Consider the following 57,671-nt stretch of genomic DNA (forward strand, 5'->3'; position numbering starts at 1 on the left):
AACTTGTTCGTCCCTTTCTTCCTTTAATAAGTCCATACGACCGAATAATACTTTCCCTGCATCTGTTAGCGGCGTTAGTTCAATATCATAAGTATGATAAGCGTGTTTTCTTTCTCGTCCTGATAGAATCTTTTCGTATATTGTAATCATTATCGTAATACCTCCGATTTTGTAGACGTAACCATTTTGTATAACTCACCGTAATAACCGCCGTAGATTTCGTTGCAATATACTAGCTTTCTATGTGCTTCGTCCATTTCATTTAGTTCTGCATTAATAGCGAAAACTTCATCAGCGATAGATGATTCTAATTCTGTTTTACGTTTGTATAACTCGGTATATCGCTTGTCCATTGCTTCGATATCTTTCTTAACCACTTTCGCTGCCTGGGCTTTGTCTTCTTCGCTAAAAATAACTGTTGGCGTGTAACCGAATTTCATTTCGGCTTCATACTCTTTTTCTAGTTCCAATACAATCTTTGTAATATGGTCATATTCGACGCGTGATGTAACGTTTCTTTGACACTCTTCTGCTAATTTTAACTTTTCCAGGATTGGAAGGCTTCTTTCTTCTGTTTTGATTCGTTGATAAAATAATTCTTTCAATTTTAAACTATTTTCTAAATGTGCCATGTTTTCATGACCTCCTGTTATATTATTATTTATATATAAAGTTCTTCATCGTCTTCAGTTTCTCCAATGTCGATACCTAAAAACTCCAGCAACTTTGACATAGACGTGATAACTTTTGTTAATTCCGAAATAGAATCATTCTTTTTGACTGATCCTGTTACACCCATTACTGATACGCCACGCTCTTCAATATCTTCAATCAATTTGTTTTTGATATCGAAAAATTTCATGTACGTATTCACCATGTCAACGAATTGCATTTCGCTTTCTAAACCTTTATCTTTCAATTTAGACAGTAGTAAATCATAAAGCTTTTGACGTTCTATATTTGCTGATAGTTCTACCCACTTGTAACGGTGACGCCAATTGTTTAACGTGCTCTCTTTGACTTCTAATTCCGCTGCAATTTCTTTAAATGAGTATTTTCCGCTTTTATACATTTCATAAGCTGTTTGTTTTTTGTCTTCATTTGAAATCATACTTTCATCACCCTTTCATCACTTGTTTTATTATTTTTTTAAAATGAAAATTACTATTTGACGTGTATATTCGAGTTGTGATAATCTAATTTTAACGAAACAAACGTTAATTTAATGCGGTTTATAGGTCCGTAATTAACAATTTAATTTACCAATCAAAAACATGAATGTTTTCCTAGAAAAATAGGAAAGCATATTTTTTTGGCCTTTTTTTCTATTTTTCACGCGCGTAACGCGAAAATAAAAAGAGAAATCCCCCCACCGCGTTGCCAGCCCTCCCCTCAAATTGTTTCTAGAAATGTTACCGGGGGGTGTTATATAAAAAATCATTTTTAATTTTTGTTTACAAATGAACAATTCAATTCTTGTTTAATTAATTAAATAGCTTTTAAAATATTTTATTTTCCTTACACAGTTCTCTATCCTCTTACCTTTAATCTCTCAGCAAACTTGATTCTTCTCATAATCTCAGCATGTTTCACTTTAATATAATGCGTACTGTAATTTAATTTGGTTCCTATGCCTTCTAACGTCATTCCATCAATATATTTCAGCTTAAGTATCTGTTGTTCTAAGTTTTTGAAATTACTCACTAAGTCAACCAGCTGTTGCAATTGTTCTTTCTTAAATGTGAGCTTCTTCTTAAGTTGATCCAGTATCTTTTCTGTTTCTTCATTGCCTGTATCAATTGATAATATATCTTTACCCCATTTGCTCTGACATTTTAATTCAGCATGTATTCTATTAAACTTGTATTCCAAATAAGCGATCTCTTCTTCTAACATTTGATAATCTTTAAGGCAAACCAATTACGTATCACCTACTTAGGTTCACCCTTTGTAACAACCTCTTTACCCGATAGTTTCATCTTCTTAAGGACATAGCCTGTACGAATATAAGGACTATCTTCCTCAAAACAATGTGCATCCCTATGTCCTTCACCTGTTCCATGATGATGAAACTTTCTACAATATTGACACCACGTACTAAGATTTCCTGCTGCGTCTCTTTCTATTGCTAGTACGATTGGAGTTTTTTTAATTGTCATTTACTCGCCCTCTTCATTTTTTAGTTTGTATCCGAAAAAGCACCTCACCACCTCTTCACTGGGGTGAACACCATTTAGACTAAATATGAACACCAAGGCGAACCGCATTTTACGTTAAGAGTTCTACCCAAAAACGTTGATATGACTAGGTTTTGAGTAGGATGAACACCACGAACACCAGAAATCGGCAAAAGTAACAAACTGTGAATTCTTCTGCTACTCTCTCTACCTACTTCTCTATATTCTTACTTTTACACTTTTATATAGATTATGGTGTTCATGGTGTTCGCTTTTCCCTCTATCCATTGGTATGACTGGGTTTAAAGGTAGAACAGCAACTTGTGTTTTACCTGTTCACCTACGTGTTCGCTTGTGTTCACCATAACAATTAGCTGTTCACTCTATTAACATGAAGGTTTACCAGCAAAAGGCGGTGTTATCCATCCTCTTTCTCTGTCTTTCCCCTTTTGCTTTCTTACTGCTCCATACTTTTTAAGTGCTGTAGCTGCATTTTTTGTATTCTTGGTTAACTCCAGTTCCTTGAAGATGACCTTACTACTCTTCCATGTCCACAAGTCTTTAGATGCCCCCCAAGAAAATCCACTTAAAATTTCAATTTCCTCATGTGTCTGTAGTTCGCTTTCTTCGTTGTGTTCTTTTTGTTTCTGCGCTTCTTCACTAGTAAGTAGGTGTGAATCATCTTTTAATGCCATTGTGGCGACCTCACCCCAAAACTGATCAATATCCATTGCTTTCAAGTCACTTATCTTGTCACCTACGTTTATTACAGCGTATCGTCTATTTCCTGTCTTATCTTTCAAAAATTCATCGTCATTAACAGTTGCAAAAAATACAGTCATCCTCGGATATTTAACCGATAACCTCTGATATGGTCGTCTAAACTCGTCAACATTCTCTGTAAAGAATGCTTTTAGTGCCGCCTGTTCAAATTTCATTGTAGAATCTAACTCACCTAACTCAACAGCAAAGTTGCTTACCGCTTCGATTACACTGTCTTTGTTCTCTGGGTTAAGTCTTTTACCTGTTTTGAAATAATCATCACCTAGTGAGTTAAATAACAACTTGAACCAGAATGTTTTCCCACAACCTTGAGAACCTTGAAGGACAAGTACAAATTCTTGATTCATCTTTCCATTTTCGTTAAATGCAAGTTTAACAGCTTGAATTGCCCATTTTTTTAAGTATGCAATTCCTAATTCTCTATCTGATCTAGCGTTTAATGTAGTGAAAACTTCCTCGACACGGCTCTTTCCATCCCATTTCTTAGATACATTTAAGAAATATTCAGCTACTTTATTCTTCTTATTACAGCTAGCTAAATATAAAAGATGGTCAATTAGTTTATCTTTCGTTATGAAATAATCCATATCAATAGCTTCTTCTATAATCCCTTGTGCATGATGGTCTGCTATTTCACCATCAAAATATAAGTTTAAGGAAGATAAGTATTCACGTTTTCTTATAACATCGTAATAAACCTCTATGCCCATTGAATCTAATAACTTCTTAGTATTTCCAGCTTTAACAAGGATTTTGTTTCTGCTATTTCTTTTAAAATCTATTTCATTTTGTACTTTCGGTTCTTCTTGTTTATGAATGCCTTGTCCACCACTTATATGTTCCTTGTAATACGCCCTCACTTTTTCGTCTTTCTTACAATACTCAATCATTGCTTTATAACTAGGCTTGTCCTTCATATCCTCCGTACCATTATCTAGGTGGAAAAATTTATGTAGCCTATATAAGTCAAAACTGTTTACATTCTTACCGCTTATCGGGTCTGTTGAATGATTGCTATGTGCATGCGTACCATCGTCATAAACAATTAATCCACCTTTAGAGCTTCCTTCAACATAGGTATATCTATTGTTTCTAAATGGCTCATATTTATCTGATAAGAAGTTGTCCAAAACATCCGTTATCGAATAAATATTTGTCCATGCCCCAATCCAGTTTTGTTTTGTGCGTGGATCCGCTTTTTCATTATTTTTAAAGGTCTTGATTTCTTCATGTTGTTTTGTAATGAAACTAGCATCAAAGAAAGGGAAGTCTTGATAATAAAATTCATAATTATCAGGGTTACTACAAGTCGGATAGTGCATGTGTCGCTCAAATTCACATGAAGTCTCATCTATCCACACTTGGAGAATATCCACTAAATATCGTGTGACTTCTTTGTAGTGCTCCGGCTCAATATCATGATGCAAAGGTATGATAACCCTGTAACGTGGATTCTCTTTTGTATGATTGTGTGTTGAATACATAGCAATCGCAAAATTTGTGAAACCCTCAATGTTCTCCCATACATTTACACCTTCTGGCACTTCATCTATATCGATTAATATAATACTTCTGCTTTTTACATTGGCTTTATTCCTACGATCTTGAACATATCCACCTATAAAACCGCCTGCATTGCCTTTCTCATTGGTTATCATAGGATCGCTTATCCTATTTAAAAACTCTCCGTATGCTATCTTTTGGTTAATAGCATTTGTGTTGGTAAGTGATTTTAAATTAGTTATATCTATTAACCTGTCATATTTAAGCTCTATTTTTTCTTTATGTGATGTTATAGTAGATAACACTTTCTCACCTCCTTTATGCTGAATAATGTTTTTAAAAGGAAATATCATACTTGCTTTAATATTCGATTAATTTCTTTTAAAACTTTGATTGCTTTTGGATCACCGTTTTCCGCTTTTTCTAAAATCATATGTAACTTGTCTTCACGTATTTCAGCAGTTGTCATTAACCTATTCACCTCAACTGTTTCCAAATCGACGTTGCTATAAAATATCAAGCAATTTGAATTAATAAGTAATATCCACCTAACCTTTTATGGACTTTGTTTCCTATGCACACGCCAGCCAAAGCGTTGTTGCTTACCATTCATTTACAATTTCTGTTATTACTTCAAGAGCTCGCTTATAGAACCACCAACGTTTTCTGTTGCGACGTCGCTCTATTAATCTCATACGTGGATCAGATAAAATCTCATCTTCTAGGAATCTCTTACTCATTGATGTAATTACTGTTAACTTTTCAAGATCAACCATTAATAATGTTTCATGAAGTTGTTGATCTACCTGCTGCAATATGTATTCTTTGATTGCATTTTCATCAATATTCACTTGCACATTTGCAGGAATCACTTCTTTCACCTCATTCTATTTATCAATTAAATTATGCTTCTACCTTTTCACAACTTTGCATAGCTCCATTAATTAACCATGTTTCAATTGTTGGGCGGTGAAAAAGTATTTTCCCCCTAACTCTCGCATGTGGAATTTCACTCATACGTGTCATTGAATATACAGTTGTTAAAGAAACACCCAATAATTCCGCAACTTCTTTGACAGTTAATGTAACTTTTCTCATACCTTCCCTCCTTTTATATGAAACTTTATGATACTTTTATAATAAATGATACTTTATGATACTGTCAACAAAAAGATGACACTTTATGACACTTGTTGTATTATTAAATTATTATTAACCCTAATCGGAGGTATATCATGAAAAATAATAAAGAAGCATTAGGACAAAGAATAAAGTTAATAAGGATAAAAAATGGAATGACCTTAGAGGAATTCGGTAAACAAATACTAAACGCCAACAAAAGTATTGTTTCAAAATGGGAAAGAGGAATTACAGTCCCTAATAATGAGCGCCTTGCAAAAATTGCACAAATAGGGAATGTGACTATCGATTATCTTTTAAGTGACAATCCATTCGATAATCTATCACTAGAGGAAAAGCAGCATTTTGAAAAAGGACAAAGACAATCTGCATATGATGTTATAAGAAAACTATCAGAAACCCTTGGTATTGAATTTAGAGATTTAGCTTGGCAGGCTGGATTATATACTGATGCAGATATAGAGGAATATAGAGTGAAAAAGAATTTTTGGGAATCCATGACACCTAAAGAATATGAAGAAGAAATTAAAAAACAAAATAAAGATTATGCTATTGAAGAATATCGGATACTTAATTTTCCCGATTTAAAAGATGTTCTACAGCAAAAACATGTTTACTTTAACGGTAAAAAATTAAATAGAGCACATAGCGAACTAGCTACAAGAGTATTAGAAGCATTATTTGAAAAACTCGAAGTAGACTACCCTTCAGATGAAGAAATTGAGAAATCATATGATCAGTTTAATAGTAGTTTTACGTTTTTAAATATCGAATCTTCTGAGGACTCAAAAGAAGAATAAAATAACTTTAATACTTACCCATTCCTATGCATACGCCAGCCAAAGTAATGAAAGGAATGGTAATAGTGAAACTACACAAATCAGTAAAAGAACCTGAAATATACTATTATTTCAATACAAAGAATGAAAAACTGTGGATGTATCGTCACAAGTATTATGACAACACAGGGAAAAGAAAAGAGAAGAAAAAAAGTGGGTTTAAGTCAGAAAAAGAAGCCCTCAAATCTCTTTTAGAAGTTAAAGTTACAACACTACGTGGTGAATCTAAAAAAGTTGAACATGATCAACTAACCATTGGAGAGTGGTTGGATATTTGGTATACCACCTATAAAAATAGTTGGAAACCAGCATCTAGGGCACAACGTGAAATGGCCATCCGCTTACAAATGAAACCGTTGCTTGGCCATTTCAAGTTACAAACTTTGGATAGAACAACATATAAAAGAGAATTTTTAAATGTACTTGAAAAGAAGTATAAGCCAAGTACAGTTCATTTATTCCACACCCTATTCAAGATCGCTATTAATGCAGCTGTCGAAGATGAAATATTGTCTCGCAATCGCTTCACAAAAATCAAACTTTCAAATCATGAAACTATTAAAGAAGAAAACAATAATTATTTCACACCTGAGCAATTAGTTGAATTTTTAACAATAGCTAAACGCGAAGAAAATGCCACAAACTATACATTTTTATTAACCGTTGCATACACAGGGATTCGTAGAGGCGAAGCCTGTGGTTTACAGTGGAAAAACATTGATTTTGATAATAAAACAATAACCATTGAACGCACTAGGGATAATAAAGGTATACGATCACCCAAAACGAAAAATAGCTATAGAACAATTTTAATAGATGATGTATTAGTAAATCAATTAAAGATATACCGGAAATGGTGTATGAAGGTAATGTTGTCTTTTGGATACAAACTAAAAGAAGATTCTTTTGTATTTACATCATACCAAACCGGAAAACCTATAACAGATGGCTGTGTTTTTTATGCATTTAGAAGAGTATTAAATAAAACAAAGCTTCCTGCTATAACAATACATGGCTTACGTCATACACATTGCACTATATTATTAAATCAAGGTTTAAATGTAAAAGTGATTGCCGAACGTTTAGGGAATTCTCCACAAATGATTTATGGAATTTATGGTCATGTATTAAAGGAATTAGAATCCATGTCAGTAGATTTATTTAGCCAGAGTTTAACAGAAAATGGGGCTGATTTTGGGGCTAGTTAATAATAAACATGCTACAAATACTGATATAATAAGGGCTTTTGATACTATCGAATTCTATTTTTAATAGAATTCATCTTTTTTGTTTCTATGTAATTTTTCAAACCATATAACTTATTCCATAAACAATAAAGTGTAAATCATAAATTTTGTTTTTTCTTATATACCAACTTAATAAAGAGTAATTTCCCAATTGGTTTATTACCTATCTTTCAAAAAAATATAGCCCCACCTAATAAAATTAGGTGGGGCTATATACAAATGCCTGTTTAAATTTCAAACAAACATTGTAACAAGTTAGACGATATTAATACCTGCACTTACAAATCCAGCAACTGCAGCTATTGGACTAGCAGCTGTTAATGAAACATATAATAATACTTTATCCCCAGCGGCTACCGGAATTGCTTCAGGTATGATACCTGATGCTGTGTCCAAAATAGCTATTATAGCAAATGCTGGTGTTAATAATAAAGGTGCTCCTTGTACTGTAAACGTATTACTTGCTGCTGGTGCAGTTAATATTTGTATCTGCACTTGAACAGGTGATAATGGAGCTAGTGCAGCTGTTGCACTAAAGAAGCCAGCCAATGACGTAATAGTCCCTGCGCGTGGTGCTACAAATGCATAATCACCTATCCCTAACGCTAATGTGATACTTGTTCCACCAGTTAAAGCAACTCCAGGCTGACTAAATCCAAATCCAAGAAGAGTTCCTGTATTAGCTACTAATGCGTTAACTAACGCAGATGGTGTTGTACCTGAAGCAAACGGAATAATAGCTCCGCCACCTGTTGCTCCTGTTGCTCCTGTTGCTCCTGTTGCCCCTGTTGCTCCTGTTGCTCCTGTTGCTCCTGTTGCTCCTGTTGCTCCTGTTGCTCCTGTTGCTCCTGTTGCTCCTGTTGCTCCTGTTGCTCCTGTTGCTCCTGTTGCTCCTGTTGCTCCTGTTGCTCCTGTTGCTCCTGTTGCTCCTGTTGCTCCTGTTCCTGCCGGGCCTGTTGCTCCTGTTGCTCCTGTTGCTCCTGTTGCTCCTGTTGCTCCTGTTGCTCCTGTTGCTCCTGCTCCACCTGCTCCTGTTGGACCTGTTGGACCTGTTGCTCCTGCTCCTGGAGTAGCACCAATTAATTGAGTTAATAAATTTAATAGCAGTTGTAAACTTGCTGGATCAATAATTAAAGAGAAGAAGAATGGTGCAAGGGCACTGTAGAATTGTTGTAATAAAGAAAGTAATTCGCTTAAGTTTGGATTAGGGGATTGTAGTACATTGATAATACTTTGAATTAGTTGTTTTAAATAATTCCCCTCTGGAGATGGTGCTAATCCATTTAGTAAATTTAATAGTTGAGTAAACAAATTGAGTAAATTTAATCTGTTTGCATCACTTGGATTTGCAAAAAACGCTGCAATAGCTGAAATTAAAGAATTTAGTAAAGTGATTAATTGTCCTAATTGAGTGCTAGTAATTGGAACTGTTTGTGGATTATTACAACATTCTGGAGTGAAAACTATCGGATTGCAGTTATTATGACCAAAACAATTGTTATGTGACATTTATTTCCTCCTTACTTGTCTTATAGTTGAGTGTTTTCCTATTATAAGAACCATAAAAGTGTACAAAGAGTTATGTTATATATTCACTTAAAATAGGAAACATGAATTATAATTAAACTTTAAAACGACATTTAATTATGTTCATGACTCACATATTAATTATATGTTTTTAATAATTGACTGCTTAGATTAAACACCTAAACTTAAGAGTTTATTTTATTTTTCCACGTTTATCTATTAGGTCCAAAAGCACATTTTCATTTAAAAATTAAAACATAAATAAATCATTAGCATATATTCCACAAGTAACAACATCATTCTTTCAAATAATTAACAATGATACCTTTACTAATATTGTGTTCCTTCTATAAGAATACAGCCGTTTCTATTATAAAAAACTTTCATACAATATAGTGGACAAGTTATTCTATACTTCGTTCAAAAAAATAATTAAAGGAGTGAAATTTAATTGCCAATCATTCAACCATTTATCGCTTCTAGGAGATTTACATCTACACTAGGAGCTGGAACAGGAACAGGTGCAGCTTTTGCGATTGCTGCAACAGCTTGTTTAAACGATGCCGGTACTACTGCAACTGCCTTTCCAACTTTTACGTATTACAACCTCTATGTAAACGGCATAATTCAACCTAGCGTGAACTCCAGTGTCACCACAGGTCCTACTGGTGCTATTACAATTCCTGGCGGAGATGCATTAGACGGTGGAATCCCAATAACAATTGAATTTATCGTCACTTAATTTTAACTAATGTAATTTAGAACAAAAAAAGACAGATTCCTTTTTCCATTAAGAATCTGTCTTTTTTAATTAATAATAATAAATTGTAATATAATTGATGACCCTTGCGAAGGTGGTTGATTATCCAATAAAGTTAGTTTACCAGTACTAACTTCATAAAATGGTTGTGGTTGCAAAATTCCATTAATAAACAAATTTATATATGAAACCTCACTAGGTGATAATATATTCGTTGCCCCATATTGAGCTATCCCATCTGCATCTGTATATATAAGTTTCTCTCCATCTGAAAAAGTATAATATAATAAATTGGTTGTTGTTATGGGACCAATAACCCCAGGTTCTCCTGTTGGTCCTGTTAGTCCCGTTGTACCTGTTGGTCCCGTTGTACCGGTCGGGCCTGTTACACCTGTGGATCCCGTTGTGCCGGTCGGGCCTGTTACACCTGTGGATCCCGTTGTACCAGTCGGGCCTGTTACACCTGTTGGTCCCGTTGTACCGGTCGGGCCTGTTACACCTGTGAATCCCGTTGTGCCGGTCGGGCCCGTTACACCTGTGGATCCCGTTGTGCCGGTCGGGCCCGTTACACCTGTGGATCCCGTTGTGCCAGTCGGGCCCGTTAGACCTGTGGATCCCATTGTGCCAGTCGGGCCTGTTACACCTGTGGATCCCGTTGTACCAGTCGGGCCTGTTACACCTGTTGGTCCCGTTAGACCGGTCGGGCCTGTTACACCTGTTGGTCCCGTTAGACCGGTCGGGCCTGTTACACCTGTTGGTCCCGTTGTACCAGTCGGGCCTGTTACACCTGTGGATCCCGTTAGACCGGTCGGGCCTGTTACACCTGTTGGTCCCGTTGTACCTGTTGGTCCCGTTGGAATATAAATTGGGGGAAGAACTGGAAATGTAGGTCCAATATTTCCAGGTTCTATCATAGCTTTATTTATTGATAATTTATCATCTCGCTTCAATTTAATACCTCATTCCACATTTTTGTCTACTAATTTATATAATAATAACTCTATCATTTTAGAAAAATTCCATAACTAATCTTTTTTTCATTCTCAAATGATTTTTACATATATTAAACATTTACCTTTGCTATAACTACTATTGAACTCTTCCATTCCACTTCCTAGATCTATTTTTACTCCCGCAATATCAACTTCAAATTATAATAATAATTTAATTACCAATTTATTTGCTGGTAATACAATTTCACTTCAATTATTCGGCATATTATCCATCTTTAATTTAGTTGAAGGTGGTTCAACAGGTACCTTTCTAACAATTATACGAATCGATTAAAAAATGATTCATTCTTTTTTTAATAAACATTTTTAGATACTAAACTAGTAACTATCACGACAGTGATTAAGCAACAAAAACACATTTCACTATATTCATAGTAGTAACTATCTTTACTAAATTTTCCGTATATATATTATCAATTTACACTGCGCCCATGCTGATGTTACATTAAATAAGAAGACAGTTTCTCCTTTACGAACCATCTCAATACGTATTTGAGAAATATTCTCCAATCCTATACGCGAGAGCAATACTGTGTTGACACTCAAATGAGTGTCTTTTTTTGTAAATTGTAATAAATAAAACTATCTCTTATAGATGGTTTTATCAAAACATATCTCTTTATATTTTAAATAAAATAGCAAGTTTATGAAGCTGGATAATAAATGGTCATACTTAACCGAGTTAGCGTTCGTCCGGAATTATGATAAGAGTGCGGTCTATCCGCCTTAAAGCGAATTGAATCTCCGCTATTTAATGTATATTGAGAATCATTTATTTCAATTGTCAATTCTCCCTCAAACACCGTTATAAATTCTTCGGTCCCTTCTTTATGGCCTTCCGAACTTAATTTTCCTTCCTTTTCAATTTCAACCGTATAGATTTCAAAGTTCCTATCATCTTGAAAAGGAAAAGAAGGATACACTTTATATCTCCCATTGTCTTCTGATAATACTTGAACATCGTTTCGTAAAACCACTTTCGTATCAGGCTGTGGATTATTAATTAAAGACGTAAAAGACACTTTTAAACCATTCGCAATTTTCCATATCGTTGTTAGTGTCGGGCTTGAATCTCCTCTTTCAATTTGTCCAATCATCGTTTTACTCACACCCGTTAATTGGGAAACCTTTTCTAAACTTAATTTTTCTTTCTCACGTATTGCCTTTATATTTTTCGCCAAAATAAGTTGAATTTCTTCCATAAAAAACACTCCTATACTATATACAACATAACGACCGTTATGTATAATAAAAAGCACACGTTATATTGTTCTTTTCGGTCATTATAACACACGAAAAATACTTAGGGGGTTTTGAAATGCCTTTATTTTCTTTTTTATTATTTGTTTTTATTAGTAGCTTCACACCCGGTCCTAACAATTTTTTAGCTATGACATACGCAAATCAACTTGGTTTGAAAAGGAGCATGCAATTTTGCTTTGGAGTAGCTTTCGGTTTTTTCCTCCTCACTTCTTTATGTAGTTTCTTTAATATCGTACTAATTAATATTTTACCCAAAATCGAATTACCTTTAAAAATTTTAGGAGTAGCATACATGCTATATCTAGCTATTAAAATACTCACTAGTAAAGGCAGTACAGATCCCGATGAAAAAGATAATAAAAACTTATTTACAGTGGGGATTTTTCTTCAGTTTGTTAACTCTAAAGGGATATTATTCGGACTGACTGTAGTTTCTACTTTTATTCTCCCTTACTACAATTCATATTCCAGTTTTCTACTTTTTTCATTATTTCTAGGTGTAGTCGGTTTAATGAGTACATTTAGTTGGAGCCTGTTTGGTTCAATATTCCAAAAACTTTTATTACAACATACTCAATTATTTAACATCATTATGGCTGTTTTATTGGTTTTCAGCGCTATATCAATCGTTATAAACTAGCTCTATACTCATTCCGGTTACTTATAAACTACCTTTCTATATATTTTTAAAACTTAGATTGTTTTTAATAGTAATCTATTTCATAGTTCTAATTCATTCATGGGTTGAGGTGATACTCTATATACCATTTGTGACATATCGAAACGAACTAATTCCGATATGTCACAAATGCTTAAAGTTTTTACCTAGTCAGCTCAAATCTCCCACCTATTTATTGGACTCTGCTCTATTCACTCCTTAAGGCGGGAGTTTTCTGCAAAAAAATAATAACGTATAGCTTTAATCGAAGCGGATTTTTGTTCATTTCCCACTAAATATAAGCTGAAACCAAACTGACTTGCCCCCCAACATAACAAAGCAACAAACACCGAATCAATCTTACTTCAAATTTACTCAACTTCATACCACCAGCCTTATGATCAAGCCAACCTCTTTTCACCTAGACTGCAAAAGTACGCTGTTAAAACATTCAGTGAAAGACTATTCGGATAGCAATGTTTGCAAATATAAAAAATGAGGTTTCTCTTTTCTAGAGAAACCTCACCACATCAATATTTTTGTTAAATTTTAAACTGACTCGTATACAAATCAAAGTAGAATCCTTTCTCTTCCATAAGAGATTCGTGATTTCCTCTTTCAAAAATACTACCATCTTTAATTACAAGTATTTGATCTGCTTTTTCAATCGTTTTCAGCCGATGAGCGATTACAAAACTTGTTCGCCCTCTCATTAAATTATTTAATCCAGATTGAATTTGTAATTCTGTTCTCGTATCAATATTAGATGTTGCTTCGTCGAGAATTAATATATCTGCATCTGCTAAAATCGCTCGTGCAATCGCAAGGAGTTGTTTTTGTCCTTGACTTAAATTCGAACCTTCTGAAGCAATTTCCGTTTCATATTGATTCGGTAGATGTTTTATAAAAGAATGTGCTGATGCTGCTTTTGCTGCTGCAACTACTTCTTCATCACTTGCATCTAAACGTCCATATCGAATATTTTCCATAATCGTTCCTGCAAATAAATACGTATCTTGTAAAACAACCCCTATTTTACTCCGCAAAGAATTAATATCATAATCCTTTATATCTTTTTCATCAATGCTAATTTGCCCTTTTTGAATGTCATAAAAGCGAGTTAACAAATTAATAATTGTTGTTTTTCCTGATCCAGTTGGACCGACTAAAGCGATTGTCTCCCCAGGATTCGCCTTGAGACTCACATCTTTTAAAATCATGTTGTCCTGTGCGTATCCAAATGAAACTTTCTCAAGCCTAACATGTCCTTGTAAATTTTGTACAAGTACTGCATCTTTTTTATTTTGAATTTCTGGTACTTCATCCATAATTTCAAAGACACGTTCTCCTCCAGCAACTGCCGCTTGAATCGTATTCATTAAAGTTGCAAATTGACTAAGTGGCCTTGAAAATTGTCGAGAATAATTAATAAAAGCTGCAATGACACCTACTGTTGTCATTCCGTTTAATACCATTACCGATCCAGTTCCAATTACAAGCCCCATTCCTAAGTTATTAATAAAGTTCATACTTGGAAAAATAAATGCTGAAAACGTTTCAGCCTTCGTTGCTGAAATTCTTAGCTGTTCGTTAATTTTATTGAAGTTATGTACGGTTTCTTTTTCTTTTCCGTATAACGTAGTTACGTCTGCACCTGTAATGGCTTCCTCAATAAATCCATTTAATTCTCCTAAATCCTTTTGACGCTTCGCAAAGTTTTTCCCACTATAAGCAACTAGTTTTTTCGTAACGAAAAACATAATAGGTACTGTAATTAAAGTTACAATCGCTAAAATCCAATCTAATGAAAACATCGCAATTGTTACACCTATAAACGTTAACGCTGATGAAATGATTTGCACAACACTTTGTGTCAAAGCTTGATTTAAGTTATCAATATCATTTGTCACACGGCTCATTAAATCACCTTGAGAACGTACATCAAAGAATCGTAGAGAAAGTGTTTGGATTTTCCCAAAAATATCTTGTCGTATTTTTTGTATCGTCTTTAATGCAACATTAATCATTACAAATGTTTGTAACCATGTTAACAATACGGTTATCCCATATATCGCAATGAGCAGCATGCACATTCTCGCTGTCCCGCTTAAATCCTTCGGTACAATGTATTCATCAATGATGACCCCCATATAATATGGCCCAAGTAAACCTAGTAATGTCGTGATAAATACAAGAATAATAACGAACATAAGAGATGCTTTTTGATACCCCATATAGTTCCATACTCGCATTATAGTTCCTTTAGTATTCTTTGTTTTTCCCGTTTTCGGATTGTTACGTCCACCTTTATTTCCAAATTGTCCTTGAAAATTACGCATGCTCTTCCCCTCCTTCTTGCTGCAGGCTACCACCTTGGGAAAGATAAATTTCCTGATACACTTCACAAGTTGCCAATAAATCCTCATGCGTACCATTTCCAACTAATTCACCGTTATTCAAAACGAGGATTTTATCAGCATCTATAATAGAAGATATTTTTGATGCAATTAAAAATGTCGTTGTGCCACTATATCTTGCCCTTAACGCTTCCTGTATTACAGCTTCTGACTTCGCATCAACTGCCGATGTAGAATCGTCTAATACAAGAATAGATGGCTTTCTCACTAGGGCTCTTGCAATAGATATACGTTGTTTTTGACCACCAGATAGATTGGTTGCACCTTGTGTTAAGTTATATTCATAAGAGTCTTCCAGCTTATTGATAAACTCAGTCGCACAAGCAGATGAAGATGCTAATTCCAATTCATCATAAGTTGCATCTTCTTTGCCATAACGTAAATTCTCTTCTATACTGCCTGAAAAAAGAAGTGCCTTTTGTGGAACGAAGCCAATGGAAGCACGAAGTTTTTGCAAATCGTATGCTTTCACATTAACATCATCTATACATATTTCACCTTGATCAACATCGTAAAGTCGTGGCAATAGTTTCGCCAATGTAGATTTACCACTTCCGGTCGATCCAATAATCCCTATTTTTTCACCTTTACGTACAGTAAATGAAATATCTTTTAAAACATATTCATTATTTTTCGTATAACTATAGCTAACATTTTTAAACTCTACATTACCGCCCACTTGTTTTGGTTCATATACGTCGCCTTCAGTTGTAATATCAACTTCAGTATGTAAGACTTGTTGTACACGATCAGCTGATGGAAAAGCACGGGCAATTTGAATAAATACCATACTAATAGACATAAGTGACATTAAAATGATATTTAAATAGTTAATAAAAGCTAAAATGGCCCCTACTTGGAGTGTACCGTTAAAAACTTTCTCGCCACCAATCCATAAAGTTGCTACAATTCCGCTATTTACAACTAGCATAATAATTGGCATCATCAATGAAATAATTTGTATTGCACGAATATTTATTTCAGTTAAACTTGTATTAACTTTCTCAAACTGTGCGATTTCATATTTTTGTCTTACATATGCTTTTATAACACGTACACCGGATAAATTTTCTTGTAGCTTTGTGTTTACTTTATCTAATGCTTCTTGTACTCGCTTAAATGAACCGCTCGATTGACCTGCAATCAATACAATTGCAACTAATAATACGGGTACCACAACAAGTAAAATTGGAAATAGGTCTCTCGCTGTTACAAAGACTATAATGATACTTCCAATAAATAATAACGGTCCACGGACAAGTACACGTAACGTCATCGTCATTGCCGATTGAATAGATGTAATATCATTTGTCACGATTGTTAATAATTTACCTGTTCCAAATGAATCACGATTTTTGCTAGAAAATGTTTCTATTTTCGCAAACACATCTTTTCGTATGTCTGTAGCGAAATTAACAGCAGCTTTTGTAGAATACATCATACAACCAAGTCCTCCAACTAAACCGATTGCTGCTGCTCCTATCATAAGAAGCCCCATTTTTATTACATAATTCAAATCCCGGTTTGCAATTCCAACATCAATAATATGTTGCATTATTGTCGGTTGAATTAAGTCCATCGCAACCTCAAGTACCATAAATAGCGGTCCAATAATAGCGAAGAACATGTATGGTTTTAAATACTGTAACAACTTGCGAAATGATTTCATACACAATCTCCTTTTTTCATGAAATTACCATCGAATAATTTATATTCCTCCTTATTTGAGCGATATAGTCTGTAATTTCTCCATTAGTCCTATTATATTAGGTAAATTAATATTTAACATTATTAAATGATAAGCATTTATGACTTCCCGGTCAATAAATGTGCTTTATCTTACGTAAATAAAAAACCACATTCTTAATAGAAAGAATGCGGTTTTTATTTATATTTGTTCAATTGTAAAATTCAATCGCGAATCATTATTTTAGATGAATTTCGGTTTGGCATAGCCAAAAACTTTTGCTAAACTAGCTTTATGGAGTTCTTTGATAACTTGATATAGAAGGTTGCAGGAAGAAAATAGCGTGCGAAAACCAAGCCATTCGGTTCCTGCGTAAAATATCAACCGTATAAAGAGAGCATCCAAGCGTTGGACATCTAGGGGTGGATCGCCCCGAAGTAACACTCATGGAGACGAAAGGTTACTTTCGTCGTGGAACTGAGAAGCTCCCACTTCTAGCTTTGCTAAGTGGTGAATAGTTCACTAGGATTATTACCTTTATCCTCCATCAAAAGCATCTATATAAACATTTAAAACTCCGTTAAAACTGGGAATTTATGTCCTTTAAAATCTAATTCTTTATTACTTCGAACCATCAAAGATTTACTAGACTGTAATTCTGTATATTGTACATCATCAATCCCTAATTGATCTGGGCAAAAATAAAATTCAATCTCTGTAAATGATTCAGAGATCTCCTCACATAGTTCATCTAAAATCGGAAGTACTGGCGCAAATACTCCATATAACTTTAGCTTTTCATTTTCTACTTCATAAACAATGATCGCATCTAGTTTCTTAGAATAATACAGTTTCTCATTCCATTTTAAGTCATACATTTTCAAATAAAATGAAGATTGATAATTTATTGTCGAAAACATATTAGAAAGTCTTTGACTATTTTCAATGATTTCATTTATTAAAATTCTATCCTCTTCATTATAAAAATCTAGCTTTCTAAGTATAGAATCTTTATTATTCTTTATATCATACGGTATAGTCATCAGATATTCCTGCACCACTTGAAATCCAAATGATTTATATAGTTCAGGGGTTTCAGTAAACAAGAAAGCACATTCACATTGCTTATCTATTTCTTCTAGCATCTTATTAAGCAATTGTGTCATTAGCCCTTGTCTACGAAAATCCGGATGTGTCATTACCGATTGAATACCCGCTGCATTTATTTTTTCACCGTTAATTAGTAACGGGAGTGAAAATACCGCAACATTTGCAATCGCATTACCATCTTGTAAATATGAAAATGCTTTAAATGTATTATCCCAATATCCTTTCTCTGAAAAATCATGTAATGTTTGACTCGTAATCCCAAACACTTTTTCAAATAAAGGAAATAACTGCTCTCTATTCGGTTCTTCAAATAGAATATTTGCAACCTTTTCAACATTACCCATGTTGTACCTCCATACGTCGATTCCATTAAATTATATAAGCTTATAAGACCTACCCAAAAAATAGTCCTTATAATTCAATATAATATCATAAAACATAAAAAAATCATCTAATTAATTTTATGTTTTGACTCTTTAAAACTAAGTCGAATAAACCAACATTGAGATTGTTGAATATTAATAAGTTTATTATATAAAAATAATGCTTTCTAACTAGCTTTTACTAATAGAAATGCACCATTTATAAAAATATTATTCACTTATTATTTTGTTCCTTCAAGTCGCTCCTTCGTACTAATTTCTTCGCCCCTAATACGCTTTTCAAACGTCTTTCTCCAACTAGTAGACAGTGCATTTACTTCTAAAATCCTTTTTAATCCTTCAGAGTTTTGTTTTTCTTTATGCATTATGCGATTCGCAAACGAAACTGACACACCTTTTGGATCAGGCTTCAACAATTTTAAAGTATCTACCGGTAATATCCATCCTTCTTTTAATACTCGAAAATAAAAACCTGTGTATCCTGTATCTTGAAAATATAATGGTAGCTTTGGAATATTATATTTCTTTGCTAATTTAAAACAAGGTTGTCTTGGCTGCGTTACTTGTACAATCGCTTCTCCGAGTTGAAACGTGTCACCAATACAAACATCTTCTTCACGCATTCCGCTTACTGTTATATTTTCACCGAAAGCCCCATATACAAGTTCCTGATTCAATTCTTTTTCCCAGTACGGATAGTGATCACCAGTATAAACACAAACCGCTTTATCTACCCCTCCATGATGAACTAAATCCGCCTGTCCATCTCCATTAAGCTTTAAAAATGATAAAAAAACAGGTTCCTTTACTTGCTTTTTATTTATCCCTGTTTGAATTAACTTCCCACCATACATAACCTCTTTTGGCAGTCCTATATTTAGAGATAGGACTTCATATGCTTTAGTCATTTTAATCCCTCCTCTTACTCACGACACAACTTTTCAAACTGATAGATAACTTGAGAATCCACTTCTGATAAAATGATTATAAATCCTACAAAACCATTGTTCAATTCAATTATTTATATAATAATGATAGGTATATCCTATGGTTAAACTTGAGGTGATTTCAATCGAATTACGACAATTAGAATACTTTTTAGCTGTTTCGAAAGAATTACATTTCACAAGAGCAGCCGAGAAATTAAATATTTCACAACCTTCACTAAGCCAACAAATACGTGCATTAGAACATGAAGTAGGAATGCCACTTTTTGATCGAATTGGTAAAAAAATATCTTTAACTGAAGCAGGAAAAGTTTTATTATCGCACAGTAAAACAATCTTTCACGAAGTCGAACAAGCCCGCTCTGCCATTCAAGATTTAAACGGATTACAACATGGATTCTTAACAATCGGCTCATTGTTAACCGTCGTAAATTATCTACTACCACCAGCCATTTTAAATTTCAATAATTTATATCCGAATATTGAACTTTCTGTATTAGGTCTTCGTACAGGGGAAATTCGTGAAAAATTATTACAAAATGAATTAGATATTGGCATTACATTTCTTCCAGTGCAAGATAAAGAGATTGTTTCTATCCCACTATATAAAAGTGAACTTACATTAGTCGTGCCAACCGGTCATACTTTAACTGAACATGATCGTGTATCTATTGCAGAATTACAGAACTATCCTTTAATTCTTTTACCTAAAAATTTCTTTTTAACTGAACTAATTACATCTCATTGTCAAAACTTTAACTTTAAACCAAAACCAATTTTAGAAATTAGTACAATGGAATCTTTAATTCAAATGGTCTCAAAAGGAATGGGAATTACAGTGTTACCAAAACCGTATATAGACTTTTTGCAAAGTGAGCACATACAAGCTATTAAAATTGAAAACCCCACTCTAACAATAGATATAGGACTTATTTATAGAAAAGATAAATATATGTGCGCTTCTACCCGGGAATTTATTGAGCAACTAAAAATAACAGTACATTCTCTACAAAAAAAAGCATAAAAAGAGATTATCCTATGAAGCCGCTGCACAACGACCTAATAGAATAATCTCTTTTCATTATGAAATAAAACCGATACGTATAAACTCATATAATTTTAGTGTACCTTTTTTGAGATTGGAATATATTTTGTAAAATATGCCCCTACTAGCAACAATACAATTGAGACTAGCCAAGTAAAAATACCGCCAAAATGAAGCCAATATGCAAACAAATTTAAGATTGCAATTAAAAAGCAACAAATAGAAGTTAATGAACTTTTTAATCCTTTTATCCCCGCTTTTTTTCTTTTTTGATAAGTTATATACATCGAAGCGACTAGAAATAAGATAAGAACAAATGGTAACATGACTTGTAGCAATATCAACCCCTCCTGTCTATTTTCACTCCCTTCATTTTACCATCTTATTCCTTTTTAATCTTTAGGAATCAACTCACTTTTCTCTTCTCTCCAAAATAAGTATATTCACTATTTTTAAAGTTCACATTCACTTGAGAAAACGGAAGGATTAGAGAAACTAGAAAAGTAAGCGAGTAATAACAATACAGGTGTTTCAAAATCAATATGTATATTATTTATTAACTTGTACCTCACCTGCAATTAATTTACTACCTGAATATGTACCTTTTTGTATAAAAACTTGATTAATTAATTCTTTTTGCTCCTTTTCTGACATTACTCCTTTTCCTTCTCCTAAATTCCCACTTTGTAATTTCCAAATCTTGTTGTGGTCCACATCAACCTTTTCATATTTTCCTTGTTTCCATCGTTCTAAAATATCCACATATGTACTTTTTTGTGCAACATCATTACTATTTATAATTTCAAGTAAACTTTCAATACGTTCTTGTGTAATAAAAATATAGCCCCATTTTTGATCAGCTTTCGCTTTTTGATGTGCCATTTCATGTAATGCTGTCTGTATGTTCTCATCTGTCCATTTGAAATTTTTATTAAAACCACTATTCGGCAATGAATAATTACCATTTTCTAACATTTTTGCATCTTCGGCTTTTACATTACTATCAGCTAGCACTTCTACTGCCGGAGCGGCTGGTGATTCCTTTTTCGCAGCTGGTTTACTATTATTCAGATAATACAGCATACCATACGTTACACCTACCCCGATTACCGCCATACCAGCTATAATTCCTATGATTTTAAATAATGTTTTCATCTTGCTTGTTTCCTCCCAAATATCTCTGTTCTTACTACCTCATTATTTCTTATATAAAACAGTTCCTTCATTCAAAATAGTTCATCCCATCTCCTATCATATTATTTATATATATTTCCTTATATTGTATTTCTTTTTTTGTGAAATTGAAAGATTATTCTGTTAAAAAATAAAGATATTCTACAAAATTTCCCTTTATATTTATATGGAAACAAAAAAACAACGAGCGCCTTCTAAAACACTCGTTGTTTTTACTTTATGCTCGATTCTCTTTTAACCACTCCGTAATAGCATCTAACCTCGAAACATCAAAACGTCTTTCTTCACACACGTTTAAGCTGTTTAAACTTTTCACAATTTCTAATTCATTCGACTTTATACTTTTTGCTTCAATCAATTTACAGTACCCGTCTGTGACGTTATTTAAATTTTCATAATAACGCTGAAATGCTTTAGATATATGTAAATGTTTTTCAAAGTTTCTTCTTTTTTTCGTCCCATCAGACTCTTTCCGTTTTCTAAGCTCTTCATCACTTGTATATAAATAAAAATATTGATCTGGAAAACCAATTTCTTCGTTAATTATCTTTTCTTTATAAAAGTTTTCTATTAAAGATAACGGCTGATTAAATATATCAAAATGGAAACACCAATTATAACTATGTGGCTGCTAAATATCACCATCGAGTATTACTAACTCATATTGCTGCGACTTCTGCATTGCTATATTCCAGCGCTCTACTTGTTTTTCAAAATACCATGTTCTATGTTCATTTTTTGGTCTTTCAAATAATAGATTAACTTCAGGTATAATAAATGCACCGTAATTTTTTTCTAACTCACGACACGTACTGCTCTTACCAACAGCACTTGCTCCCTCAAATGCTATAATCCCCATAGTTTCTCCCACTTTCATTAACTTAAATCTCTTTGCTTCGCATTTTTCCCCCATAACTGTCTCCATAAAACAATTGAAGCGATAGAAAGCATTATTGTTGTAATGATACTACCTTCAATACCAAATGAGCCTCCATAAAGCACTTCTGACCCATTTGTTACAGGCTTAAATAGCGGCGTTGAATATATCGTCATGCCACTAACTGCAAAACCATAGACGTTATATTGCGCCCAATTCCAAATGGAATGCCACGCGCATATCCCCCAAAGACTACTGTCTTTTAAAACGTAAAATGCTGCAAATACACCAACTAATATTATATTCGATATTGAAAGAATTGTAATACCTGGATTAAGTAAATGAAGAAAACCAAATAAAAAGGACGTCACTATAATCCCAACCCATATACGACTTCTAGCAGAAATAACTGGAAACAACCAGCCTCGTACAATAATTTCTTCCGTTGCACCTTGTATTAAAAAAGCAATTAAAGATCCTACAATACCAAATATGGCGGTTGCCGTAATTTGTTGCATTTGTAGTTTTACAATACCTGTTAATACAAGTACAATTACTGGTATTGAAATGAAGACAAATCCTATTAACGCACCTCTCAAATACTTTCTCATCCATTGCATTTTCCAAAAACCAATGGATGAAAATGACCTTTTCTCTACAAACCTAATCCATAAAAAAATAAAAAATATAGCCCCACCAAACGTTAATATCATCTCAATATTATTATAAATTGCCTTTGCAAATGATGTATCCGCTTTCGGTAAAAACAGCATAAATAACATAAAAAATTCACCTAAAGTTAAAAATACAATAGCTAGTATTACAGCTAAAATAGGATGAACTTTTCTTCTTCCTTCTTTCGCAGCTTCGATTATTTTAAATTGAGTATTTCGCAATATTCTCTCCTCCTAAACAAATAAATCACAACTGTTCTTAAATATATATATCCTTTCCCTTATACATACTTATTAATTAAAATGTTCTCAGTTTAGCATAAATCCAAATTAGGCATAATATATAAATAAAAGAGATGTCTTTGTGCCTTTTGCTATAAAACCCCCTATTTTTTCTTGATTTTCCCAACACTTGCTATTTCCCACCATTTGTTGTAAGATAGTAATTAAGGTCAATTTAGCACTATATTTTCTTTGCATATTATCAAGTATCAATCAGGAATGTTTTGTACTCCTTATGGATTTTTGATAATATGTGAACTTTTATTTCCAATCGAATAAGGCCGATCATATTGTAATCTTTTTAAATTTTAGGAGGCATTACCATGACATTAACAGGTAAAGTAAAATGGTTTAACAGCGAAAAAGGTTTCGGTTTCATCGAAGTTGCAGACGGTAGCGACGTATTCGTTCACTTCTCAGCTATCACTGGCGACGGCTTCAAATCTCTTGACGAAGGTCAAGAAGTTAGCTTCGAAGTTGAAGACGGTAACCGTGGACCTCAAGCTAAAAACGTTGTAAAGCTATAATTCAATCAATAAAAAGGTTGTTACCAGCTCGGTTAACAACCTTTTTAATATATAACTAAAAATTTTTACATAAAAGGAGTGGTTATATGTATCGCAATCGAAAGAACGATGTAGCAGAAGTACCACCAGAACAAACCCCTGTTTGGGAATGTGAATCAGAGGATTGTTTAGGATGGATGAGAAAGAACTTTTCATTTGAAGAAGAGCCTAAATGCCCTTTATGTAAAAGTAGTATGAAAAGCGGAGAACGTTTATTACCTAAAATAGGTTGATTTTTACAAGCCCCTCTTATTTTAAATAAGAGGGGCTTTTTTATTAATAATGAATATCCTCTACATCTGTTCGTACAATAGAATACATTAATGCATCGTGTTGTTTATTTCCTTGATGAATGTATCCACGTAACAGCCCTTCTTGTTGAAAACCTAATTTAGATAACATATTACACGAAGTTATATTTTCAGGATATGTAATAGCTCCAATTCTAAATAAGCCTAAATCTCGAAATCCATAAGTAATAATTTCTCGAGCAGCTTCAGAAGCATAACCATTCCCCCAATAACGAGGATGCAAATCATATCCAATTTCTGAGCGTTTACTCCAAAGTTGTAAATTATTTAATCCAATTGTTCCTACTAAATTATTTGTGTCTTTTAATACAATCCCCCAACGCATTGCCTTTTTCTCAAAGTAATTTTTTGAAAAAGATTCAATCATACGTGAAGCTTGTCCAAACTCAGTAAAAGAATTCATACCGTAATAACACGTTACCTCAACTAATGAGAATATTTCATATATTTTTTGACAATAAGATTGTTCTATTTCAACTAAGCGCAAGCGTTCTGTTTCTAACATAGGAAATACCATAGGATCACTCCTTTCTCTCTACTCATTTATTATAGCAGAAAAAGTATTTATAATTAGGAAAGTCCTTAATGTCCCACAAATCAAATATTTCTAGCGATGTTTATCCTATTAATAATATATAACTTCGTTGTATTTATTAATTCCCCTCTAAAAACCACCCCTAATTTATACCTTCTCATGTTAAAATATAGAAAAACAGTAAATATTTCTTACGGAGGTGCTTAAACTTTATGTATATTTTCATTGGCTTATCCCTCTTGCTCATTTTACTCATTTTTTTATTCGCAAAAAAATTCACACCAAACTCATTTATGATGACAAGTTTTAAAGGAAATAGCTTTAAGACATTTTCAGTTGGTATATTAATCGCTGCCACACTCTCTCTTTCATACGGAATGTATCACGCAGCAACATATCAACCTAGATATTTAGATATTAAATTGCAAAATCAAAATTTCACTGTTTTTGGTAATGTTGGTGAGTTTGGTTATTTCTCAGAAGAATTACTAAAAAAAAATGCAGAAGTTGAACTGTATTTTGTCTCTTGGGAAACAATACAATTAAATAATCCAGAAATAATAGTAGACTACCCTTCAGGCAAACAGGAAACATGGAAGCCTAATATAACATTAATTCCTACAAATAAATTAAAAGAAAAACATAGTATTAAAGAACTTTATCGGCTCTCACCGTATTCCTTTGAAGAATCTGGAAAAATAACATTAACTATTAAAGAGAATACAGCCAATCATAAAAAGATTGTAATTAATGTTAAATAATCACAAATGAAATGTCCCTCCATTATGTTGGAGGGACATTTCATTTACATATGTATTCAATATTATTATTTTGACTGTTCATTCAATGTCGTAATTATTTCATTGGCAGTATTCTTTCCGTTTCCAATACAAGCACCAATTCCTACACCGTAATATGAAGCACCAGCTAAGTATACATTAGGATAAAGCACGGCCAATTTTTCTTGTAATGATTGAACAGCTTGATTATGTTCTAAATGATATTTCGGCATTAAATCTTTCCAATTTGTAACTTCAATTACTTCCGGTTCACCTTTAATTCCGAGGCTCTTTTCAATATCATATAAAGCAACTCGTACTAATTCTTCTTCACTATAACTTTTGATCGTTTCATATACTGGATTAGTGCTCTTATAAAACATTCTTACTAATAGCTTGTGTTTACCAGATGTATGTTTCCACTTCCTGCTTGTCCATGTGCAAGCATCACAATGTAAATCACTGTTTTCCGTTACGATAAAACCTGTGCCATCAGCCGGTAGTTGTTCATCTAGTATGTCAAAACCTAAGTAAATACTTATAAGCGATGAATTTTTAAATTTATTAAAATGCTCATTTAACTCATTAGACTGTAATAACGTTTGTGCGATATCATGTGGAGCTGCTAAAACGACATAATCAGCTTGTATTGTCTCATGATTTGCAAAAGAAACCTCATACCGATCCCCTTTTTTACTTATCACTGTTGTTACAGCACCTTTATTAATGACAGTCTCCGTCAGCACTTCTTCTAAGCGATTAATAATCGTAGATAGTCCACTTTTAAATGATACAAACTTTTTATTTCCTGCTGACTGAAATTGTTTTTTATTCTCTTCAAAACCTTTAATAATACTTCCATATTTATTTTTATACTCAAGTAAATATGGTAACGTAGATGCCATTGTAAGCTCATTCAATTTACCAGAATATACACCTGAAAGCACAGGTGCAATTTGTCTTTCCACTAACTCTTTCCCTAAAAAGCTTTCTAAAAATAGAGCAAGTGATGTATCCTTTGTAAACTCCTTATTTTTCGTAATAAAATCTTTTAAAGCAACGATTTTCCCTTTTTTTGAGACTAGCGTACTGCTAAATAATGATTCAACACTCATAGGAATCCCAAATATAGTGTCAGCAGGAATTGGATGTAATATGTTATCAGAGTATATGTAAGAAATACCTGTTTCGTTATATACCATTTCATTTTCTAAATTTAAATCTTTTACAAGCGGCAAAACATGTTCATTACGAGCTACAATAGAATCTGCTCCAGATTCCATAATAAAATCATTTTCTTCCACACTGTGGATTTTACCACCTAAATACTCTTCTTTCTCAATAAGGATTAAATTTAAATCTATATTATAATCCTTATTTAATTTTTCTAAATAAAACATAGTAGAAAGTCCAGTAATACCTCCACCGATGACAACGACTGTTTTCATATTTGCTGCGCCCCTAACCGATACAATTAATAATTCCTTTATTATTATAACCAAAAATTATCATAGTCGACTAGCAGCTTGCGCATTCTGTAAGAAATTAGACAATATATATGAATAAAAAAGAACTATAACATATTCAACTCACGTCATAGTTCTTTCTATTTTAAAAACATAAACCAGTTTATTAATTTGTCAATTTCTTGGCTGAGTGCTATTACTTTTTCATGTTGAAGTCCATAATTTGAGACTAGATTCAATAATTCTTCTTTTTTCAATTCAATTATTTTTTCTAACTTCACTAATTCCATGTCGTCTTTATTCGCTCCAATTTCAAAATATATGTATTTTAGTATAGCCTACTTACATAATAAGTAAAAGTCTCATGCTAATGTAAAATCTTACATATTTGAAAAAACAATATACTACTAACAAAAAAAGAGACTTAAACTAAGCCTATTATTACAGGTCATTATAATTTTCTACCATTTTTTATAAATATATTAGTTTATGAATGTGTACCATTTACTATTAATTTAAAGTTAGACACTTTTACTCATTAATAATACAACAGAATTTTTCAAATGTTTTATCTTTATATTCTGGAACCCTTGTTAAGTGATCAAAATAACTATATGAAAATTTAAATATGTGTCCAAAATCCCAATTAAATTCGCTGTAGTCTTTAAGCCAGAATGCATTATCTAGCGGAAGTGTATCAACTTGTTTTGCTTTTGTAAGAGGTAAACGATCTACAGAAGAATTCAATATTATTTGGGCATTCGGCATTAAATTGCGACTTTTTCTAAGTACATAAACTAGCTTTAATAGTGGTTTTATTCCTCGTTGAAATAATTCTATATGCCCTAAGTCATATAATATATTAATCGCATGTGAGAAGGTAAGCATATGACCAATTAAATCGTGATGTGATTCTGCCTTATATATAACATTAAATTCAGATAATTCATTTAAAATAAATTCAGATAATTGCTTCGGGTTTTTAATTTCGCTTTGAATCTCCTCATTATTTATAATTAGTTGCTTTACTTCTTTAGTTGTAAAACCAATCCAAGATCTACCGGGAATTGTTTTTTGAAACGATAATATAAGGTTTGCTATATTATTAATATCTTGCTCACTCCCCCAATGACTTAACTCCTTAATGGCTAGTAAACTTAAAGAAGCGTAAATTACATTATGACCAACCCAATGGAGTTCATCAATCGTTTGTTCCAAAGATTTAATTATCGTTTCTTCAGCACTTTGATAATCGACACCTTGTTTATTATCAATTGTTTCGCCTAACCTTTGCTTATGGAGCATCATTTTCGTTTGAGAATAAATGTTACAGACAGTTTTTTCATCAATGTTATTGTTTTTCGTAAAAAAATAACTAGCAATGGCAGCTGCTCCGAAATGTGCATGCCAAATATCATTTGTTTCTTTTTTACATTGAGATATAATTGAAAGCCCATCTTTTAATACACTTATATTTTCCATCTCTCTTATCCCCTCCAAACCCTAATAAAAATGGTTTTTTGGCATCTACAAAGTCGGCAAAAAGCCAGGTGAAAACTCTTGAAAAGTTTCCTCCTTTATAGTTATAAATTAAAATTTCCCCTGTCGCTCAACAAGAATTAAATTTGCTTCTAATAATATTTTGAGATGATACTTATTCATCCCTAATGCAGTCTCAATCTTCCACAATTGTGTTTGTTTTGATTATGAAATAAATAACGAACAATTTCTCGTTTTACTCCTGCCAAAGCCTTAAAAATTTCCACTCTTTGTTTATCTGAATTATTTGGTTTGATAGTCATGGAACTATCTTAATTTTTTGTCAAGTCTCTCATCTTCTTAAACATACAAAGTGAAAATCAAATGTGTATGTATTTATAGATAGTTGTTTTATTATACACACGAATCTTTATGTAATTGATACTTTCTATTATGTTACCACTTAGTATGTATCGTTAAGCTACTTCCTTAGCTTAACGAAGGTGTTAATACAAATAAGATGTGATTCATTTCATCACTCTTATTCAAAAATCTATGTTTCACGTTCGGTGGAATACGCACAACATCTCCTTCTTCTAAAAAATATTCATTCCCTTCCAATTCCACATACACTTCCCCTTTCATTACAACTGCAATTTCTTCCTTATCTTCGTGGGAATAGTGACTTTCTGTTGTATTTGCATATCCGTTTAAATCCATCATTAACATTTCAATGCGAGCTTTCATAAAATCTGGTGTTAACACATCATAAACAATATGATCATTATTTTCTCGATATACTTTTTTCCGATCTTTCTTCTTAGAAATAAGTGAGTCTGTATCAATATCATTAATAAAAAGAGTAAACAGCGGTACATTTAATGCTTTCGCTATTAATTCCAATACATTTAAAGAAGGATTGGCATGTCCTCTTTCAATTTGACTAATAAGTGAAGTACTGATTCCTGCATAATCAGCAAATTCACGAATTGTCATATTATTTTTCTTACGATAACTTAAAACAGTTTGACCTAGCCGATAATGAATCATTGTTACAACTTCCTTTCGTCCATCATAATACATCTTTTGTCCCTTTTGTGCTGACATACTAAACAGTGGCAATTAATCCTTCCTTATTTCAGCTTAGGCTTATATACTAACTTTTGTACATTATATTATATACAGTTCATTATAATAAACAACCAATCGGAGGGACAAACTTTGAAATCACCTATTCTTTCATATTTCATCTTATTTTTTGGCGTGTTCACCTTATCTACTTCAGCTATCTTCGTAAAAATAGCCGATGCCCCTGCAGCAATCACTGCTTTTTATCGATTATTGTTTGCTACGGTAATTCTTTTACCGTTTCTAATATTTAATACAAACAATCGAAGCGAACTTTGCTCATTATCAAAAAAACAATGGGGATTTGGACTCTTATCTGGATTATTTCTAGCAGCTCATTATGTACTATGGTTTGAATCATTACAGTATACTTCTGTAGCAAGTTCTACAGTTATCGTAACGTTGCAACCTTTATTTTCAATGGTCGGTGGTTATTTTTTATTTAAGGAACGGTTTACGAAAGGTGCAATTATAGGCTGCCTTATTGCAATTTCAGGAAGTATCGTGATTGGGTGGCAAGATTTTCAAATTAGTGGTGAGGCTTTATACGGCGATATTTTAGCTTTTATTGCTGCTGGCGTCATAACAGCTTACTTTTTCATTAGTCAACATGTTCGTAAAGACCTATCCCTAATACCGTACTCGGTAATTAGTTATGGCAGTAGTTCACTCTTTCTCGGTATATTTGCTTACACACAGCAGTCATCTTTCTTCAATTACACTACACAAACATGGTGGTCCTTTATAGGTCTTGCATTCATTGCAACGATTTTAGGACAAACAATTTTTAATTGGTTATTAAAATGGATGAGCGCTACTGTTATCTCGATGAGTATTTTAGGAGAGACAATTGGAACTTGTATTTTAGCCTATTTCATTTTAGATGAAACAATTTCTTTACAGCAAGGACTAGGAATTCTACTTATTTTCATTGGATTAGCAATATTTTTATTACAACCGAAACAACCAAATCACAATTTATAAAGTGAAACTTTAATCAGTGGGGGTTTTACTGCCCACAAATAGCGGGATAAACAAGAAAAGCATGTCATTAGTTTGCCATGCTTTTCTTGTTTATTTATTATTGCGGAGATTGTTCCACTTGCTTTTGCTTTAGCCTTTGCTCCAATACATGAATCATAAAGAGGAAATGCTCTGCCTCTCTTGTAACATGATCAGCAAGCAATGGATTTATGACATTTCGAATTTGACATGTTTGAATTAACTCTAATCCTGCTTTTTTGAAATTCCTTAACTCAACAGTAGCATTTTCACTATCTTTATTCATTTTTCCTATAATCGGATATGTCGGTTCTTTTTGATATAACATCGATTCAACATCTCTAGCTTGATTAAGAAGAATTTCAAAATCATCTCCAAATTTCAACGCTGTATGAACAAGATTTCTCTCCGATTGATCCAGTAATGAAGCAATAAAACGTGAGTGTTCCATCATAATTCGTAACCAGAAAACATTCTCGCTAATAATCGCATCTTGAATAGGATCCATCTTGCCTTCATTAAACTTTTGAAGTGTCCGCATAAAATATTCCGCTTCTCGTGCAACATGATCCACTAAAAGTGGAAAATTAAACCCTTTCACTTTACAATTGATGATTAAAATTAGTAAGTTTCTTTTATAATTACGAAAAGCATACACTAACTGAATGCTCTCTTCATTTAATTGCCTTACCGCTTGAACAGTTTGTGGAATAGTAAATGCTTTTTGCAGCTGCCTATCAAACTGATTATAAAACTGTTCTACTTGCTGAATTAAATTTTTATCGTTACGATTAAACCCCTCACCAAGAAACAAAGCATGCTCTTTCATAATACGTAACCAAAATCTATTTTCAGTTATAGATCGTTCAATAAATAATTGTTCTGTTAATGATTCAGATGGAGCTGCTTTCAATTCCGGTGGCAACAGCATAGCTCGCTGTGGGTCCATAATAAAATGTCCAGGAATAGGTTGGTCTGTCGACATTACAATCACTCCTTGTTCCTTGAATGCTCAATTATACTATGTATGAAAATAAATAAAATTTAAATATACTTATGCAATCGTTTTTTCAAGGTTTTTGAAATTTCCACAAATGCATTCCCCTTGCACATAGAAATAGATTCTATTAAGTCATATGCTTTCCGGATTAAGATGATTCCTAATGCTTCATCCGTTAAAACATCCTTTAAATAAAAATTGTTCTTTATTTTTAATAAACTGAAAAAAGCATGGCGTCCTTTTGCCATACTTTTTTCAAAACAAATCGATATTTCTGTTCAATTTACACCCCTATTTATTATGTACAATCAAACCATTTGGTCTAAAACGACTCATCATGATTTCGTTAACAAAATTCCCATGAGCCTTCAAATTCCCAACCTTTACACCCTCTTTGATAAATCCAAATTTTTCATATAATACTTTGGCTCTAGGATTCGTTTCTAATACACCAAGTTCCACTCGTTCTAACATTAGCCAATTATCAGCTAAATCAAGCATTTTTGTAAGAAGTGCTTTTCCAATTCCTTTATTGTGATACTCACTATCTACTCCGATGAATAAATCACCCGAGTGAGATCTTCGCCCTGGACTTTGGGTTAAACCGACAAATCCAACAACTTCTCCATCATATTCTGCTACAAATTCAAATTGATTCTGTGCTAAATTTCGAATTCTATTCTCCATTGCATCTACACGCATACTAGGTAAGAAAACCATATAAGGTAAAACATCATCTTGTATGCATATACGATGAATTGCTCTAGCATCTTGTATTTCTACTGCTCTAACGTTAATCTCCATCTTTCTCCCCTCCATTCAAATATTCATATTCTAATATCCCATATTAAAATCCTGCCAACCCTTATTTCTTTGTGTTATTTTTATATAATTATTTCGATATAATATTCGCTTTTTGAACATCATCTCTTATATTCCCTCTCGTTCAAAATGAAAAAATCACTTAGAATATGCTAAGTGATTTTTTATTTAATTTTTCACCCTATTATACAACTCAAGCAGTTCTTCTACTGAAATACCATTTATTTTCATACCGGTAATATCACAATTTTCTATTTCAATATTTTTCAGATTACTACTACGTATTGTAGTACTTTCCAAATCACATCTATCAAATGAAATAGGATCTTTATCCTCTCCAAGGCTTGTATCTCTAAATTGAACTCCACCTAAAGTCACAAAATTAAATTTACTGCCAGAAATATTTAAATCTGCATATAAGGAATTTCTAAAATTAATATTCCTAAAGGTTGATTGACTTATATTACAATTACTCATATTCATATGCATTATATTACTACCAACAAATGCACTATTTTTTAAATTTACTTGATAATATTCTGTATTAACCAAATTACAGTTTTCGTATTGACCATTTTTCATATCTTTATTTTTAATTAGGTTCTCTCCAACTGCATCTACATTTTTTCTTTTTACATAGCAATACTCATCTTCAGATTTAAAAATTATTTCATAGCCCATTTTTTTATAAAAATGATGATTATTAATTTGTCTACTAGATGTTTCAAGATCCCAAATCCTTATGTTCGGAAATTTTTCTTCTATTAACTTAATAACCCGCGATCCAATTCCTTTTCCTTGAAGAAAAGGCTCTACAAAAATACGATCGATTCTTCCGTACGATTTACCAGAGATCGTAACTATAATTCCCCCGATTACTTTTTCATCCATTATCACTTTGTAAGTATCCAATTCTTCAATTGAATATTTCATCATTTCAACTGAAGAATATCCTGGCGGTTGAATGTTATAATCAATTACATCACCTTGGCCGTATAACCATCGCTTTGCTTCTTCATCAAATGTTCTTTTCATTATTTCTGTTAACTTTTCAGCATCTAAAATTGTAGCTTTTTCTATAGATATTATTGTCATTTTTGTTTTCCCCTTCATTGTTATAAACCGATAACTTTTGTGAACGATATAGTTATTAATTTACTTTTGTCTTTAATATTTTTCCCATTATTACATATGGGGCATCACTTTTACTTGGGTGAAATGGCTCTAATACATCCACCCAATCCAATCTTTTATATAAAGAACGCGCTTTTTCATTGTTTATTTGTGTTGTTAGAATACTCGTTCTATTTGAAATCCCTTCTAATAATTCATTATGTAATTTCATTCCAAGACCTTCATTTCGATATTGTGGGTGAACTGCTAACTCTACAAATTCAAAACAATCTTGTAACCATTCGTCTGCTTGTTCTAGATTTAACGCTTCTCTCATTAATTGATTATAGTACTGCCCTTCTAATGAGCGATAACCATAAGTAAAACCAACTACCTCATTTTCATCATTTATTGCTACTATACCTTTAAAATCTGCATATTCTATATGTCTTTTCATTCTCTCAATCATTTCAGTAAAATTTGTTTTCTCAAATGCTTTACAATACAATTTTGCCATATTATTAATTAGGATTTCATCTTTTTCAATACGTATGAATTTCACTTTACCTTCCCCCTATTAAAACATTTGAACCCTTAAATAATTATAAAATAAAGAATTTTAAAATTAATCACTCTCTTTACTATTAAACTACAAATCAACCTATATTTTCCACTGTTACTTAATATGAATGAATAAAAAGAAGAGCACATGTAATATACATATGTTCTCTTCTTTTTATTTTAACGCTTATTCATTTTCAATTTTATATAATTAATACTTAGATATTACTTAAGGTTACAAGTATTAGCTAGCTCCTGTAAATCCTCTATAAATCGACTCGCATGATATCCATCACAAACCGCATGATGTACTTGCAATGAAACAGGTAGCATAACCCTGCTTCCATCATTGAAATATTTCCCACAAGTAATAATTGGTAATAAAGAATCACCATCATTATTAATATTTAAATTAAATCCTGTAAAACTAGTCCAAGGTATACCAGAAATTGAAAAAAAATTTGGCGGAATATTTTCTTTCGTGAAGAAACCATGAACATTAGCATAACATCTCATATCCTCTTCATAGTTTTTATAGAAAATGTGGAAATCGCTAGAATAATCCGTCCATATACTTGAAAAAGATTTATCATCTTTATGAAAGATTGTATAACTAGGTATCATTTCCTCCCAATACCCTAAAACTCCTTCATCATTAAAACATGTTCGAAATTCTGTATGTTTATTTATCACTCTAGAAATTACATAAATAGAAGTCGGATAAAATTTAATTTCCTTTTGATGTATTTCCTCTAGCATCATCGTAATATCAACATTCGCTGTCATACTAAACGAACACTTTAATTTTAAATAATGTTCAAAATACTGCTCTCTATTCCAATTTTCTCTGTCAATTACATGAAACTTCATTTTAATAGCCTCCTAAAATTTTATTTTTATTTTAGAAGGCTAACTTTCTTGTTTTCACCACACTTGTTCACTCCTTACAGTTTAAATTTATACTCAAGTTTTTATTTAATTATATAACTTTGCAAAAATCCATTCACATATTTCTTGAAATCCATCCACATACTATTAATAAAGTGAAACTTTAATCAGTGGGGGGCACTTCATCCCCCACTGATTATTAGTTGAACCAATCGGGCTTTTACGGGCAGTTGATCCCCCACCTAACTTCTTTGTTTTCGCCGAATTTTGAGGTGGAGGTCTTACTGCCCGTTAATGCGGGATAAATCAAATGACGTTTGGAGGATTCAAACATGAATGACAAAAATGTAAATAAAAAAGAAAATGTTATCGAAAACACTACATCTATTCAAAATAATAATACTGCAAATCTTAATATCGAAGAACAAGCAATGAACGGCTTATATGGAATGCCCGAAACAACCATTGAAGATGCTGATCACGTTGTAACTGATGATTTGACTTCAAAAAATTAATGAACTACATAGAAAAGAGCCAAGGAAAATATCCTTGGCTCTTCTCTATTATATATCCAATTTTTTTACTTCCTCTCTCTTTTTAGAAAGTTTCCCTGGCCAAAAAGCAAAGCGTCCTAAAACGACTGTAATCGCAGGTACAAGCAGTGGTCTTACAATAAATGTATCTAGCAATACACCGATTGCTGTCACAATACCGAATTGAACTAAAACTTGAATTGGCAATGTACCTAACACTGCAAAAGTTCCTGCTAAAATTAAACCAGCTGATGTAATTACACTTCCTGTTTGTATAACACCATTTTTTACTGCATCTACATGATTTTGTTTCTTTCTATTTTTCCATATTTCTGAAACCATGAAGATATTATAATCTTCCCCTAAGGCAACTAAAAATACGAATGCATATAACGGTATCGCACCTTGTATCGCGGGAGCTCCCATACCGAAATGCAGTAAAATCCAGCCTGCTCCTAATGCAGAGAAGAAAGATAAAACGACAGTTACAATTAAGTAAATCATCGCAACGATTGAACGTAAATACACGAGTAAAAGTAAAGCGATGATACTAATCATAACCGGAATAATAACCGCTTCATCCCGTTCAGTAATTTGCTTTGTATCATATAAGGAAGCTGTTTCTCCGCCAATCCATAAATGATTCTCAGCTTTACTAATTCCTTCAGCTTTTAATACCTTTTCTACACTATTTTTCAATTTAGGGATTTGATCTAACGCTTCAATTGAGTAAGGATTTTCTGCTAAAGAAACTTCATACATTTGCAATTGATTATTTTCTTTTCCCTTCATTGGCTCTTTCACTTTATTAACAAAAGATAATTTCTCTATTTCTTGTTTAATAGGTAAATCTTTCCCCTTTGAATCAACTACAATCTTTACTGGTGCTAATTCTCCTGCTGAAAAATGATCCGTGATTAATGTAAATCCTTCGCGTGATGGCATATCTTTCGGGAATGATTCTAATAAGTCGTACGTGTATTGAATACGCGGTACAAATGAAGCCAAGCCTCCTAATAAAAATACGGTTAGCATAATAATTGTCCACGGTTTACGTACAACAATATCCCCAAGTTTTTTACTAAAGAACCCTTTAGTATTTTTTACTTTTACTACTTTCTTTTTCTTTCTTGCAAACTCTTCATTCATCGAAGTTGTTCTCGGTATAAACGGGAAGAATGCAACTCTGCCGAAAATTAATAAAAATGCCGGAAGAATTGTTAAAGCAGCAATCCCCATTATGGATACAGCAACACTAAATGGTACTGCAAATCGATGAAAGGCTCCATAATGAGCAAGTAATAATGTTCCTAATCCAAGTACGACAGTTAATGCACTCATTATAATTGCCCCACCTGATGCTTTTATCGCAAGTTGCAGTGCTTTATATTTACTTTCTTCTTCTAACAGATACTCCCTATATCTTGAAATTAAAAATAGACAGTAATCCGTTCCTGCTCCAAACAGTAAGACAGTCATAATCGAGATAGCCTGTGCATCTACTTTAATCCATCCATTGTCTGCTAAAAAGCCCAGTGTCGGACTGATAATTCCGTATGCAAAACCAACAACGAGTAAAGGTAAAATTGCTAAAATTGGTGAACGGTACAGTAAAATTAATAAAACCAATACTAGTAGTACAGTAGCAACTAATAATTTCACATCAGCTTGACTAAATAAACTTACCGCATCCGTTTGAATACCTACAGGTCCAGATAATCGAACATGTAAACCAGAGTCGGTAATTTTTTGTTTGAACGGATCTTCATCCACTTTACTATTTACTATTTTTCGTAACTCTTCTAAATTACCTTTTAATATATCCGTTCCAGCAGATTTATTAAAAAATATTGGTGTGACAAATGATGTACCATCTTTTGATGCACTTTTTGATAATACTTGCTCTGGAATTGTATCAAATGGTGGTAACAATGATTGTTCTTTTAAAGGGTCCGTTTTTAACTCTTTATAAACGTCCTGTATTAATTTGTAGTCTTTTGACTCTAATCCACCATCCCGATGCCATACAACTAACAACGGGTTTCCTGCATTATTAGGAAATTCTTTTTTCATAAGTGCTTCAGCTTGCTGTGACATAGCTGTTTCAGGTAAATTTTTCGGATTCGGTTCTTTCGTACTGTTTACTTGTGGTAACGTAAATGAAAGTACTAATGTAATAAGAATCCATACCGATAAAGTTATCCATTGCGTATTCTTCCCTGCTACAAGCCTCCCTAACATATATAACGGGTGCTTTTTCATAAAACCCCACCTTCCTTTTTTCCTCCAATATTAATTATATATACTGGTCGGTTAATTAATCAAGAATGATTAAAAAATTATGTTATAATTATCTCAATAATAAATGTCAGGAGCGAATGTATTTGGATCAAAAACAACGTCCTCTCGGAAGGCCTCGTCAAAATAAAAATACAAAGTCTACAAAAGAAATCATTTTAGAAGTTGCAACTAGGTTATTTCTCACTCAAAATTATCAAGTTGTTTCAATGGATGAGGTCGCGAAAGAATGTGGAGTTACAAAAGCAACTGTCTACTATTACTATTCAACAAAAGCTGATCTATTTACCGCTACTATGATTCAAATGATGGTGCGCATAAGAGAAAATATGGATCAAATACTCTCTACGAATAAAACTTTGGAAGAAAGATTATTGAACTTTGCTACAGTATACTTACACGCAACGATGGATATTGATATGAATAATTTTATGAAAGATGCAAAACTTTCTTTATCTGAAGAGCAATTAAAGGAATTAAAAAATGCCGAGGATAACATGTATGAAGTGTTGGAAAAAGCGCTAGATAACGCAATTCTCCTTGGAGAAATTCCTAAAGGAAATCCTAAATTTGCTGCCCATGCTTTCGTCGCTTTATTATCAATCGGGAATTTTAAAGATGAGAATCACAATCCTACTCTTGCAAATATAGATGAATTAGCAAAAGAAATCGTTTCGTTTTATTGGAATGGATTAAGTCATCAAAATTAAATTGATTATATTTAATAAAGAGCACATTTGAAATTCCTTCAAACATGCTCTTTATTAATTTAAGGGTTTTATTTATATACTAGCAATTAAATTATACTTTAGCACTGATTAACAAAAAATCCTTATCTATAGCTCTTGAATTTGTGCATTTATATTCCCCTTACTTAATCCACCATGGTAACAAACTACAGAATCAATTTCTAGATTTAAATACTTCTTCAAAGAATTTTGCGCTTCTTTTATATCCAAAGTAGTTGGGGCATGAATTCCACCTAAAATTCCGTTTACGCTATACATTGAATCCCCAGCGATAAGAGTTTTACTTTGTCTCAAATATAAACTAATATGACCAGGAGTGTGCCCTGGGGTATGAATAATAAGAATACCACCGCAATATGGAAGTTCTTGGCCGTCAACCAAAGTATCATCCACTTTTCCTTTCGGAGGATTCTGTACTTGTGCATTCTTCAACAAAGGTAACTCCCCCTCGATATACGGCTTATCTAGATCGTGAGCATAGACTTTTATATTACTTCCACAGTTTTGTAATAGTTCAGGAAGACTACCTATATGATCTATATCTTGATGCGTCAAAATCACGGCTTTTAGTTTATCAAACGATACTCCAACCTTACCCATTTCTACTCGTATATCTTCAATTTGTCCAGGAAATCCAGTATCTATTAAAACTGCCATTTCATCATCCCATAAAAGAATTGGGTGAATAATAAATTCTTGAAATTCAAGGTGTAGCATTTCTACTCCTTTAGCAATCTCCATAACATTATTCTCCTTTATAACGAAATTTTTGAAATCTAAAAATTGGCCTGATAAACAAGTAATTCTAAATTACAAAGCCCCGCTATCGTTTAATATGTTTCGTCATACCAATCGAAAATCCCTCAAATCCAATTGATTCATAGTAAGATTTTAAATCTTCAACACACATAAGTTGTGGAATAACTCGTTTTTGTTCACAGTGCCGGATTAATCGTTCCACTATTTCCTTTCCAACGCCCATGGACTGATACTCTGGCATTACACATACACCGCAAATAATGCCCGTTATTACACCATCTGATATTACTCGTCCCATCCCAATTAATTGTTGCTCCTTAAAAGCATATATCACATACCAACTTTGTTTACACATTTGCTCTAACTCGTTAACCGATAATTTAAGAGAATTCCATCCTAAAGATTCATACATAGTTAATAATTCATTGAAATCTTTAGGGGGTTCAATCGTGTAATTTAAAATAGTTTTCATGTAAATACTCCCTATCATCCTTTTTGTTTTATTCCAAAAAAATTTTGACCGTCGTTAAACTGACTAGAACAATACTTCAATAAGAAAAAATGAAACTCCTTCTCTTTAAAAACATAAGGAACTTAATAAGATTGGTACCATATATATTTCTCTATTTAATATTTGTTTAATATATCAACTAATGGTGAGTATAAAATATATACATTTCAACCATCACCAAATACTGAATCTAAATTACAATTATAAGAAAAAGAAGGTATCTCATCTTTGTGAGATACCTTCTTTTATATCAATCTATCATTATATTATCAACCGAAAATCATACAGCTACATACGATAAGAACAAACAAAACTAATAAACTATTTGAGAAATAACCCATAGAATACTACCCCTTTATTTCATTATGTAAAAGATTTTACCATAAAATTATTTACAGCATAATATCTGAAAAAGACATTAGCTTCATTAGTTTTTTATGTATAAAGTAATATTTTATAATATTTCTATTCTCCTCTCATAAAAAAACTTTAACTTTTCCTCTACTGTATCTCTCACGACTTAAATAACATTGATATTAGTAAATAAATAATTACTAATATCAATGTTATTATTTGTTTTTAAGTGAAAATAGTAATAAAATAATTACTAAATTGATAAAGGACACGAAAAATAATGACTAATAAAGAATTAACAAACGAATACATGAATTTATTATTAAATATGTCAGGTACTTTTAAATTATTATCAGAGAAATCCACTGAATTTACACATTTAGAGCAACACATAGTTGAGTATATTGCCCAGCAAAAAGTCGCTGTAAATTTAAAAATGATTGCTATTTATTTAAACATACCTAAACAACAATTAAGTGTAACCGTTCGTAATTTAGAGCAAAACGGATACATTGTAAAAAAACAAGATACAGTAGATAAACGAGCTGTTTTAATTTCCTTAACAGATAAAGCTGAAAAAGTACATTATGAAAGATGGAAACAAATTTATAATAATTTCACTAGTAATATTGAAAAACTCAGTGAAGAAGATCAACGTGATTTAACTTACGGACTGTATAAAACAAATAAAATGCTATCAAAAATGCTAAATAACGACTAATCATATATATAATATTTTTTATTATTAAACGGGGGACGTTTCATGGTTAAAGAAATAGATTTACAATCAGTTCAAGGTACTATGCTTATTCCACTATGGGGACGAGCATATGGTAGTGAGAAAAACAAGGATATTTTAGATGATACGGAAGCTATTCGGATTATTAAAGAATGCGACTTTGATTTCTCTAAAATAGCAGATACATTTGGCGAATACGGATGTATCACTTACATTACCCGTGCACGAAAAATTGATGATACTATAAAACAATTTATTACAAAGAATCCGAATGCTACTATAGTAAATATCGGTTCTGGTCTAGACACTACTTTTTCAAGAGTTTATAACGGTACAATACAGTGGTATAACCTTGATTTGCCTGATGCAATCGCTTTCCGCAAAACATTAATTGAAGATACACCACGAAATATAAGCATTGCCAAATCATTCTTTGACACTTCTTGGTTCAACGATATAAACTATGATCCGACGGACGGGATTCTTTTTATATCAGCAGGTGTGTTTTATTACTTTAAAGAAGAGGAACTGAAGGAGATAATTGTCGCTATGGCAAAACGTTTTCCTGGAGGAGAGTTATATTTTGATGCTGAATCAAAGTTCGCACTGACGCTTTCGAATACTACTGTAAAAAAATCTGGTAATAACGGTGCTATGATGTATTTTTATGTAAACAATCCAAAATCAATAGAAAGATGGTCTTCTAACATAAAAATATTAAGCTGTTCCCCTTTCTTTAAACATATACCTACAAATAAAGATTGGGATGGAAGTACACGAATCATGATGCGGATTGTAAATTTAATAAAGATGTTGAAGTTCGTTCATATACGGTTTGAAAAATGATTAATCTATAGCTTATATATTATATCGTATACAAAAAAGACCTCGATTTTATTAAATTCATATAATAATAGGATAGTTAGTCCATTATGAGGGCTAATTATCCTTTTTTATTTACATAATGAATGAAATAAGTAAACAATAAATATTTAGTTTAATCAGTATAATAAAGATATATAACTTGAAACGTTCGATTGTTTTTGGGTGGAGGACAAAGCCTCGGTGCGAAGGCAGCACTCCGCTTTCGAGGACATGCTTCAGTTATAGTTTGTCACTATTTTGATTATAAATCAGTTCTTTTATCTTTATCTGGATTCTCGCCCAAACTAATGACCTCTTCTCCTTTTCAATAGTTTCGAGTTAGGTCCGGGATTTCTAAAGGTCGCGTACGTTCCAAACAATCTCACCGCGCTCGTCCCACGTACTGTGATGCCTCTCAAATCCTATCTTTTCTAACACCCGGAAGGACGCAACATTCCAAGCGCCTACAGTCGACCAAAGTCTGTAGCGCCCGGTAGCAATCGCAGCGTCCAGCACAACAGATGCTGCCTCAGTCGCATAGCCTTTGCCATGAGCACTGCGGAACAACTCGTATGCGATCTCCGGCTCTTCCAGTGTGGAACGACCGATAATCAAGCCACAGTATCCGATGAAATCACCTTCGTCTCGTCGGCGGATAGTGAGAAGGGAAATACCATTTTCGACTGCCCTCTTACGCATCTCGATAAGCTTGCTACGAACGGCGTCAAGGGGTGGCATATCCACACCACGTTCGCCAATTAATTTTCTCATCCAGACTGAATCGGATTCCTCCCACATACTCAGATCAAGTCGTTCAGTTTTCAGCTGGAACTCCATAGCTTTAAATAAAACTGTCATAGTGGAAACCTCCTAGTTATGTCACTGCACTCATAATATAATGTACACCATCTTCCAACATGTACTGAATCACTTATTTTCTCTCCTTATCGCTCATTTACTACCACCTAAATGTATATGTTCTAATTATTAACACCTTTTTCCTTTAAATTCTTTAGGCCCTATCCTCATTTATAGTAATAGCTTTCTTATTCGAAAAAAGATTTTTAAAAATTCCTACCCCTACAATTAATAGACCTATACCAATTAATTTATTTATTTGTATAGGTACTCTCTCCATTCCAAACAATCCAAATGTATCAACACATAATGCAACAACTAATTGAGTAATAAGGCTAATGAGCACCGTATAAGCTGGACCTAAACTCTTTATTGCACCCATTATACAAATAATTAATCCGATACCAAACAATCCACTTATATAAAATAAATAATTTGCAGTATAAAAGTTAACGCTTATACTTTTCTCTGTAATGATATGAAATAAAACAGAACTTATGAGACCTATTCCAAGAACACATGCAGTTGTTAACCACTGTCCTACAATTCCATTCACTTTCGTATTAAAAACAGATTGTAAGCTAATTAATATTCCAGCTAATATAGCTAAACTAAATCCAATCATAACCCTTCTCTCCCTTTCATTACTCATATATATTATCTTTAGCAACTTCCTTCATTCTAGAAAAATCTTTAATCACAATAACTCCATTATTCTTTTCAATTAATTTTTCACTATAAAATTTTTGTAAAACTCGAATTACATGCCTATAACTTACACCTATAAAATCTGCAATACTTGATACAGAAGTTGAATCTAAATCCTCTTTATACATATTCCCATTACTATCCGTTGAAATCGAAAGTAAATAACTAGCTACACGTACTTCTACCGGATAAAGTAAATTTAGAGCTGTAAAACGAGTCGATATTTTTAACGTGTTCGCAATGTTTTCAAGCAAGAACTTCATAAATATAGGATCATGTAATAACTTATTTCTAATAACTGTATTAGAAATGGAGATTGCTACAACATCTGAACAAGCTTCAACAACATTATGTGCTTTGCTATTTTGTATTAATTCAATATCACCAACAATTGCTAATGGATTGATAAAGCGAAGGATTAGTTTCTTTCCTTCTGGTGTAATCGTGTAAACTTTTACTTTTCCTTTAATAACAAAATATAAACGATGAATTTCATCATCTTTATCGCAAATAAGTTTGCCTTTTTCAAAATGATTTACTTGAAAATTGTCAGTACTTATTCCTGAAAAAATTTCAAGTATATTATAAGCTTTCAAATATTGAATAATTAAGTCTGATTTATTATCCACTTACAGTCCCTTCTTTCCTTACATATTAAACACAAAAATACCTAAAATCATTACTATTGTTCCCACAATATGGTATCTCTCCATTTGTATCTTTTTTATATGAAATAATCCTTTCATTTCAATAACAGTAGCTGTTAATAATTGAGCAACCATAAGTGTTCCAGCTGTTAATGTAACTCCCATTGAATATATCGCCATTGTTTCCGCACAAATAATCAACCCACCAAGTGCGCCAGCTGCTAAATATACTTTTTTTACACCCTTTAAATCCGTTACTTTCTCTTCTTTCTTTAACAAAAATATAGTTGTTGCAATAAGAAACCCAATTAAATGCGTCATAATACTCGTCGACCATATACCGATATCTGAACTAAGTTTCGCATTAAACGTACCTTGAAGTGTAATGAATACTCCTCCAAAAACTGAAAGTAAAATGCCTTTCAAAAAAATCATCTCCTAATCTTCTATCTATGATTTAATTAAAAGCTACAATACTACAACGACAAAAGGACAAATGTCACATCAATATGAAAATAATTAGTAATGTACACGAAAAAACACATCTCAAAATATGTGAGATGTGTTTAAAACATTTCATCCGTATATAATATTTTAGTAATTAAAACTACGCTACATTAACACCTTTATTCTTCAAAACAAACTTTCCAAATAAGAAACGTACAAGCGGTCCCATTATTATTAATTGAAGTGGGTACGCCATAATAAAATTTTTAATAAAAACCGAAAAATAAATTGTAACGAATGAGTCACCATGTAACCCATTATGTAAATACATCATAGCCATTCCGTAAAATGACATAAAGAATACCATTCCAATTACCATTGTTGTTGCCATCGCAATAATCATGTTTACTTTTTTTAATTTATCAAATGGTAATGCAAATACAATCTTTTTCGCACACGGTCCAACGATACATATTTCAATTAATAGCGCAATAATAAATCCAATTATTAGTTCTAATGCGATCTCCTTAATATGAATTGGCCCTCCTGCTCCATTCATTAATAAATTGTAAAACGTCATAACGATAACCATCCCGAGGCACATCATCATACCAAATTGGAGGTTTTCCTTTCTTGTTGTTGGCAATTTTCATCATCCCTTCTCTTTGAGTCTTTGTCATTATATCGATATTGGAAACTCCTTCGTAAGTGAACATTTTGTGAACATTTTTAAAGCGTTTACGTGCATTTCTTTCACTTTCCACTCGAATCCTATCCCACTCTATAACTTTATGATTATAAAGGTTTTATATATTTCAATGTTGAATTACATTACTACTAGGAGGATAACCATGAATGACACAAAATTTTACGTATACCACATCGTTACAAGGAAAAAAATGAATATTGGACAAATCATTCATTTCGATAAAAATCAAACTAATACCCTCTATCACTTCTTTTTTGAAAGAGAACAATTAAACTCTAACGGTGAAGATGGCATAAAAATTTTAAACAATCATTATAAAAGTGACGGATTACATATAAATAATGAAAATGCTAAAGTAGTTATGAATTATATAGATCAAACAATTAGAGCTGTTAGAGAAACGATTGTAGAAATGGTTAGACTGCAAGAATTTCCTGAATATCCCTCAAGGTTGTCTTGCTTATATGCTTCCAAAAGCTATGAGGATGCTTTGAAATGGAAAGCTTTATTTGATTCTTATAATCGAGATGTTTTACAGATTGTTAAACTACGAGTGATCGGTAGTTCTTTTGAAGGTGACGGAAATCTTTTACCGAAAGAAGATGGTATCCCTTTCGCTCAAAAAATGGAACAAGCTAGAGAGTATTGGAAAGGAAACGTTAGAAATGAACTTCCTGAGTTACTGATTAATGGGAGAATTGAAGTAGTGGAAATTATTGATGATTTTTCATCAATTAAAATTTAATTCCTGGTTAAATATTAAAGAATGGAGATTAAAATGATGAAAAAAGTGTACTTCAATCATGATGGTGGTGTAGATGATTTAATTTCACTATTTTTACTACTCCAAATGGAAAATGTAGAACTTACAGGTGTTTCAGTTATTCCTGCAGATTGTTATTTAGAACCAGCAATGTCTGCTAGTCGTAAAATTATAGATCGCTTCGGCAAAAATAATATTGAGGTAGCAGCGTCCAACTCTCGTGGAAAAAACCCATTTCCAAAAGAATGGCGGATGCATGCATTTTATGTAGATGCTTTACCAATTTTAAATGAGTTTGGGAAAGTTGTTACACCTGCATCAAAAAAACCTGCACATCATCATATAATAGAGACTCTTCTACAAACTGATGGAAAAACAACTTTATTATTTACAGGGCCCCTGACTGACCTTGCTCGTGCACTATATGAATCTCCAATAATCGAAGATAAAATTGAACGTCTCGTTTGGATGGGCGGTACATTTCGTACTGCAGGCAATGTACATGAGCCAGAACATGACGGAACAGCCGAGTGGAATTCATTTTGGGATCCCGAAGCAGTAGCTCGTGTTTGGAATGCTAATATAATCATTGATTTAGTAACTCTAGAAAGTACAAACCAGGTTCCGCTAACTATAGACATACGTGAACAGTGGGCAAAAGAGCTTAAGTATATTGGTGTTGATTTCCTTGGTCAATGTTATGCGATGGTCCCCCCTCTCGTTCACTTTTCAACTAACTCTACTTACTATTTGTGGGATGTATTAACTGCTGCGTTTGTTGGGAAAGCTGATCTTGCAAAAACAAAAACGATTACTAGTATCGTTCATACATACGGACCCAGCCAAGGGCGTACAGTGGAAACTGATGATGGGCGACCTGTAAATGTCGTTTATGATGTAAAACGTGATGTATTTTTCAACTATATAACTGAATTAGCAAAGAAAGCTTCTACTTGAAATTCTATCTATACGAAAAATAAATAAAGTCGTATAACTTCAGATGATGAGCCTGCAAAAAAAATTCAAATTGGTTGCGACTTAATATTTACTTATTAAAAAGAGTATTGAATTAACTTTCAATACTCTTTTTGTGCAATTATATTATATTTGATCAAAATAAGCGTTAATTTGATTAGAGTTGTATTTTACAGATTATTCATTTCATAACCATTTACAAAAAACGTTATTGTTTCTAATTCATCTTCATTTAATTCTCTATCTATGTCTCTTTTATACGATGCCTTTATATTCGCTTCATCGCCTTTATGAGTTTCCGTATAAGTTCCTACTGTTTTTAGCAAATGAATTTCTTGTAAAAACTCATCCCGATTTATAGCTGTCCCATGGGAAAAAATATATGTCTCAGCATCAAATGCCTCTAACTCTTCTACTAATTTAAACGTTCGTTTCGTCGTATAGTTCCACTTAGAAGAAAAAATATTTGCATAAATACAATCTCCTAAAAACAATATCTTTTCTTCTTTAATATAAATGACAACAGAGTCATGTGAATGGTCTCCGCCCACATGCTTTAACACACATGTCACATCACCAAGGTCTAATTCAAGTTGCTTCTGAAAGGTTAAGGTCGGCGGAATAATTTGAATATTTCTTGGTTGTTCACTGAACTCTTTTTTTATACAGTCCGCACAAAATTCAATTTCTGTGCCTTCTTTTACTCGTGTGTCCAACGCGTCATCTGTCCATTTATAAGAAACTAGTTTCTGCATCTCTCTTTTCGTTTCAGAATGCGCAATAGATAATGCACCTTGTAGCACAGGTAATCCAAAAATATGATCCCAGTGCCAATGCGTTAATGCTACAAAATCAGGATTTGAGATATTTTGCTCTTTTAGCATTTCTAAAAACAATTGTGCATGTGCTTCTGAATTACCTGCATCTATCATCAAAGTCTTTTCTTTTCCAACTACCATTCCTAAGATAGGTCTATCGGTCTCGGAAACAGGTGTCATATACCAAAATGAGTTTCCTATTTTTTTAATTTGCTGCATAACTATTGCCTCCATTTTATGAATGTGTAACAATTTCCAGCCGAGAAAATTCTTTATTTTGTATTTTGATTACTAATAAATAACAATGTCAGAAATAAAATCCTTCTACATTTTTTATTATCTAGTGAAATACAAATACTAATTTTGACAAAGGAATCCTTTCTCAACATTTGTTATTTTTAATCTATTTTACGCTACGAATTTACATTTAAATTATATTACAATTTGTATAAATGAGATACATTTTACAATATCGAAGGAGTGTTGAACCATGAATGCAAAGGAAACAATCCTGCCCTATTTCGGTAATGTGTTAACAGGTAAAGAGTTGATCAATCAATGAATTTAATGAGGAGGGCTACCATGTTATCAGCTGAATAAAAGCAGCAACTATACAGTTGCTGCTTCCAACATTTCTTTTTGTATTTCAACACGTTTGATTTGGTGAGGGTCTTTAGAAAGAATTTTAAATACATATCCTTCGCTATTTACTGTTTGCCCTTCTTGGATATCATAATTCTGCATCAGAATCCAACCACCAATCGTGTCAACATCACTATCATTCATATGTAATCCTAGTAAATCATTTAATTCGCTAATTAATACCTTACCTTCTACGACAACATGACCTTCATTCATTTGCTGGATGGGCGGACGCTCATCTTCATCATATTCATCACGGATTTCTCCTACAATCTCTTCCAGAATATCCTCAATGGTTACAATACCAGCCGTACCGCCGTATTCATCATATAAGACAGCCAACGGAATACGTTTCTTTTGCATTTGTAGTAAAAGATTATGTATTGGTATGGTCTCAATTACTTCAATTACTGGACGCGTATACGATTGAATAGAATTGAATTCTTTTGTTTCCTTATTCATATAACGAATAAAGAAGTCTTTCACATTCACCATGCCAATGATTTCATCTTTATCTTCCCCAAATACTGGGTAACGTGTATACTTTTCATCACGGATTATTTTCATATGGTCTGCTAAAGAATTATCTACATGTAGCCCTATAATTTCTGTACGGGGGACCATGATTTCTTTCGCAATACGATTATCAAATTCAAAAATATTATTTACATATTTGTATTCAGCTTGATTAATTTCTCCACGTTCATAACTTTCAGAAAGAATCAATCGTAATTCTTCTTCTGTATGTGCTACATCATGCTCTGATGCAGGTTTTAAGCCGAACATTCCTGTTATCATCCTTGCAGAGCCATTTAACAAGCGAATAAACGGATACATGATTTTGTAGAACCAGATAAGCGGAGCCGAAAGTAATAAAGTAACCTTCTCAGCCTTTTGAATCGCGAATGTTTTTGGTGCTAATTCACCAACTACAACATGTAAGTACGTCATAATAGTAAAAGCAATTCCTAAAGATAATACACCTGCAATGGAAGGATTGATGTTCCACTTATCAAATAAAGGATGTAAAAGTCTCTCAATCGTTGGTTCACCTAGTGCCCCGAGTCCCATTGCTGTAACTGTAATCCCTAATTGACAAGCTGACAAATACTCATCCAAGTTTGATGTCACTTTCTTCGCTGCCAGCGCACCCTTCTTTCCTTCTAATACAAATTGATCAATCTTTGATCCTCTTACTTTTACAATAGCAAACTCAATTGCTACGAAAAATGCAGTACATGCGATTAAAACCACTACCATGATTAAATTAAATATGTCCAACTAATTCCCTTAGCTTCCTTGAAACTAAAGGATTCACCTCCTGATATATTTTCTCTTTCCAGACCTACTTCATACACATTGACATGAGATTGTATAAAATCTACATTCTCAAAATGATGAGGGGTACTCTGAGAAAATCGAGGTCATTTAGCCACCTATCCGAGTCAACATCTGAGTCCAATACATTTCCACCGCCTTGATTAAATTATCTATATGTTAGCATGAGAAATAAATCCCAGTCAACGTTAACATTTGAAATACCCTGAAAATTAAACAAAGAACTTCTCTCCCCTGTTTCCTAAGATTTCTTAATGCTTGTACCAAACACTATAACATCCTCTTCGCTTCCACTAACTATAAGACCCTTTAGGCTTTTGCCTAACCGCCATTTATCTCCCCCTACTCATTGGTCCATTTCCTACCCATCCCTTGGGGTCGGAGCTGTTCAAGATTGATCAAAATGGATTCAACTTTTGAGATTAATTATTTAGCTTTTATAAAAAAAGTTTGATCATTTTCTGTCTGTATTGTTCAACAATCGCGCCCTTTAATGGAATAACTATCTTAAAATCACTTAATCCTTAATTAACTATAGATTTAGTTGAATAAGAAAACATAGTTGTAGTTTGGTTAGTTAATTTTGTCCCTTTGAACCTGTGCAATTTGACGTCATCACATGTTATTTATCTATATTGGAAATAACTGCTCCAGTCATGGCATCAATGTACTGGATGGAGGTCCTGGAATGACGATCACACGCTCGATAAACAAGGATATAGGATTCTGTTTCACTATCATAATTTTTGTTCCAAGCTAATTCAAAGTCCAAATGATTGATAAATATTTCACCTGCTTCTTTTTTTGAAATAACCGGTTCAACAGGGATTTGGCTCAATTGTTCCATATCAAAACGCGGTCCACTATAATGATCAACCTGCCCTGTTTGACGATTAACAACAACCATAACTAATTCAAGTTGAATTGGTATACCATTGCCGTTATGCATATGGAATGTAAATGATTCTTTCATTGAAGAATCATCCTCTTCTTCCTCGTTTTCTCGAACAATCATTTGTAAATACCGATAATAATCTGGAACAATCATTTGTAAAAACGCAATGGCTTTTTGATAACATGCCTCACGACTAAGTCTAAGATCACCACTTCGTTCATTAAACCACATAAAGCCTCTGATTTTACCAGTTTTCTTTGAAATGAAGGCTTTAACTGTATCTTCTGACTGTCTTTTGAAAAAGCCATTTATAGATAAATCCGCTTCCTTCATCTCCCAGTCTCGATTACGCCACACTATGCCCGTTTCTTCTCCCATATCTACTTCACGAATGACTTCCATCCTCTCGGTAATACCAATGATATCTTCAATAGATAAATCTTTTCGTACGGTCGTACTCGAAGGAGGAGTAAGCAAGACATATGTTTGCGGAGCGTCTTCGTCATGTATAATCGTTAACGTTGGTTTCAAAACGTCAGCTTTATATTTCATAAAAAATTGCTCAGGTTCGTACACAAGACGGAGTCCATCTACTGCTACATCATGAGTAGCAGTAGACAACTTTGCAATTGTCAGTTGAAAATTAAGTCTATTTTGTACGTGTTCAACCAGTTTTTCTTTTGAAATCAACATTTTTGGAATAACAAGAATCCTTTTTACACCTTTATATGTAAAGTTAACAATATTCCCCGCGAGGTCTATATCAATATAACAACCAGCATGTTCTAATGGTAAGTCCATAACGATTTGTTCATAGTAAAAACGGTCTGCACAAGTAATTTTTTTTGTTTTATAGTATGTTAAATCTTTTAATGCTTCAGGATAATTGCTAAGTAAGAATTGTTCGGCACATTCTCTTTTTCCCTCTATATTTAAAGGAATCACATCTGAATTTTTATCGTTATTATCAATTGTTAAACCAATCAAATTACCAGATAAATCTAGATTAACAGTAATACCCTCATCTTGTTCTTCGTTTGTCCATGAAAAAATAGCCTCGCCTTCTCCATTCTCTCGCTCAACATACTCCTCTATGAGAGGTTGAAAATGACTAGGAATTTGGACCATCGATATTGCACGTTTCTTTAATTCTTCTCTTAGCAAGCAAGCCACCTCTGTATTTTTGATATTTCTTTCTCTTTCTCAACTATTTTAATTTTACATTACTTAAAAGAATTGATATATTTTCTTGCATTTTCCTGCTCCTTTGAATAACGTCAGTATAATAACTACTTCGAAACTTTTTCAAGAAATTCCTGCATATTCCATTAAGTGGCCCAATTCAAAAAGATACGTCTTTATATATGCACGCCTCGATTTTGATTAAAGATTAATTTCAGTAGCTTTCAAAAATATTCACTATAAAAATCGTGTCTCAGCTTTCCGCTCAGCTGAGCATATATTCTCGTGGTTTCACTCTTCTCATGACCAAGTAAGCTTTGTATTACTTCAAGTGGCGCACCGTTGTTAATCATATGTGTAGCATAGCTGTGACGTAATTGATGAGGATGAATACTCTTTTTAATCCCGGCACGGCACGATTCGATATACATTTGAATTGTTTCGTTCCAATCGACTGCAAAATGAACGAATACGTTTCTCCCTGTCTCACCAGATTTCTTGGATTTAAAGCCATTTTCCCTTTTAGGGTGATATAGTCCTTAAGATCTTGTTAAACCTGTGCAATTACGGTTGGAATTTCATTCTGTTTGACACATATCCCCAGGCTCTCTGGACACGATAAAAGATGAGGTGACTGACATGAAGGATAAAATATTAGAATTAGTACCAGGATCGGTAAAAAAATTACTCCAGAAAAAAGTTAAAGATGGAAACCGATGCCTCATTGATTTGGTTGTGGATGATGCAACTGCTTATGGATTTGAACCGGAGCAAGTAGTCCCCTGTATCATGGCGGGTTATTATGTTTATGAATCCACCACCTATCCCAGTGAAATGGAGGAAGAATGGAAGCTGAACTTGGTTTTTCATGCGGCCAATCGCTCGGCAATGAAGCTTCTGTCTTATGGGAAGTATAAAGCGAAACAATCTGAAAGTGGATGGATGAGATATACAAATCCATAAGGTTTACTTAACATACACTAACTAGCTTGGTGAGCATGGGGCACCGTCACATACCCATCAACTTAAGATTTTGAAATACCCCCAAATATTTTGGTAAAAAAAAACAACATTTAGGTTCCTTATGACATTGTTGTAACATTGCCTAAACAACAACTACCTTGTGGATTGTTTACTTCACAACCACATCGGTTTTCTCTTATGTTTTCGCGAATATGCTCTACTGGATTAGGAGTAAGTCCATTTTCCACATATTGTTTAATTTTTTCTTTTGTCCAATCAAAACAATAACAAATTGGTGTAGTTGCTGAGTCATCTTTTTGATGTACAGCTACCTTTATGGCAGATACAAAGTATTTTTTATTATTCGTATCAAAATAGACTACATCACAATCTTCGTTTGAACAAAAATAGTGATTTTCTTTAACATTTAATGTTTCTAATGCAGATGGTTTAAGCAATGATTTTAATGTAATCAACTTTACATTCTTAGCTTTATTTTTACATGATGGACAATGACCATTATTTTCAATTTTTATTCCTTTAAGGTTACTACAACAATCTTCCATTATTCTTCCACCTTTACAATTTATTATTTTTATAAATATTCTTCTGCTTTCTTTTCTGAATCCATTAAAGTTTCGATAATAGGACATTCGTAAATATCTTTGCTTTCGGACATCTTTCCTTAAGGTCTATCAACAGTTGTTTAATTTTTTTAAGGTCTTGAATTTTACGTTGGATGTCCTCTAATTTAAGAACAGTGAAATCATATATGTCACCGCACTTTGCTTCATTGCGATCGACACCCCCCTAGCAATTTGTCAATTTCATTTAAGGTAAACCCGAATTCCTGCGTCCGTTTTATGAAATTCAAACGATCGACCATTTGTAGGGAATACATTCGGTATCCTTTTTCGGTACGATTAGGCTCTGGAATTAAGCCTAATCGTTCATAGTATCGAATGATCTCCTTGTTAAAGCGACATCTGTTTCGTTGTATCTGAAATGATCGATTATATGTATAAAATAGAAACAGTTGTTAACTATGCTCTAATTTACTACTTCTTCGTAATACTATCTTTTATTACATCCATTTAAATTCAATATATAAATTATAACGAGTTGATAGATTTTTCTCTATAATCAAACACAATTATTTGGACTAATCTTCCTCCCCTATTAGTAAGCTGAAAACACGGGGATAGAATTGGAGTGTGATGATATGGAACGTTTATGGATTCCTATAATCGTTACGTTTTTTTCGTTCGGTGGATTACTATTAGGAGGTGCTGTTGGAGTAGCGACACGCCAACTAATTGAAGAAAAGATGCATCGCTTATACGCATTATGTGGTGGGATTTTGCTTGGGCTTTTATCACTTGAAATTATTCCTGAAACATTTTCAAGCTATGAAATAATTGGGCCTATGCTCGGTATAGCTATCGGTATTTTAGTTATGAGCTTATTAGATAACTATTGTCATCATCCGATTATACATAAGAAAGATCAACAAGCATGGCAAACCTTCCTTTTTCTTTCTTTCGCTATATTCATTCATAATATGCCGAGTGGATTTGCGTTAGGAACAGCGTTTATAAATCATAATGACTCTGCCATTCCTTTCTTACTTGCGATTGTCATTCACCATATTCCAGAAGGGTTAGCTTTAATTATTCCATTTCTTTTTACAAAACATAAATACATTTCATTTTTATTAACAACTTTATTACTTTCTCTCATCCTAGGGACCGGTACTGTTTTTGGCATTATGATGGACGGGAAAGCTCTCCATTTACAAGGACTTATTATGGGAAGCGCAATTGGTTCTCTTGGCTATGTCACAATTCACGAAATGCTTTGGAAAGCAAAAAAACAGCTACCTTTCCTTCCGTTTCTATCGTGGTCTATTAGTGGATTTTTACTAATAATAGCCTTCACTCTTTTCACTGGACATCATTAAAACAAATAAGTTATATCATTTGTATATTTTCCCTTTTTCTCCAAAACATAATAGTATCTACCTATTATAAGGAGGAACGATTATGTTTGGAAAAACAGCCGGTGAAGCATTAGTGGATCTTTTAATTGACTGGGGTGTAGAACACATATATGGTATGCCTGGAGATTCCATTAATTCTATTATTGAAGCTTTAAGAAAAAAACAAGATAAAATTAAATTTATTCAAGTTCGCCATGAAGAAGCTGGTGCGTTAGCAGCGGCAGCCTATGCGAAATTAACAGGAAAACTTGGTGTTTGTATGGCTATTGCAGGACCTGGAGCTATTCATTTATTAAATGGTTTATATGATGCGAAACTCGATCAAGCTCCCGTATTAGCAATTTCAGGACAAGTCGAAAGTGATTTACTCGGAACGGATTTTTTCCAAGAAGTAAACTTAGAAAGAATGTTTGATGATGTCGCGGTTTATAACCAACGAATAATGTCAGCTGAACAGTTACCTGCTGTAGTGAATCAAGCGATTCGAATGGCATATACAAAAAAAGGTGTCTCTGTTCTTACAATTCCAGATGATGTTCCAAAATTTGAAGTGAAAAATGGTGCGCGCATTACAAACTCTTCCTTTACATTACCAGAAATATTTCCGCAAGAAGAAGATTTAGCTGTAGCGAAACTCGCACTTAATGAAGCGAAAAAACCTGTTATTTTAGCCGGAAAAGGAGCTAAACATGCGAGAGATTCTTTACTTGCATTTGCAGAACATATCGGTGCTCCAATCGTACTTACATTACCAGCTAAAGGGATTGTTCCTGATGAACACCCTCTTTGTATCGGTGGATTAGGATTAATCGGGACGAAACCTTCTTATGAAGCAATGAAGCATGCAGATACTTTAATTATGGTTGGTACTTCTTATCCGTTCACTGGTTTCTTGCCCGAAAAAGCAAAAACACTTCATATTGATACAGACCCTGCACAAATCGGGAAACGTTATACGACAGATATCGGCTTAGCTGGTGATGCTGATAAAACATTAAAATGGTTAATTGAAAATGTAGAAAAACACGAGGATCATTCCTTCTTAGAGCATCATCAAGAAATGATGAAAAAGTGGGAAGAAAAATTACACACTCAAGAAGAAGATTCTTCTACTCCAATTAAACCACAACGAGTTATGCATGCACTGCAGAAAGTAGCAGAAGATGACGCAATTCTTTCAGTCGATGTCGGAAATGTAACAGTATGGACTGCAAGGCACTTCCGTATGACAAACCAGAAATTTATCATTTCTAGTTGGCTTGCAACACTTGGCTGCGGTTTACCTGGTGCACTTGCTGGACAAATTGCTTTCCCGGATAAACAAGTGTTTGCAGTTTGTGGTGACGGCGGATTTGGAATGACAATGAATGATTTCGTAACAGCTGTTAAATATAAACTACCAATCGTTGTCATTGTATTAAACAATAATAAAATTGCTATGATTAAATTCGAACAAGAAGTTATGGGGAATATTGAATTTGGTACAGACTTAACGAATCCTGATTTCGCAAAATACGCAGAGGCGTGCGGTGGTATTGGATACCGTGTAGAACATTTAGATGACTTACTTCCTGCCTTTGAAAATGCGGTAAAACAAAGTAAACCATGCATTATTGATGTAGTTGTAGATGTAAATGAAGCACCAATGCCAGCAAAAATCACATTTGGTCAAGCAGCTGGTTATACGAAACATATGATAAAAGAATTATTTGAAGAAGGTAAGATTGATTTACCACCACTTTAAACAAAAAAAGATAGCTGAAAACAATTTGTCTTCAGCTATCTTTCTTTATTTTTGTACCTCTTTATAGAAAGAAAAATCATTCATAGTAGGTTGTACTTGCTTCTCTACTTTCACTTCTTTATCCTTCCTCTTCGGCATTCTTACATTTCCTAGTTTAATCGCATCTTGCATACTATTACTAATAAGATTTCCTGACAAAATTGTCATACTATAAAAAGCAATCGGAATAAGTACAATCCATGTATGAGTAGTTAAGTGACGGAAGTTTTGACCAATTAGGCCAGTCCATTCCTTTGTTACACTATCTGCATCTATAGCGCCAAAAATTATTGTTCCGCCAAAAAATAATTCCAACAAACCAAGATGCAAGAGGAGTAATAAAGTACTTACAAATTGCTGGGCTACTAATAAAAGAAATGATGGTAACATATGCGGCCATACATGGCGTTTCAACCTCTGCCACTTACTTCCGCCGAGCACAGTGGCCGCCAACATAAATTCTTCTTTCTTAATACGCTTGACTTCTTGCGCTACATACAACATAACTGTCGGTACTGCAAGACATGCAAGAACTATAATTTGAAACGCAACTCGCAAATGAAACGGAGCAGCTGCCTCTCCACTGTCGAACATTAAAACTCCCCTTAATATAAAATAGGAAATCATAACCATTGGCACAATGCTGAATGGGTCAAAAAAGGACGAAATAATTGGAAAAGAACGCCGACTATACATACCGAGAAGTAAGCCTATGCCCCCTCCAATAATTACTCGTAAAATCGCTATAATTAAACTCGCACCAACCGTCCATTTCGCTCCCTCTATTATTAGTTGAAAAAGATCGCGGCCTTTCGCATCACTTCCGAACCAAAATTTACTCGATGGTGAAAACGGAGCAACCTCTAATTCTCCTTTTGCGTTATACATCATCGTTAGTTCACGAATATTCCCATCGAAAAACAACGTATTCCCAATACTAACAATCATAAGGACACTTAAA

Annotated in this window: 60 protein-coding genes and 3 pseudogenes (2 of these 63 running past the window's edge); 19 read left to right on the top strand and 44 right to left on the bottom strand. The window is 33.2% G+C overall.

Going from position 1 to position 57,671, the window contains the following annotated elements; all coding sequences use genetic code 11:
- The 8 genes from ABH957_RS17935 to ABH957_RS17970 all read right to left on the bottom strand — a co-directional run.
- On the bottom strand, positions 1 to 150 hold the beginning of the coding sequence (locus ABH957_RS17935; RefSeq protein WP_404511906.1) for a hypothetical protein. Its footprint begins 339 nt before the window's first position; only the first 150 of its 489 coding nucleotides appear in the window; the start codon lies at positions 148 to 150; its stop codon lies beyond the left edge, outside the window.
- Positions 150 to 632: a DNA repair protein Rad50 gene (locus tag ABH957_RS17940; RefSeq protein ID WP_404483709.1), complete on the bottom strand. Its 483-nt coding sequence runs from the start codon at positions 630 to 632 to the stop codon at positions 150 to 152. Before ABH957_RS17940 ends, ABH957_RS17935 begins: the two co-directional genes overlap by 1 nt.
- Positions 633 to 661: 29 nt before the next feature.
- Positions 662 to 1,111 carry a terminase gpP N-terminus-related DNA-binding protein gene (locus tag ABH957_RS17945; protein WP_404483707.1) on the bottom strand — a complete coding sequence of 150 codons (450 nt, stop codon included), beginning with the start codon at positions 1,109 to 1,111 and terminating at the stop codon, positions 662 to 664.
- A gap of 419 nt (positions 1,112 to 1,530) precedes the next feature.
- The gene (locus ABH957_RS17950) at positions 1,531 to 1,920 is read right to left on the bottom strand and encodes a sigma factor-like helix-turn-helix DNA-binding protein (protein WP_404483704.1); all 390 of its coding nucleotides are present in this window, start codon (positions 1,918 to 1,920) and stop codon (positions 1,531 to 1,533) included.
- 11 nt (positions 1,921 to 1,931) lie between these two features.
- Complete coding sequence (locus ABH957_RS17955) at positions 1,932 to 2,159, bottom strand: hypothetical protein (protein ID WP_404483702.1); 228 nt, start codon at positions 2,157 to 2,159, stop codon at positions 1,932 to 1,934.
- Positions 2,160 to 2,563: 404 nt separating this feature from the next.
- Positions 2,564 to 4,816, bottom strand: coding sequence for a VapE domain-containing protein (locus ABH957_RS17960; protein WP_404511908.1), 2,253 nt, complete (start codon positions 4,814 to 4,816; stop codon positions 2,564 to 2,566).
- A gap of 249 nt (positions 4,817 to 5,065) precedes the next feature.
- Positions 5,066 to 5,335, bottom strand: coding sequence for a hypothetical protein (locus ABH957_RS17965; protein WP_404467490.1), 270 nt, complete (start codon positions 5,333 to 5,335; stop codon positions 5,066 to 5,068).
- 31 nt (positions 5,336 to 5,366) lie between these two features.
- The gene (locus ABH957_RS17970; protein WP_404483697.1) at positions 5,367 to 5,561 is read right to left on the bottom strand and encodes a helix-turn-helix domain-containing protein; all 195 of its coding nucleotides are present in this window, start codon (positions 5,559 to 5,561) and stop codon (positions 5,367 to 5,369) included.
- A 137-nt stretch (positions 5,562 to 5,698) separates the two neighbouring features.
- Between ABH957_RS17970 and ABH957_RS17975 the strand changes: the two genes are divergently transcribed.
- Positions 5,699 to 6,403, top strand: a complete 705-nt coding sequence (locus ABH957_RS17975) for a helix-turn-helix domain-containing protein (protein WP_002085610.1) — start codon at positions 5,699 to 5,701, stop codon at positions 6,401 to 6,403.
- A 65-nt stretch (positions 6,404 to 6,468) separates the two neighbouring features.
- The gene (locus ABH957_RS17980; RefSeq protein ID WP_477003800.1) at positions 6,469 to 7,650 is read left to right on the top strand and encodes a site-specific integrase; all 1,182 of its coding nucleotides are present in this window, start codon (positions 6,469 to 6,471) and stop codon (positions 7,648 to 7,650) included.
- Between the two features lie 294 nt (positions 7,651 to 7,944).
- Here ABH957_RS17980 and ABH957_RS17985 read toward each other — a convergent pair whose 3' ends face one another.
- Positions 7,945 to 9,198, bottom strand: a complete 1,254-nt coding sequence (locus tag ABH957_RS17985; RefSeq protein WP_404511910.1) for an exosporium glycoprotein BclB-related protein — start codon at positions 9,196 to 9,198, stop codon at positions 7,945 to 7,947.
- A 469-nt stretch (positions 9,199 to 9,667) separates the two neighbouring features.
- Between ABH957_RS17985 and ABH957_RS17990 the strand changes: the two genes are divergently transcribed.
- Entirely contained in the window at positions 9,668 to 9,958 is a 291-nt protein-coding gene (locus tag ABH957_RS17990) for a DUF4183 domain-containing protein (protein WP_002136293.1), read from the top strand.
- Positions 9,959 to 10,023: 65 nt separating this feature from the next.
- Here the strand turns inward: ABH957_RS17990 and ABH957_RS17995 are convergent, their stop codons facing one another.
- Positions 10,024 to 10,890 (bottom strand): DUF4183 domain-containing protein, encoded by an 867-nt coding sequence (locus ABH957_RS17995; RefSeq protein ID WP_404511962.1) that lies wholly within the window; start codon positions 10,888 to 10,890, stop codon positions 10,024 to 10,026.
- A 172-nt stretch (positions 10,891 to 11,062) separates the two neighbouring features.
- Between ABH957_RS17995 and ABH957_RS18000 the strand changes: the two are divergent.
- Positions 11,063 to 11,263 (top strand): annotated as a pseudogene (locus ABH957_RS18000) (BclA C-terminal domain-containing protein); the annotation flags it as partial.
- A 370-nt stretch (positions 11,264 to 11,633) separates the two neighbouring features.
- Here ABH957_RS18000 and ABH957_RS18005 read toward each other — a convergent pair.
- Positions 11,634 to 12,248 carry a helix-turn-helix domain-containing protein gene (locus ABH957_RS18005; protein WP_404511912.1) on the bottom strand — a complete coding sequence of 205 codons (615 nt, stop codon included), beginning with the start codon at positions 12,246 to 12,248 and terminating at the stop codon, positions 11,634 to 11,636.
- 59 nt (positions 12,249 to 12,307) lie between these two features.
- Between ABH957_RS18005 and ABH957_RS18010 the strand changes: the two genes are divergently transcribed.
- Positions 12,308 to 12,892, top strand: a complete 585-nt coding sequence (locus ABH957_RS18010) for a LysE family transporter (RefSeq protein WP_404511914.1) — start codon at positions 12,308 to 12,310, stop codon at positions 12,890 to 12,892.
- 560 nt (positions 12,893 to 13,452) lie between these two features.
- Here ABH957_RS18010 and ABH957_RS18015 read toward each other — a convergent pair.
- The 4 genes from ABH957_RS18015 to ABH957_RS18030 all read right to left on the bottom strand — a co-directional run bounded on the left by ABH957_RS18015 (position 13,453) and on the right by ABH957_RS18030 (position 19,415).
- A complete protein-coding gene (locus ABH957_RS18015; RefSeq protein WP_404511916.1) occupies positions 13,453 to 15,249 on the bottom strand; it encodes an ABC transporter ATP-binding protein in 1,797 nt (598 codons plus the stop codon).
- Positions 15,242 to 16,996 carry an ABC transporter ATP-binding protein gene (locus ABH957_RS18020; protein WP_404511918.1) on the bottom strand — a complete coding sequence of 585 codons (1,755 nt, stop codon included), beginning with the start codon at positions 16,994 to 16,996 and terminating at the stop codon, positions 15,242 to 15,244. Before ABH957_RS18020 ends, ABH957_RS18015 begins: the two co-directional genes overlap by 8 nt.
- A 587-nt stretch (positions 16,997 to 17,583) precedes the next feature.
- Positions 17,584 to 18,468, bottom strand: coding sequence for a GNAT family N-acetyltransferase (locus tag ABH957_RS18025; protein ID WP_404511920.1), 885 nt, complete (start codon positions 18,466 to 18,468; stop codon positions 17,584 to 17,586).
- 260 nt (positions 18,469 to 18,728) lie between these two features.
- On the bottom strand, positions 18,729 to 19,415 hold the full coding sequence (locus ABH957_RS18030; RefSeq protein WP_404511922.1) for an MOSC domain-containing protein: 687 nt from the start codon (positions 19,413 to 19,415) through the stop codon (positions 18,729 to 18,731).
- Positions 19,416 to 19,569: 154 nt separating this feature from the next.
- Between ABH957_RS18030 and ABH957_RS18035 the strand changes: the two genes are divergently transcribed.
- Complete coding sequence (locus tag ABH957_RS18035) at positions 19,570 to 20,478, top strand: LysR family transcriptional regulator (protein WP_404511964.1); 909 nt, start codon at positions 19,570 to 19,572, stop codon at positions 20,476 to 20,478.
- A gap of 95 nt (positions 20,479 to 20,573) precedes the next feature.
- On the opposite strand, the gene ABH957_RS18040 is transcribed toward ABH957_RS18035, so the two are convergent.
- The 4 genes and pseudogenes from ABH957_RS18040 to ABH957_RS18055 all read right to left on the bottom strand — a co-directional run bounded on the left by ABH957_RS18040 (position 20,574) and on the right by ABH957_RS18055 (position 23,466).
- Positions 20,574 to 20,837, bottom strand: a complete 264-nt coding sequence (locus tag ABH957_RS18040) for a hypothetical protein (protein WP_404490994.1) — start codon at positions 20,835 to 20,837, stop codon at positions 20,574 to 20,576.
- Between the two features lie 211 nt (positions 20,838 to 21,048).
- Positions 21,049 to 21,654 carry a PRK06770 family protein gene (locus ABH957_RS18045; RefSeq protein WP_404455218.1) on the bottom strand — a complete coding sequence of 202 codons (606 nt, stop codon included), beginning with the start codon at positions 21,652 to 21,654 and terminating at the stop codon, positions 21,049 to 21,051.
- Between the two features lie 256 nt (positions 21,655 to 21,910).
- Positions 21,911 to 22,552, bottom strand: a pseudogene (locus ABH957_RS18050) (nucleoside/nucleotide kinase family protein).
- A gap of 17 nt (positions 22,553 to 22,569) precedes the next feature.
- Complete coding sequence (locus tag ABH957_RS18055; RefSeq protein ID WP_404511924.1) at positions 22,570 to 23,466, bottom strand: CPBP family intramembrane glutamic endopeptidase; 897 nt, start codon at positions 23,464 to 23,466, stop codon at positions 22,570 to 22,572.
- A 383-nt stretch (positions 23,467 to 23,849) separates the two neighbouring features.
- On the opposite strand from ABH957_RS18055, the gene cspD reads away from it, so the two are divergent.
- Both cspD and ABH957_RS18065 read left to right on the top strand, forming a co-directional pair.
- On the top strand, positions 23,850 to 24,053 hold the full coding sequence (gene cspD / locus ABH957_RS18060) for a cold-shock protein CspD (protein WP_002012849.1): 204 nt from the start codon (positions 23,850 to 23,852) through the stop codon (positions 24,051 to 24,053).
- An 86-nt stretch (positions 24,054 to 24,139) separates the two neighbouring features.
- Positions 24,140 to 24,325 carry a cold-shock protein gene (locus ABH957_RS18065; RefSeq protein WP_000286202.1) on the top strand — a complete coding sequence of 62 codons (186 nt, stop codon included), beginning with the start codon at positions 24,140 to 24,142 and terminating at the stop codon, positions 24,323 to 24,325.
- Positions 24,326 to 24,368: 43 nt separating this feature from the next.
- Here ABH957_RS18065 and ABH957_RS18070 read toward each other — a convergent pair whose 3' ends face one another.
- On the bottom strand, positions 24,369 to 24,920 hold the full coding sequence (locus tag ABH957_RS18070; RefSeq protein ID WP_404511926.1) for a GNAT family N-acetyltransferase: 552 nt from the start codon (positions 24,918 to 24,920) through the stop codon (positions 24,369 to 24,371).
- Between the two features lie 230 nt (positions 24,921 to 25,150).
- Here ABH957_RS18070 and ABH957_RS18075 point away from each other — a divergent pair, with 230 nt between their 5' ends.
- Entirely contained in the window at positions 25,151 to 25,699 is a 549-nt protein-coding gene (locus tag ABH957_RS18075) for a hypothetical protein (RefSeq protein WP_404455215.1), read from the top strand.
- A 65-nt stretch (positions 25,700 to 25,764) separates the two neighbouring features.
- On the opposite strand, the gene ABH957_RS18080 is transcribed toward ABH957_RS18075, so the two are convergent.
- The 4 genes from ABH957_RS18080 to ABH957_RS18095 form a co-directional block, all read right to left on the bottom strand.
- On the bottom strand, positions 25,765 to 27,165 hold the full coding sequence (locus ABH957_RS18080; RefSeq protein ID WP_404511928.1) for a protoporphyrinogen oxidase: 1,401 nt from the start codon (positions 27,163 to 27,165) through the stop codon (positions 25,765 to 25,767).
- Between the two features lie 158 nt (positions 27,166 to 27,323).
- Complete coding sequence (locus ABH957_RS18085) at positions 27,324 to 27,473, bottom strand: aspartyl-phosphate phosphatase Spo0E family protein (protein WP_002012842.1); 150 nt, start codon at positions 27,471 to 27,473, stop codon at positions 27,324 to 27,326.
- A gap of 241 nt (positions 27,474 to 27,714) precedes the next feature.
- Positions 27,715 to 28,665, bottom strand: a complete 951-nt coding sequence (locus tag ABH957_RS18090; protein WP_404511930.1) for a hypothetical protein — start codon at positions 28,663 to 28,665, stop codon at positions 27,715 to 27,717.
- A gap of 486 nt (positions 28,666 to 29,151) precedes the next feature.
- On the bottom strand, positions 29,152 to 29,769 hold the full coding sequence (locus ABH957_RS18095) for a helix-turn-helix domain-containing protein (RefSeq protein ID WP_002031957.1): 618 nt from the start codon (positions 29,767 to 29,769) through the stop codon (positions 29,152 to 29,154).
- Positions 29,770 to 29,883: 114 nt separating this feature from the next.
- Here ABH957_RS18095 and ABH957_RS18100 point away from each other — a divergent pair, with 114 nt between their 5' ends.
- On the top strand, positions 29,884 to 30,774 hold the full coding sequence (locus tag ABH957_RS18100; protein ID WP_404511932.1) for a DMT family transporter: 891 nt from the start codon (positions 29,884 to 29,886) through the stop codon (positions 30,772 to 30,774).
- Positions 30,775 to 30,871: 97 nt separating this feature from the next.
- Here the strand turns inward: ABH957_RS18100 and ABH957_RS18105 are convergent, their stop codons facing one another.
- From ABH957_RS18105 to catA, 5 genes are all read right to left on the bottom strand, one after another.
- Positions 30,872 to 31,777, bottom strand: a complete 906-nt coding sequence (locus ABH957_RS18105) for a DUF2935 domain-containing protein (protein WP_002165842.1) — start codon at positions 31,775 to 31,777, stop codon at positions 30,872 to 30,874.
- A gap of 306 nt (positions 31,778 to 32,083) precedes the next feature.
- A complete protein-coding gene (locus ABH957_RS18110; protein ID WP_404511934.1) occupies positions 32,084 to 32,596 on the bottom strand; it encodes a GNAT family N-acetyltransferase in 513 nt (170 codons plus the stop codon).
- A gap of 186 nt (positions 32,597 to 32,782) precedes the next feature.
- A complete protein-coding gene (locus ABH957_RS18115; RefSeq protein ID WP_404455205.1) occupies positions 32,783 to 33,727 on the bottom strand; it encodes a GNAT family N-acetyltransferase in 945 nt (314 codons plus the stop codon).
- Positions 33,728 to 33,764: 37 nt separating this feature from the next.
- Complete coding sequence (locus tag ABH957_RS18120) at positions 33,765 to 34,289, bottom strand: GNAT family N-acetyltransferase (protein WP_002141727.1); 525 nt, start codon at positions 34,287 to 34,289, stop codon at positions 33,765 to 33,767.
- A gap of 224 nt (positions 34,290 to 34,513) precedes the next feature.
- The gene (gene catA / locus ABH957_RS18125; RefSeq protein ID WP_404455202.1) at positions 34,514 to 35,158 is read right to left on the bottom strand and encodes a type A chloramphenicol O-acetyltransferase; all 645 of its coding nucleotides are present in this window, start codon (positions 35,156 to 35,158) and stop codon (positions 34,514 to 34,516) included.
- Positions 35,159 to 35,508: 350 nt separating this feature from the next.
- Between catA and ABH957_RS18130 the strand changes: the two genes are divergently transcribed.
- Positions 35,509 to 35,691, top strand: a complete 183-nt coding sequence (locus tag ABH957_RS18130) for a DUF4021 domain-containing protein (RefSeq protein ID WP_002012828.1) — start codon at positions 35,509 to 35,511, stop codon at positions 35,689 to 35,691.
- A 48-nt stretch (positions 35,692 to 35,739) separates the two neighbouring features.
- On the opposite strand, the gene ABH957_RS18135 is transcribed toward ABH957_RS18130, so the two are convergent.
- Positions 35,740 to 37,971, bottom strand: coding sequence for an MMPL family transporter (locus ABH957_RS18135; RefSeq protein WP_404511936.1), 2,232 nt, complete (start codon positions 37,969 to 37,971; stop codon positions 35,740 to 35,742).
- A 122-nt stretch (positions 37,972 to 38,093) separates the two neighbouring features.
- Here ABH957_RS18135 and ABH957_RS18140 point away from each other — a divergent pair, with 122 nt between their 5' ends.
- Positions 38,094 to 38,717 carry a TetR/AcrR family transcriptional regulator gene (locus ABH957_RS18140; RefSeq protein ID WP_002085667.1) on the top strand — a complete coding sequence of 208 codons (624 nt, stop codon included), beginning with the start codon at positions 38,094 to 38,096 and terminating at the stop codon, positions 38,715 to 38,717.
- A 126-nt stretch (positions 38,718 to 38,843) separates the two neighbouring features.
- Here the strand turns inward: ABH957_RS18140 and ABH957_RS18145 are convergent, their stop codons facing one another.
- Positions 38,844 to 39,497, bottom strand: a complete 654-nt coding sequence (locus ABH957_RS18145; RefSeq protein ID WP_404455196.1) for an MBL fold metallo-hydrolase — start codon at positions 39,495 to 39,497, stop codon at positions 38,844 to 38,846.
- Positions 39,498 to 39,579: 82 nt separating this feature from the next.
- Complete coding sequence (locus ABH957_RS18150; protein ID WP_404455193.1) at positions 39,580 to 39,987, bottom strand: GNAT family N-acetyltransferase; 408 nt, start codon at positions 39,985 to 39,987, stop codon at positions 39,580 to 39,582.
- 673 nt (positions 39,988 to 40,660) lie between these two features.
- Between ABH957_RS18150 and ABH957_RS18155 the strand changes: the two genes are divergently transcribed.
- On the top strand, positions 40,661 to 41,101 hold the full coding sequence (locus tag ABH957_RS18155) for a MarR family winged helix-turn-helix transcriptional regulator (protein WP_404455190.1): 441 nt from the start codon (positions 40,661 to 40,663) through the stop codon (positions 41,099 to 41,101).
- A gap of 42 nt (positions 41,102 to 41,143) precedes the next feature.
- A complete protein-coding gene (locus ABH957_RS18160; RefSeq protein WP_404511938.1) occupies positions 41,144 to 41,965 on the top strand; it encodes a class I SAM-dependent methyltransferase in 822 nt (273 codons plus the stop codon).
- Between the two features lie 372 nt (positions 41,966 to 42,337).
- Here ABH957_RS18160 and ABH957_RS18165 read toward each other — a convergent pair whose 3' ends face one another.
- The 5 genes from ABH957_RS18165 to ABH957_RS18185 all read right to left on the bottom strand — a co-directional run bounded on the left by ABH957_RS18165 (position 42,338) and on the right by ABH957_RS18185 (position 45,289).
- A complete protein-coding gene (locus ABH957_RS18165) occupies positions 42,338 to 42,841 on the bottom strand; it encodes a GNAT family N-acetyltransferase (RefSeq protein WP_404511940.1) in 504 nt (167 codons plus the stop codon).
- Positions 42,842 to 42,995: 154 nt separating this feature from the next.
- A complete protein-coding gene (locus tag ABH957_RS18170) occupies positions 42,996 to 43,466 on the bottom strand; it encodes a DMT family transporter (RefSeq protein ID WP_404511942.1) in 471 nt (156 codons plus the stop codon).
- A gap of 19 nt (positions 43,467 to 43,485) precedes the next feature.
- Entirely contained in the window at positions 43,486 to 44,178 is a 693-nt protein-coding gene (locus ABH957_RS18175) for a Crp/Fnr family transcriptional regulator (RefSeq protein WP_060751755.1), read from the bottom strand.
- Positions 44,179 to 44,196: 18 nt separating this feature from the next.
- A complete protein-coding gene (locus ABH957_RS18180; RefSeq protein WP_002127319.1) occupies positions 44,197 to 44,622 on the bottom strand; it encodes a DMT family transporter in 426 nt (141 codons plus the stop codon).
- A gap of 181 nt (positions 44,623 to 44,803) precedes the next feature.
- Positions 44,804 to 45,289, bottom strand: a complete 486-nt coding sequence (locus ABH957_RS18185) for a DUF2798 domain-containing protein (protein ID WP_404511944.1) — start codon at positions 45,287 to 45,289, stop codon at positions 44,804 to 44,806.
- 205 nt (positions 45,290 to 45,494) lie between these two features.
- On the opposite strand from ABH957_RS18185, the gene ABH957_RS18190 reads away from it, so the two are divergent.
- Complete coding sequence (locus ABH957_RS18190; protein ID WP_404455179.1) at positions 45,495 to 46,097, top strand: DUF2441 domain-containing protein; 603 nt, start codon at positions 45,495 to 45,497, stop codon at positions 46,095 to 46,097.
- Between the two features lie 33 nt (positions 46,098 to 46,130).
- Positions 46,131 to 47,072, top strand: coding sequence for a nucleoside hydrolase (locus ABH957_RS18195; protein WP_404511946.1), 942 nt, complete (start codon positions 46,131 to 46,133; stop codon positions 47,070 to 47,072).
- Positions 47,073 to 47,260: 188 nt separating this feature from the next.
- Here ABH957_RS18195 and ABH957_RS18200 read toward each other — a convergent pair whose 3' ends face one another.
- The 4 genes from ABH957_RS18200 to ABH957_RS18215 form a co-directional block, all read right to left on the bottom strand.
- On the bottom strand, positions 47,261 to 48,127 hold the full coding sequence (locus ABH957_RS18200) for an MBL fold metallo-hydrolase (protein ID WP_404455173.1): 867 nt from the start codon (positions 48,125 to 48,127) through the stop codon (positions 47,261 to 47,263).
- A 390-nt stretch (positions 48,128 to 48,517) separates the two neighbouring features.
- Positions 48,518 to 49,831 carry a hemolysin family protein gene (locus ABH957_RS18205; protein ID WP_002085679.1) on the bottom strand — a complete coding sequence of 438 codons (1,314 nt, stop codon included), beginning with the start codon at positions 49,829 to 49,831 and terminating at the stop codon, positions 48,518 to 48,520.
- A 679-nt stretch (positions 49,832 to 50,510) separates the two neighbouring features.
- Positions 50,511 to 51,947, bottom strand: coding sequence for a YcdB/YcdC domain-containing protein (locus tag ABH957_RS18210; protein WP_404511966.1), 1,437 nt, complete (start codon positions 51,945 to 51,947; stop codon positions 50,511 to 50,513).
- 242 nt (positions 51,948 to 52,189) lie between these two features.
- Positions 52,190 to 52,396: a tyrosine-type recombinase/integrase gene (locus ABH957_RS18215; RefSeq protein WP_404442799.1), complete on the bottom strand. Its 207-nt coding sequence runs from the start codon at positions 52,394 to 52,396 to the stop codon at positions 52,190 to 52,192.
- A gap of 208 nt (positions 52,397 to 52,604) precedes the next feature.
- Between ABH957_RS18215 and ABH957_RS18220 the strand changes: the two genes are divergently transcribed.
- Positions 52,605 to 52,928 carry a hypothetical protein gene (locus ABH957_RS18220; RefSeq protein ID WP_002116589.1) on the top strand — a complete coding sequence of 108 codons (324 nt, stop codon included), beginning with the start codon at positions 52,605 to 52,607 and terminating at the stop codon, positions 52,926 to 52,928.
- 119 nt (positions 52,929 to 53,047) lie between these two features.
- Here the strand turns inward: ABH957_RS18220 and ABH957_RS18225 are convergent, their stop codons facing one another.
- Both ABH957_RS18225 and merR read right to left on the bottom strand, forming a co-directional pair.
- Positions 53,048 to 53,494, bottom strand: coding sequence for a putative iron-sulfur cluster-binding metallochaperone (locus ABH957_RS18225; RefSeq protein ID WP_404455167.1), 447 nt, complete (start codon positions 53,492 to 53,494; stop codon positions 53,048 to 53,050).
- Positions 53,495 to 53,523: 29 nt separating this feature from the next.
- Positions 53,524 to 53,928, bottom strand: a pseudogene (gene merR, locus ABH957_RS18230) (Hg(II)-responsive transcriptional regulator).
- A 222-nt stretch (positions 53,929 to 54,150) separates the two neighbouring features.
- Here merR and ABH957_RS18235 point away from each other — a divergent pair.
- Together ABH957_RS18235 and ABH957_RS18240 are read left to right on the top strand one after the other, a co-directional pair.
- On the top strand, positions 54,151 to 54,888 hold the full coding sequence (locus ABH957_RS18235) for a ZIP family metal transporter (protein WP_219302231.1): 738 nt from the start codon (positions 54,151 to 54,153) through the stop codon (positions 54,886 to 54,888).
- 82 nt (positions 54,889 to 54,970) lie between these two features.
- Entirely contained in the window at positions 54,971 to 56,671 is a 1,701-nt protein-coding gene (locus ABH957_RS18240; RefSeq protein ID WP_219302230.1) for a pyruvate oxidase, read from the top strand.
- Between the two features lie 45 nt (positions 56,672 to 56,716).
- Here the strand turns inward: ABH957_RS18240 and ABH957_RS18245 are convergent, their stop codons facing one another.
- Positions 56,717 to 57,671 carry the 3' portion of an ABC transporter permease subunit gene (locus tag ABH957_RS18245; RefSeq protein ID WP_016092643.1) on the bottom strand. It continues 50 nt past the right edge of the window, so 955 of the gene's 1,005 nt are visible here — the last part of the coding sequence; its start codon lies off the right edge, out of view — the gene reads right to left on this strand; the stop codon is at positions 56,717 to 56,719.

Source organism: Bacillus sp. RC242, from assembly GCF_044908245.1.
In the GTDB taxonomy this organism is placed as follows: domain Bacteria; phylum Bacillota; class Bacilli; order Bacillales; family Bacillaceae_G; genus Bacillus_A; species Bacillus_A mycoides.

What these genes read in the sequence shown, in the direction of transcription:
- ABH957_RS18085 (WP_002012842.1), bottom strand. Translation starts at nt 27,473, where the DNA reads ATGGAATTAGTGAAGTTAGAAAAAATAATTGAATTGAAAAAAGAAGAA.
- ABH957_RS18075 (WP_404455215.1), top strand. Translation starts at nt 25,151, where the DNA reads ATGTATATTTTCATTGGCTTATCCCTCTTGCTCATTTTACTCATTTTT.
- ABH957_RS18150 (WP_404455193.1), bottom strand. Translation starts at nt 39,987, where the DNA reads ATGAAAACTATTTTAAATTACACGATTGAACCCCCTAAAGATTTCAAT.
- ABH957_RS18030 (WP_404511922.1), bottom strand. Translation starts at nt 19,415, where the DNA reads ATGACTAAAGCATATGAAGTCCTATCTCTAAATATAGGACTGCCAAAA.
- ABH957_RS18015 (WP_404511916.1), bottom strand. Translation starts at nt 15,249, where the DNA reads ATGCGTAATTTTCAAGGACAATTTGGAAATAAAGGTGGACGTAACAAT.
- ABH957_RS18170 (WP_404511942.1), bottom strand. Translation starts at nt 43,466, where the DNA reads ATGATTGGATTTAGTTTAGCTATATTAGCTGGAATATTAATTAGCTTA.
- cspD (WP_002012849.1), top strand. Translation starts at nt 23,850, where the DNA reads ATGACATTAACAGGTAAAGTAAAATGGTTTAACAGCGAAAAAGGTTTC.
- ABH957_RS18165 (WP_404511940.1), bottom strand. Translation starts at nt 42,841, where the DNA reads ATGACAGTTTTATTTAAAGCTATGGAGTTCCAGCTGAAAACTGAACGA.
- ABH957_RS18095 (WP_002031957.1), bottom strand. Translation starts at nt 29,769, where the DNA reads ATGTCAGCACAAAAGGGACAAAAGATGTATTATGATGGACGAAAGGAA.
- ABH957_RS17975 (WP_002085610.1), top strand. Translation starts at nt 5,699, where the DNA reads ATGAAAAATAATAAAGAAGCATTAGGACAAAGAATAAAGTTAATAAGG.
- ABH957_RS18090 (WP_404511930.1), bottom strand. Translation starts at nt 28,665, where the DNA reads ATGGAAAATATAAGTGTATTAAAAGATGGGCTTTCAATTATATCTCAA.
- catA (WP_404455202.1), bottom strand. Translation starts at nt 35,158, where the DNA reads ATGAAGTTTCATGTAATTGACAGAGAAAATTGGAATAGAGAGCAGTAT.
- ABH957_RS18190 (WP_404455179.1), top strand. Translation starts at nt 45,495, where the DNA reads ATGAATGACACAAAATTTTACGTATACCACATCGTTACAAGGAAAAAA.
- ABH957_RS17970 (WP_404483697.1), bottom strand. Translation starts at nt 5,561, where the DNA reads ATGAGAAAAGTTACATTAACTGTCAAAGAAGTTGCGGAATTATTGGGT.
- ABH957_RS18020 (WP_404511918.1), bottom strand. Translation starts at nt 16,996, where the DNA reads ATGAAATCATTTCGCAAGTTGTTACAGTATTTAAAACCATACATGTTC.
- ABH957_RS18080 (WP_404511928.1), bottom strand. Translation starts at nt 27,165, where the DNA reads ATGAAAACAGTCGTTGTCATCGGTGGAGGTATTACTGGACTTTCTACT.
- ABH957_RS17985 (WP_404511910.1), bottom strand. Translation starts at nt 9,198, where the DNA reads ATGTCACATAACAATTGTTTTGGTCATAATAACTGCAATCCGATAGTT.
- ABH957_RS18160 (WP_404511938.1), top strand. Translation starts at nt 41,144, where the DNA reads ATGGTTAAAGAAATAGATTTACAATCAGTTCAAGGTACTATGCTTATT.
- ABH957_RS17955 (WP_404483702.1), bottom strand. Translation starts at nt 2,159, where the DNA reads ATGACAATTAAAAAAACTCCAATCGTACTAGCAATAGAAAGAGACGCA.
- ABH957_RS18200 (WP_404455173.1), bottom strand. Translation starts at nt 48,127, where the DNA reads ATGCAGCAAATTAAAAAAATAGGAAACTCATTTTGGTATATGACACCT.
- ABH957_RS18130 (WP_002012828.1), top strand. Translation starts at nt 35,509, where the DNA reads ATGAATGACAAAAATGTAAATAAAAAAGAAAATGTTATCGAAAACACT.
- ABH957_RS18220 (WP_002116589.1), top strand. Translation starts at nt 52,605, where the DNA reads ATGAAGGATAAAATATTAGAATTAGTACCAGGATCGGTAAAAAAATTA.
- ABH957_RS18235 (WP_219302231.1), top strand. Translation starts at nt 54,151, where the DNA reads ATGGAACGTTTATGGATTCCTATAATCGTTACGTTTTTTTCGTTCGGT.
- ABH957_RS17945 (WP_404483707.1), bottom strand. Translation starts at nt 1,111, where the DNA reads ATGATTTCAAATGAAGACAAAAAACAAACAGCTTATGAAATGTATAAA.
- ABH957_RS18025 (WP_404511920.1), bottom strand. Translation starts at nt 18,468, where the DNA reads ATGGGTAATGTTGAAAAGGTTGCAAATATTCTATTTGAAGAACCGAAT.
- ABH957_RS18010 (WP_404511914.1), top strand. Translation starts at nt 12,308, where the DNA reads ATGCCTTTATTTTCTTTTTTATTATTTGTTTTTATTAGTAGCTTCACA.
- ABH957_RS18195 (WP_404511946.1), top strand. Translation starts at nt 46,131, where the DNA reads ATGATGAAAAAAGTGTACTTCAATCATGATGGTGGTGTAGATGATTTA.
- ABH957_RS18155 (WP_404455190.1), top strand. Translation starts at nt 40,661, where the DNA reads ATGACTAATAAAGAATTAACAAACGAATACATGAATTTATTATTAAAT.
- ABH957_RS18070 (WP_404511926.1), bottom strand. Translation starts at nt 24,920, where the DNA reads ATGGTATTTCCTATGTTAGAAACAGAACGCTTGCGCTTAGTTGAAATA.
- ABH957_RS18145 (WP_404455196.1), bottom strand. Translation starts at nt 39,497, where the DNA reads ATGGAGATTGCTAAAGGAGTAGAAATGCTACACCTTGAATTTCAAGAA.
- ABH957_RS18105 (WP_002165842.1), bottom strand. Translation starts at nt 31,777, where the DNA reads ATGTCGACAGACCAACCTATTCCTGGACATTTTATTATGGACCCACAG.
- ABH957_RS18110 (WP_404511934.1), bottom strand. Translation starts at nt 32,596, where the DNA reads ATGGAGATTAACGTTAGAGCAGTAGAAATACAAGATGCTAGAGCAATT.
- ABH957_RS17940 (WP_404483709.1), bottom strand. Translation starts at nt 632, where the DNA reads ATGGCACATTTAGAAAATAGTTTAAAATTGAAAGAATTATTTTATCAA.
- ABH957_RS18045 (WP_404455218.1), bottom strand. Translation starts at nt 21,654, where the DNA reads ATGAAAACATTATTTAAAATCATAGGAATTATAGCTGGTATGGCGGTA.
- ABH957_RS18240 (WP_219302230.1), top strand. Translation starts at nt 54,971, where the DNA reads ATGTTTGGAAAAACAGCCGGTGAAGCATTAGTGGATCTTTTAATTGAC.
- ABH957_RS17960 (WP_404511908.1), bottom strand. Translation starts at nt 4,816, where the DNA reads ATGATATTTCCTTTTAAAAACATTATTCAGCATAAAGGAGGTGAGAAA.
- ABH957_RS18135 (WP_404511936.1), bottom strand. Translation starts at nt 37,971, where the DNA reads ATGAAAAAGCACCCGTTATATATGTTAGGGAGGCTTGTAGCAGGGAAG.
- ABH957_RS18115 (WP_404455205.1), bottom strand. Translation starts at nt 33,727, where the DNA reads ATGAAGGGGAAAACAAAAATGACAATAATATCTATAGAAAAAGCTACA.
- ABH957_RS18215 (WP_404442799.1), bottom strand. Translation starts at nt 52,396, where the DNA reads ATGTATATCGAATCGTGCCGTGCCGGGATTAAAAAGAGTATTCATCCT.
- ABH957_RS17995 (WP_404511962.1), bottom strand. Translation starts at nt 10,890, where the DNA reads ATGATAGAACCTGGAAATATTGGACCTACATTTCCAGTTCTTCCCCCA.
- ABH957_RS18225 (WP_404455167.1), bottom strand. Translation starts at nt 53,494, where the DNA reads ATGGAAGATTGTTGTAGTAACCTTAAAGGAATAAAAATTGAAAATAAT.
- ABH957_RS18065 (WP_000286202.1), top strand. Translation starts at nt 24,140, where the DNA reads ATGTATCGCAATCGAAAGAACGATGTAGCAGAAGTACCACCAGAACAA.